Below are 53,862 nucleotides of genomic sequence, written 5' to 3' on the forward strand. Positions count from 1 at the left end.
ATACTAAAGCGGAAAGCGCCGTGAAGGCACGACAGGCGTTGGAGGACTTACCACAAAGGCGTTCTTTGCCTTTTTGGAAAGTCTGAAACGACCCGAGAGCCTGGCGCTTGTAGCTAGATGATACTAAAGCGGAAAGCGCCGTGAAGGCACGACAGGCGTTAGTAGTGTTCTGAAAGACATATTAAAAAGACTTAATGAGGTGGTGCGGAAAATGATTCAACTAACAAACGTTCATAAAAAATACCAATTGAACCGTTCAGAAATTGTCGCGGTAGATGATGTGACAGTAGCCATCGAAGAAGGAGAAATTTTCGGCGTCATCGGGTACAGTGGAGCAGGAAAAAGTACATTAATTCGACTATTGAACGGTCTTGAAACACCGACGTCCGGCAGTATTCTGATTCACGGACAAGAAATGACGACATTACAAGGTGCTGGCCTGCGCAATGCGCGTCAAAAAATCAGCATGATCTTCCAGCACTTTAACTTACTATGGTCTAGAACGGTAGAAGAAAATATCATGTTTCCTCTAGAAATTGCTGGCGTGAAGAAATCGGCACGTAAGCAAAAAGTGAAGGAATTGATCGATCTCGTTGGATTGACAGGTCGTGAACAGGCATATCCATCGCAGTTATCAGGTGGTCAGAAGCAACGTGTCGGCATTGCGCGAGCGCTTGCAAATGATCCTGAAGTCTTACTTTGTGATGAAGCAACGTCCGCACTCGATCCTGAGACGACGAATGCGATTCTTGATTTATTGACGGACATTAATGAACGTCTTGGACTAACGATTGTGTTAATTACGCATGAAATGCATGTCATCCGCAAGATCTGTCATCGCGTGGCGGTCATGGAAGCGGGGAAAGTCGTGGAAATCGGCAATGTACTGGATGTCTTCCAATCTCCACAAGCGGAAATTACCAAGCGCTTCATTTCACAGGTGACCGATACCGGTGATACGGACGCAGCGATGGCGCATTTACAGCAAGAGTCCCCTGATGGCAAGTTGATCAAGTTAGCTTTCATTGGTGAACGTACAGAGCAGCCAGTACTTGCGGAGTTGATCCGCAAATTCCCAATCGACGTCAACATCGTGCAAGGAAATATTTCAACGACACGTGACGGCGCATACGGCACACTCGTCTTGCAACTAGTAGGAGACGCGGCGATTATAGAGGAAGCCATTGCTTTCTTGGATGCCAATGAAGTGAAGACGGAGGTGCTGATCCATGATTGAGCAATGGTTCCCGAACGTGAATTGGGATAAAATGTGGGAAGCAACCGGTGAGACACTTTATATGTCTGCCTACTCCACGTTCTTTACATTTGTCTTCGGTATCGCACTTGGTTTGTTGTTGTTTTTAACAAGTCCTGGTCAGTTATGGTCAAATAAAATAACCCATGTCTTTACAGGCGCATTCGTGAATATATTCCGATCGATTCCGTTTATCATTTTGATTATTTTATTGATTCCTCTTACGAAATTATTATTCGATAGTATGCGTGGACCGAATGCCGCCTTGCCCGCATTGATTATCGGTGCCGCTCCGTTTTATGGCCGTATGGTATTGATTGCATTGCAGGAAATCGATAAAGGGGTTATCGAAGCAGCGCGCTCAATGGGGGCTAAGACGTCGACGATCATTTTCAAAGTATTGTTACCTGAATCCATGCCGGCATTAGTCTCGGGAATTACCGTAACCTCGATTGCACTTGTCGGATATACGGCAATGGCAGGAGTGATCGGTGCAGGTGGTCTAGGTACACTCGCGTATTTGGAAGGGTTCCAGCGCAGCCGTGAAGATGTAACTATAATGGCAACGATTTTGGTATTGATTATCGTGTTTATCATTCAATTTATCGGTGATTTCATCGCAAAACGTTTGGACAAGCGATAATAGGATTTTCAGGGAGACCTGTTAACCATAGAAATATTCCATAATGGAGAGGGAGAAATGTGGATATGAAGAAGTTTTTATTCAGTCTATTCGCAGCCGTACTAGTGCTTGCATTGGCAGCTTGCGGAACGAAAGACGAAGGTAGTAAAGATAATGCAGCATCAGATGGAGCAGAAAAAGGCGAGAAAACGTCATTGGTAGTCGGCGCATCTAACACACCACACGCTGTAATTTTGGAAGAAGCTAAGCCATTATTAGCTGAAAAAGGCTATGATTTAACAATTGAAAGTTACACAGATTATGTACTGCCAAACAAAGATTTGGACGAAGGCACACTGGATGCGAACTATTTCCAACACATTCCTTATCTAGAGAGCCAAATTGCCGATTTCGGTTATGATTTCGTCAATGCAGGCGCAATCCACATCGAGCCAATCGGTGTGTATTCTAAGAAATATGACTCATTGGAAGAACTTCCAGACGGAGCGACGATCTTAATCAGTAACTCTGTTGCAGATCACGGTCGAGTACTTGCTATGCTTGAAGAAAAAGGTTTGATCAAGCTAGCGGATGACGTGGAAAAAGTGAAAGCCGAAGTAGGCGATATCGTAGAAAATCCAAAGAACTTGAAGTTTGATGCGAACTACGAAGCAGCGCTAATGCCTCAGTTGTATAATAACGATGAAGGCGACGCATTATTAATCAACTCCAACTTCGCAATCGATGCAGGTTTGAATCCAATGGAAGATTCGATCGCATTGGAAGATAAAGAGTCTCCATATGTTAACGTAATTGCTGTAAAGAGCGGTAATGAAGACAGTGATGCAATCAAAGCATTAGTAGAAGTATTGACTTCAGAGCAAATTCAAGATTTCATTTTGAAAGAATGGTCTGGATCCGTTGTTCCCGTGAAATAAAATAATGCCCGCCGGTAGCTATCGCAGCTACCGGTTTTTTATTTGTATATATGTTGGGAGATTTGCTCTATGGGGTGGTGTATCCGCTCAATCCCGCGCGTGACTCGCTCAATGTGTGTGGTTATCCGCTCTATCTAACGTGTGACCCGCTCAATGAGTGTGGTTATCCGCTCAATCCCGCGCGTGACCCGCTCAATGAGTTGGTTTATCCGCTCTATGGAGCGCGTGGCCCGCTCAATGTGTGGGTTTATCCGCTCTATGGGGCGCGTGGCCCGCTCAATGTGTGGGGTTATACGCTCTATCAAGCGCGTAACCCGCTCAATCCCACACAAGCCCCGCTCAACAAGTAGTAACATCCCCCACTACCGCAGACCATCCAACTTCCAAACAACTCCACTAGATCCACTTCCTCACAACCCACAAGAAAAACATCAAATAAATTCAAACAAAATCTTCTTTATTCTATCGACTTGTGATAAAGTTGATTTTGTTTGAGTAATACATATGTGTATTTGAGGAGGACGTATTGTGAAGTTTAAATTAGGGCTCATTTGGCGAATTCTAATCGCCATTGGGCTGGCGATCGGACTTGGTTTAGTATTGCCGATGATCCATGAAGGATTTGCGCATTGGTTCGTTCGCTTAGCAGCTACATTTAATATGTTATTCGGTGGATTCTTGAACTTTATCGTTCCACTGATTATCATTGCGTTTATCGCACCAAGTATTGCAAAGCTTGGAGCAGGTTCCGGGAAATTGCTAGGAATGTCTGCTGCATTTGCGTATGGATCTACGGTGATCGCGGGATTGCTTGCGTATTTCGCAGCAACGAATATTTTGCCGAACTTCATTCAACCCACGACGAAGACGGACATTGCAGAAGGCGCGCGTGAAGCTGGAGTAGCGTTCTTCGAAATGGAAATGGATCCAATGATGGGGATCATGACCGCTTTGCTATTGGCATTTGTGCTTGGCATTGGAATGGCAGCGATTAAAGGGAAGACGATGATGTCGTTCTTCGATGAATTTAATTTAATTATCAACAAAGTCATTTCTGTCGTCATTATTCCATTACTACCTTTCCATATTTTCGGGATTTTCCTGAATATGACGTATACAGGTGAAGTAGCGAATGTGCTTTCAGTCTTTGTATTTGTTTTCATCATGATCATTCTTCTTCATTTGATCATGTTAACATTCCAGTACACAGTGGCGGGTACATTGAACAAACGGAATCCGTTCGTGTTGATGAAAACGATGCTACCTGCGTATTTGACGGCTATCGGAACACAATCTTCTGCTGCAACGATTCCGGTTACGTTGCGTCAAGCGAAAAAGACGGGTGCTTCAGAACGTGTAACGGATTTCGCGGTACCATTGTTCGCAACGATCCATTTATCGGGTAGTACGATTACGATTGTTTCCTGTTCTATCGGGGTTATGCTGATGAACGGGTTTGATGTAAGTTTTGGTTCGTATTTGCAATTCATCTTTATGCTAGGTGTTACGATGATTGCCGCTCCTGGTGTGCCGGGTGGCGCAGTTGTCGCGGCTACTGGGCTACTCACGACTATGCTTGGATTCAGTGACAGCATGGTAGCCTTAATGATTGCACTGTATTTAGCGCAAGATAGTTTCGGAACAGCAACAAACGTTACAGGTGACGGGGCGCTTGCGATGATCGTCGACCGTTTCACTAAAAAAGTATAGAATAGTAGAAAAGTCGGTTACTTGACCGGCTTTTTTGCTGTCTACTTCTTATGTACTAAGATCTGATTGATTCTCATTCACTAGTTGTCAAATGAAAAATAAATATCGTGAAAAATATACTCATCCGCGTGGTTGCAATGAAATTAGTCAATATGTGTAATGATTCTTAAAGATTTGCAACCCACTCGAATATGGGTTAAGATTAGAATGATACTAAATAGAGAATGGATAATAACCATTCAACGCGATTATACTGGAGGTATTGGAATGGCAATTTTGGAAATTAAAGATCTTCATGTCCGAATTGAGGACAAAGAAATCTTAAAAGGTGTTACCTTAACAATAAATACAAATGAGATCCATGCAATCATGGGGCCAAATGGTACGGGGAAATCTACGCTTGCATCAGCAATCATGGGTCACCCGAAATATGAAGTTACATCCGGATCAGTTACTCTTGATGGAGAAGACGTATTGGCGATGGAAGTAGATGAGCGTGCGAGAGCCGGTCTATTCCTAGCTATGCAATATCCAAGTGAAATCACTGGCGTAACAAACGCAGATTTCCTCCGTTCTGGAGTGAACGCACGTCGTGAAGAAGGCGATGAGATTTCTTTGATGAAATTTATTCGTGAAATGGATAGCAAGATGGAAGTTCTTGAAATGGATGAAGATATGGCAACTCGTTATTTAAACGAAGGTTTCTCAGGTGGAGAGAAAAAGCGTAATGAAATTCTCCAACTTATGATGTTGAAACCGAAGTTTGCAGTACTTGACGAAATTGACTCAGGTCTGGATATCGACGCATTGAAAATTGTTTCTAACGGAATCAACCAAATGCGCGGCGAAGGTTTTGGTTGCTTGATCATCACTCACTACCAACGTTTGTTAGACTATATCACGCCGGATAAAGTGCATATCATCATGCAAGGTAGAATCGTGAAAACGGGTGGTTCTGAATTAGCTAAGAAACTTGAAGTTGAAGGTTATGACTGGATCAAAGATGAACTAGGTATCGAAGACGAAACTGTTGGACAAGAAGCATAAGAAAGGGGACGACTCAAAATGACGGTTGAAACAACATTGGCATTGACCGAACAAGACGTCCGCTCTTATTCCGCAAAAGTGGAGGAAGCTGCTTGGATGGCAGATTTTCGTTCGAACGCTCTAGCAAAAGCTGAAGTGCTCGAAATGCCAAGACCAGATAAAACTAAAATTACAAAATGGAATTTCACAGAATTCCCTTCACATACAGTTGAGAGCTCGATTTTCGCAGGATTGGAAGAATTGCCAACTGAAGCGAAAGCATTAATCGATGACGAACAACAACAAAATATTTACGTGCAGCACAATAATACACCTGCATACCTTTCATTGTCTGAAGATTTGAAGTCACAAGGTGTTATTTTGACGGATATCTTTACAGCATCACGCGAACACAGTGAGTTGTTACAGAAATACTTGATGACTGACGGTGTGAAAGTGGATGAGCATAAGTTAACAGCTCTTCACGCAGCATTGATCAACGGTGGAGTATTCGTCTACGTACCTAAAAACGTAGTAATCGAAGATCCATTACAAGTCCTTTTCATTCACGATAATGAAGAAGCATCACTGTTCAACCACGTAGTAATCGTGGCAGAAGAAAACAGTCAAGTAACATACGTAGAAAGCTATCTTTCTACTATGGAGCATGCAGCAACACAAGCAAACATCGTAGCTGAAGTATTTGCTATGGCCAATGCGAAAATTGTCTACGGATCAGTCGACGTATTAGCGGAAGGTATGACAACTTATGTCAACCGTCGCGGTGTTACTGGACCTCACGCACGTATTGAGTGGGCGCTTGGATTAATGAACGACAGCAATACGATTTCTGAAAACATCACGCATTTAGTCGGTGACGGCTCATCTAGTGATATGAAATCCGTTGTGGTTGGACGCGGTAGCCAGAAACAAAACTTCACATCTGAAATCGTCCACTGGGGACTTGATACAGATGGTTTCATCTTGAAGCACGGTGTTATGAAAGAAAACTCATCTGCTATCTTTAACGGAATCGGCCGAATCGCAAAAGGGGCAACTCGTTCCAACGCGGTACAAGAGTCCCGTATTCTCATGTTAGGTGAAAGAGGACGTGGAGACGCGAACCCGATTTTGCTCATTGATGAAAATGATGTAACGGCAGGTCACGCCGCTTCAGTAGGACGTGTGGACCCACTACAAATGTTCTATCTAATGAGCCGTGGTATTACACAAGAAGAAGCAGAACGCCTCATCATTCATGGTTTCTTAGCTCCAGTTGTTAGCAAATTGCCAATCGCAGGAGTTAGAAAACAATTGACGGAGGTTATTGAAAGGAAAGTGCGCTAATGCTCAGCAAAGACATCCGCAATCATTTCCCTATATTAGACCAAGAAGTCAATGGACATCCACTTGTCTACTTGGATAGCGCTGCGACTTCACAAAAGCCTGTGCAAGTAATCGAGGCACTAGATCGCTATTATCGCTTTGATAATTCCAATGTTCACCGTGGGGTGCATACACTTGGAAATCGTGCGACAGATGGGTATGAAGGTGCTCGTGAGAAAGTCCGTAAATTCATTAATGCTAAATCCACGCAAGAAGTCATCTTCATGCGCGGTACAACAACAGCTATTAACACGGTTGCGCAAAGTTATGGCCGTGCCAATGTCTCGGAAGGTGACGAAATCGTCATTACACATATGGAGCACCACTCCAATATCATTCCGTGGCAGCAGCTCGCTAAAGAAACTGGCGCAGTGTTAAAATATATTGATTTAGAAGAAGACGGTACGTTATCACTTGATAAAGTACGGGAAACGATTACCGATAAAACGAAAATTGTTTCTATCATGTATGTTTCCAACGTTCTCGGCACGATGAATCCAATCGAAGAAATCACAAAAATTGCCCATCAACACGGTGCAGTGATGTGTGTGGACGCTGCACAAGCAGCTCCACATTTAAAAATAGATGTACAGAATCTAGATTGCGACTTCCTTGCATTTTCCGGACACAAAATGTGTGGACCTACCGGTATCGGTGTCCTCTACGGTAAAAAGGATTTACTCAATAATATGGAACCTATTGAATTCGGCGGCGAAATGATTGATTTTGTCGGGCTATACGAATCCACATGGAAAGAATTGCCTTGGAAATTCGAAGGTGGTACACCTATTATTGCAGGAGCTATTGGACTCGGTGCAGCCATCGACTTCTTGGAAGAAATCGGTTTGGACGCAATCGAACAGCATGAACACGAACTAGCTGGTTATGCTATGGATAAAATGTCTGAAATCGACGGCTTGACCATTTATGGACCAAGAGATCCCGATCAACGTGCAGGATTGGTCACATTCAACTTAGATGATGTCCATCCTCATGATGTTGCAACTGTACTCGATATGAATGGTATAGCTGTTCGTGCCGGTCATCACTGTGCACAACCATTGATGAAATGGTTAGAAGTTTCTTCAACAGCGCGTGCCAGCTTCTATCTTTACAACACCACTGATGACGTAGATCGCCTCGTGGAAGGACTTCGCACAACAAAGGAGTATTTTAACGATGTCTACTAATAAACTAGATCAACTTTATCGATCTGTAATCATGGAGCATTATAAACACCCGAAAAACAAAGGCGTTTTGGAGAATGGTAATGTCACGATTGACATGAATAATCCGACTTGCGGTGACGTCATTCGTTTAACGATGAACGTAGAAGATGACATCGTCAAAGACGTCAAGTTTGAAGGGGAAGGATGTTCCATTTCCATGGCATCCGCTTCTATGATGACACAGATGATCAAAGGTAAAACAACTGAAGAAGCAGTTAAGTTAGCACATACTTTTTCAGACATGATGTTAGGCAAAGAGTTGGACGAGTCGATTGACCTCGACGACCTAGAAGCATTATCGGGTGTCGCGCAATTCCCTGCCCGCATTAAATGTGCAACATTGAGCTGGAAGGCGATGGAAAAGGGAGTCTCTGGCGAGTCGCAATGACCTTGGCCATAGTACGAGCAATTATGGAACGGAGGAATAATAATGGCAAAACAAATGCCGGAAATCGGCGATTACAAATACGGTTTCCATGACAAAGACGTTTCTGTGTTCCGTTCAGAGCGTGGATTAACGCGTGAGATAGTGGAAGAAATTTCTTCAATGAAGGAAGAACCACAATGGATGTTGGATTACCGTTTGAAATCTCTTGAGATTTTCTATAGTAAGCCAATGCCACAATGGGGCGGAGACTTGAATTCATTGAAGTTTGATGAAATCACGTACTACGTAAAACCATCTGAAGGTGCAGAAACTTCTTGGGATGAAGTACCTGAAGAGATCAAGCGTACGTTTGATAAACTAGGTATTCCTGAAGCGGAACAAAAATACTTGGCAGGTGTATCTGCACAGTATGAATCTGAAGTGGTTTACCACAATATGAAAGAAGAACTAACTGATCTAGGAATTGTCTTTAAAGACACGGATTCTGCACTTCGTGAAAACGAAGAGTTGTTCAAACAATATTGGGGTACGGTAATACCGAACTCAGACAATAAATTCTCAGCGTTAAACTCTGCTGTATGGTCTGGTGGATCATTTATCTATGTACCACCTGGCGTAAAAGTAGAAACACCGCTACAAGCCTATTTCCGTATTAACTCGGAAAACATGGGACAGTTCGAGCGTACGATGATCATCGTAGACGAAGGCGCAAGCGTTCACTACGTAGAAGGGTGTACAGCACCTGTTTACACAACTAACTCACTACACAGTGCGGTTGTTGAAATCATCATCAAAAAAGATGCATATTGCCGTTACACAACGATCCAAAACTGGGCGAACAACGTCTACAACTTGGTAACGAAGCGTGCAGTATGTGAAGCGAATGCGACAATGGAATGGATTGATGGCAACATTGGTTCTAAATTGACGATGAAATACCCAGCAGTCATCCTAAAAGGTGAAGGCTCACGTGGTATGACGTTATCGATCGCATTAGCAGGTAAAGGACAGCACCAAGATGCCGGCGCGAAAATGATGCACTTGGCACCTAATACGTCTTCTACTATTGTTTCAAAATCCATCTCTCAACACGGCGGAAAAGTAACGTATCGCGGAATTGTCCACTTCGGACGTAATGCGGACGGAGCTCGCGCCAACATTGAGTGTGATACGTTGATCATGGATAAACTATCTACTTCAGATACAATTCCATACAATGAAATCTTGAATAACAATATTTCATTGGAACACGAAGCAAAAGTATCGAAAGTTTCTGAAGAGCAGCTCTTCTATTTGATGAGCCGCGGTATTCCTGAATTGGAAGCAACAGAAATGATCGTTATGGGCTTCATCGAGCCATTCACAAAAGAGCTACCGATGGAATATGCGGTAGAGATGAACCGTCTGATCAAGTTCGAAATGGAAGGTAGTATTGGGTAAGGGTTGTTAACTCAACGTTTATGCGATATTCCTAACAGTTGAATAAAGCAACGTGCCGATTTCATGCCGATTCAATTCGGTTGGTCGGCACGTTTTTTTGTATTTATCTCACTTTTTCTCAACAACAGCAATCGTACATCTCGAAACACTAATTAATTTACCTGCCTCATCCGTGATTTGGATATCCCAAACCATTGATGTGCGTCCTTTATGGAATGGAACGGCAGTAGCGGTGACGATGCCATCTTTTTTACCTCGTATGTGATTCGCATTGATTTCCAGGCCGACTGGATAATGCGTTTCGGGATTTACGTTTAAAGCAGCTGCAATGCTAGCCGCAGTTTCTGCGAGAGCTACTGAAGCACCTCCATGCAGCAATCCCATAGGCTGAATGGTTTTCGGACCAACCGGCATTTCACAGACGACTTTGTCAGGATCAAGTTCTTTAAAAGTAATTCCCAATGCGCCAATCAATGTTTGTTCTAAATCCATACTATCCAATAAATTAAGTTCTTTCATCATTTTCCCTGCCTCCATTTCAATGATATACTTCTACTACATGTATATACATGTAGTAGAAGCATACTACTAAGAGTCAAGAGAAATCCAACTTTTAAAAGTATACACATACATATATACTAGAATAAATTATCAAGACGGCTGAAACATTGCGATCTTCATTGTAAGGAAAGAGGTGGACATCATGACAAAAGACTTGGATCAAGAGCAAGCAAATTATATTATTGACGTGTGTGCTAGTGCAAATCTTCGAACGGTATCTGGTTCACTAACGCAACTGTACAATCATTTATTGAAACCTACTGGATTGAAAATCACTCAATATTATATGCTCGGCAATATTTATACATCGCCAGATATTTCGATTAGTAAATTAGGCGAGATTATGTTGTTGGATCAAACGACTGTTACGCGTAACTTGAACATATTACATGATTCCGGCTTTGTGCAGATCAAGAGAGCGAAACAGGACTCGCGAACTAAAGTGGTCACGATAACAGGATTAGGCTACGGGAAGTTAAATGAGGCTACTCCTATCTGGACACAAGTGCAGGAACAAATTGAAGGCGCTATCGGCAAATCAGAGTATATGGACTTACTGAAGAAGTTGGAGTCACTACAGAAAGTGATTGATGAATTTAAAAGTTGAACCACATAAAAATGAATCTTCATTCATAAATTGATTGACAACTCAAAAAAATCAAGTAAAATACATGTATATACATGTATCAAAGAATGAAGATTTTTGAAGAGTAGCAGTGTACGTTCTTTACAGAAATACACTGAACACATTTTGAAAGCGCTTACGATAAAAGGAGAGTGTTACTGATGAATTTAGTAGAATTGAAAAAGAGTATGAGTCTTCCGGTGATCGCATCCCCGATGTTCATTATTAGTAATCCTAAGACGGTGATTGAGCAGTGTAAAGCAGGAGTAATCGGTTCTATGCCTTCTCTAAACGCAAGACCGGTTGCCCAATTCGAAGAGTGGTTGATCGAGATCACAGAAGAATTAGCTGACTACAACGCAAAAAATCCTACTAAACCAGCTGCGCCATTTGCGATCAACCAAATCGTTCACCGGTCTAATGAAAGATTGCAGGAAGATATGGAACTATGTGTGAAGTATAAAGTTCCCATCATTATTACATCTCTAGGTGCAAGAGAAGACGTCTACGAGGCAGCCCATAGTTATGGCGGAATTGTATTGCATGACGTGATCAATAATATGTTCGCAAAGAAAGCAATTGAAAAAGGTGCAGATGGTTTAATTGCAGTCGCTGCAGGAGCGGGAGGGCACGCGGGTCCTAAAAGTCCGTTCGCACTCGTTCAAGAAATCCGTGAATGGTTCGATGGGCCACTGGCACTTGGCGGTTCTATAGCGACTGGCGGAAGCGTATTGGCAGCCGAAGCTATGGGGGCAGACTTTGCATACATCGGGTCGCCATTCATCGCTACTGAAGAAGCGAGAGCAGTTGAAGAATATAAACAGGCAATCGTAGACGCAACTTCGGATGATATTGTGTACAGTAATTATTTCACTGGAATACACGGAAATTATTTAGCTACGTCCATTCGTGCTTCGGGCTTAGATCCAGATAACTTACCGGAAAGTGATCCTAGTAAAATGAATTTTGGCGGAGATGCAGGCCAAAAAGCTTGGAAAGATATTTGGGGCTGTGGTCAAGGAATCGGTATAATCGATAAAGTACAACCGACAAAAGATTATGTTGCACAATTAGCCAAAGAGTATAGTGAAGCAAAGGATAAGTTGGTAGGCGATAGAGTGAATACAGCGAGCAGATAAGAATATTGCGTAAAATTAAAACGTCCATAGAATCATGAAAAAACAAGTATGGTTTAATTCAGACATGCTTGTTTTTTCTATTGATATGTAGTGTTAGTGAATAGATTTAGTTTGCATTCGGTTAAAGAAGTAAGTAGCCTGCTCTTCTTTAAAGACAAACACCTTCGCGTCTAAGAATCAATTGATTGATTTTATACCTGGCGGGGTATATACTAAATGTATTAACGAATGGAAAGGAGTTTTTCATATGTCTGAAAAAGCAACTGTATATGTATCCTCTACTTGTCCTTATTGTACGTTGATGACAAATTATCTTGATGAAATCCATGTGCCTTATGAGACGATCAATGTCTCTACACATCCTGCAGTGGGAGAACGTCTCGTGGAATTAACAGGACAGATGGGCGTTCCGCAAACTCAGTTGAATGGAAAGTGGATTATCGGCTTTGATCCAGCAAGTATTCACGCTGCACTAGATGCATGAATAAATTCCAGCAGATTTTATTCAACCGAAGCTGTACAATCCAATCAACAGAAGAAATGGAAAAGAAATTATTTCCGCGCTTTTGTATCGGCAACATAGCGTTTGCGGTGATGGGTGTAATTCTCGTCATCATAGAATGGACTCATTAAAAGGAGGTACGCATTATGGGATGGATCGTCATAGCACTCATCGTCGGCTTAATAGTTTGGCGAATGAAGCCTGCAAAAGGTGTGCATTCAATCACGACTGAACAATTAAAAGCTAGAATAAAAGAACAGAACGTCCAGTTTATCGATGTGCGTTCACCGGCTGAATATAAAGGACGCCATATAAAGGAATTTAAGAATATCCCATTGAATGTGCTTTCGAATAAATTGGGAACGCTGAAGAAAGATCAAGAAGTTATTGTCATCTGTCAAAGTGGCATGCGTAGTTCGAATGCAGCAGGCCAACTGAAAAAAGCAGGATTCTTGAATGTAACGAATGTACGTGGTGGAATGAATGCGTGGCAAGGGTAAATAGTAAAGAGGCGTCTCGAGGATTCTATCTCGAGGCGCTTTTTACTTGGAAATACAATTGATCGGAACCTAGGAAATATAGAGAATAGTAAAATCAAGTCAAGAAGTACGGTTTTTCTAAAAATACATAAGATATGATACACTAAGCTAAAGATAATAAGAGGAGGTCTTTCCATGATACATGTTGGTCTGACAGGGTGGGGAGACCATCCGAGCCTATATAATGAAAATACAGTCGCAAATAAAAAACTACTAGACTATAGTAAACACTTTCCAATCGTCGAACTAGATTCGACGTTTTATGCTATACAATCAAAGAAAGTTATGGATAAATGGACAGAGGAAACGCCTGCTAATTTCCAATTCATCGTGAAGGCGTATCAGGGCATCACAGGTCATCAGCGTGGAAAGTTACCCTATGATTCTGAAGAAGAAATGTTCTCGCTGTTTAAACTGTCGATGACATCGTTTGTTGAAGCGGGGAAGCTAGCGATGGTACTGGTACAGTTTCCGCCTTGGTTTGATTGCAAGAAGGAAAACGTTGATCGCATTCGCTATGTGCATGAACAATTACAGCCGTTACCGATTGCTGTGGAGTTTCGCAATCAAACGTGGTATTCTCCAGCTTATCGAGAAAAAACACTCGACTTTCTAAAAGACTTGCACATCATCCACGTCGTTTGTGATGAGCCACAAGTAGGGGACGGCAGTGTGCCTCTAGTCCCCGTTTCGACTGATCCGAAAGTGCTGTTACGTCTCCACGGGCGCAATGATAAAGGATGGGTCAATACAATGGGAGATAGTAAGGCATGGCGTAAAGTTCGCTATCTTTATGATTATAATGAAAAAGAGTTAGAGAGTATGAGTGAAATCGTTAAACATCTTGAGAAACAGACAGAAGAAGTATTTGTCATCTTTAATAATAACTCCGGCCAGCATGCCGCGAAAAACGCCAAACAATTTGCAGGATTACTCAACATAGAATATGGTCAGCCTCTCACCAAGCAAATGGATTTGTTTGAGGAGGATCACTAATGGAGTTTGTTGTACTTGCTTTCATTGGTTTAGCATCGGGGATTATCGGTTCGATTGCTGGCCTGGGTGGCGGAACAATTTTGGTTCCTGTCACATTATTTGTCGGATTAAATTTAGGAATGATACCTGATATTACACCACAAAGTGTAGTGGGCTTGTCGGTCATCATGATGATTGCGAACGGACTTGGATCGACACTGTCCTATATGAAAGTAAAGACAATTGATTATCGTAGTGCCATTTTATTTTTCGCTGCGAGTATACCTGGGATCGTACTCGGTGCGCTAGTCAATAAAAGCGTAAGTTTGTCTTCATTTAATTTATATTTTGGTATATTGCTCATTGTTTTATCTACACTGTTATTAACGAGGAAATATTTGAAACCGATTAGATGGTTTGTGGACAACGGAAAAAAGATCAAATTTACTGATCCCCAAGGTAAAACGCATATCTATGGATACCCAATTTGGTTTGCTATCCTATTGGCGTTGTTCATTGGATTTACATCGGGGTTATTCGGAATTGGTGGCGGTACGATGATCGTGCCGGCAATGATTTTACTCTTCTTGTTCCCGCCACATGTGGCTGTCGCGACATCCATGCTGATGGTATTTTTATCAGCAATCGTCAATTCGATTTCGCATATTTCACTCGGTCATGTGCCGTGGCTCTATACGATTCCTGTTGTGCCGGGAGCCTATTTCGGTGGAATGCTCGGAGCCTATTTAAATAGCAAAATGAAATCAGAGACATTAGTTTTAGTCATACGCATCATTTTACTCGTCTTTGGACTACATTCCATTTATGAGGGGATTTGGGGTTGACACATATGAAGGAAACAGTAGCGACGATTCATATTTATCATACGAATGACATCCATAGTCATTTCGAAAATTGGCCGCAAATTCATCACTTTCTTAAAAAGCGGAAGCAACTAGCGGAAGCCAATGGGGAGTCTTATTTTCTATTTGATATTGGAGACCATATTGATCGGTCACATCCGTTTACCGAAGGAACAGAAGGTAAAGGAAATATCGAATTATTAAACGACGCAGGATATGACGCAGTAACGATTGGCAATAATGAAGGAATCACCATGTCTAAGGAAGCGCTGAATAGATTATATGAAGACGCGCACTTTGATGTAATGCTCTGCAACTTGACTGAACTGGATGGTAAGCTGCCGTACTGGGCGAAAACGTCCAAGGTATATGAGACTACAGAAGGTGTGCGCGTCGGTGTCATAGGTGCCACGGCGCCATACTACGCGTTTTATGAACAACTTGGCTGGAGCGTAGGCGAACCGCACACGGCGTTGCAGGAAATGGCACGCAACTTGCGTCCGCAATGCGATGTCATCGTTTGTCTTTCGCATTTAGGCATCAATGAAGACCGTCTTTTGGCTGCGCAATGTCCGGAAATCGATGTGATTTTAGGTGCACACACGCATCATTTATTACAACATGGTGAATGGATCGATGACACATTACTTGCGGCAGCAGAAAAGTTTGGTCATTATGTCGGTCATGTTCAAGTCGATATAGACCGTATGACAGGTCAAGTCGTTCATATGAAAGCAGAGGTTTTTCCAACACAGATGATGGAAATGTCAGAAGCGGATATTGAACAAGTGAATAGCTTATTTGCTAAAGGAGAAGAGGCTCTAGAAGCTCCAGTATTTTATAATCCTGCACCATTATCACAGCGCTTAACAGGAGATAGTCCATTATCGTCGCTGTTTGGTCGCGCATTACTTACGTATCTCGATGCCGACTGTGCACTATTCAATGCAGGGATTTTCCTTGGTAGTTTAGGTAAAGGGTGGGTGACGAAAGGGGATTTGCATTCTTTATTGCCACACCCTATCAATCCTTGCCTTATCCATCTGGATGGTGCTGATTTGTTGACGATCTACGAGGAGTCACTTGATCCAAAGTGGACAGAACTTCCGATAAGAGGTTTAGGATTTCGTGGTACGCTGATGGGTAGCATGATACATGAACATTTATACCGCAACATGGACGGAAAATTATTTGCAGGCAATCGTTTGGTGGAGCCTGGTGAAATGTATACGTTGGCCACACTTGATATGTTCACGTTCGGCTTTTTCTATCCGTTATTAAAGGAAGCGAAAAAAGAATATATCATGCCAGAAATGATTCGCGATATTCTCGGTTGGTATGGAAGAAAATATTTCAATGAGCGCTAGTTATGTCCGCCTCTTATTTCGCATAATGTGAAGTAGGAGGCGTTTTCATGCGGTTTTATACGAATCAGAAACGACCAAAGAAATTTAATTATGGCAAAACTATACTGCGCTTTGTCATCCCGACAATTTTGGTGGGAGTGGCGATATTTTTCTATACGGTCAATAAACAGTTAACGCCAATCTATACACAATATGCCGAAGTGCAAACGCAGAAAATAGCTAGTCACGTTATCAGTCAAGCTATTAAAAATCGGTCCACGAGTGTCTACGATGTTAATGAAATTATCGAAAATATTCCCGATAATACGACAGATACGGTGACGACTAAATTTAACGCAGAAATCATCAGCCAAGTCATGTCAGAAATTCATCAACTCGTAGAAGATCATCTAGAGCGTGCTGAAGGCGGAGATTTGGATATGTTACCGCCACTCGGAGATCTCGAGTATAATCCAGATCGCATGCAAAAAGAACAAGGTATCGTGTTCTTCGTTCCACTTGGGCAAGCGACGAATATACCGCTAATCGGTAACTTGGGACCGAAAATCCCTATACGTTTTCATGTCGTGGGTGATGTACATGCGAACGTTGAAACAAATATACGGGAATTCGGCATTAACAATGCGTATGTAGAAGTGAATCTGATGTTGCAAGTGAATGTACAGATCATAGTTCCGCTAGCGACAAGTAAGAGTGTCGTAGAACAGGAAATTCCTATCGCAATGGGATTAATTAGAGGGAAAGTACCTCAAATCTATTCGAAAGGAGAGCAAACGCCAGCACAAATCGAAGTCCCACTTGAGAAGACGGAGTAAATGGGTGTTGTGAACAATGTCGATTATTGCTACACTAAGAATAGAAGAATATCGAGACTTACGTAGAGGCTGCATAGTTTATGAGTACCTGGCGAGAGAGTGACATCTATGACCGCGAGCGAAAGGAGGCAATGCCGAAGTTTGAGAAGAGTCAACTTCTCAAGTTGGGGTCATTTCGAAGAGGAATGACACTGTCATACAGCGATAAATGTATGGAGAGCTACAGTTGCCAATTGTACTGCGATTTATTTAATACTTTGCTTTGACCAATTGACTGGCCGACTCCTACACGTATGCTACTGCCTGTGGGGTTGGCTTTTTTATCGGGAAATTTTGGAATTACAAGATAGTATCTGCTTTCCACTCTTCGAAAGATCTTCTGCATTTCGATATCATCTAGCAACTAGAAAGAGGAGGAATTACAATGATCGGAACATGGGTCTCTATTTTGCCTCCTATTATCGCCATCGTGATGGTGTTAGTGACAAGGAGAGTATTATTATCATTAGGAGCGGGAATTGTTACAGCGGCTTTACTGTTAGCGAACTTTGCTCCATTTGAGACACTGAAAGGTATATGGAAGGCCATGACAGTTTCATTTTGGGATGGCGGGCTTAATACATACAATATATTTATTATGCTATTTCTATTATTACTAGGTGTCATTACGGCATTCGTCAGTCTATCTGGAGGAAGCGCTGCATTTGCGCGCTGGGCAGTTACTCGTATCCGTACAAAACGTGGAGCCAAGCTGTTGACGATGGGGCTTGGGATTGCAATTTTTGTGGATGACTATTTCAATGCTTTGGCAGTTGGACAAATTGCGAGACCAATTACAGATCAGCACAAAATCTCTCGTGCGAAATTGGCCTATTTCATCGACTCTACGTCGGCACCCATCTGTGTCGTGTCGCCCATCTCAAGCTGGGGCGCATTCTTAATTGGACAACTTGCGCTTATTTTAGGTACAACGGCAGCGGTGAGCTATTCACCATTAACTGCATTCGTTTTGATGGCGCCGATGAACTTCTATGTCATTGCGACATTGTCCATGGTCTTCTTCTTTGCTTGGACGAATAATGACTTCTTTGAGATGAAGAAGCATGAAGATCGCGCCATGAACAAAGGTGAACTATATGACCCAAGTAAAGAAATACCAGGTCAGTTGAAAGAAGAATTCCCTGAGCATACGCATGGAAAAGTTCGTGATTTGGTTGCGCCGATCTTGACGTTAATTGCGGTGACACTCGGCATGATGATTTTCACGGGCTATAAAGAAGCAGGCGTTTTCGATATTTGGGCAATATTTGAAAATACTGATGTACCGTTCTCTCTAGTAATTGGTGGTGTTACAGCTACTTTGCTAGCTATGTTGTTATATATTCTACAAATGAAAAAGAACGAAACTGCAAGTGTATCATGGATGGGCCGTGCATTGATTAGCGGAGTGAGAGCGATGATGCCTGCTATTCTTATTTTGATTTTCGCTTGGGGATTGACTGAACTAATCGCTTCCCTCGATACAGGTCTATTCCTTTCTACGATGGTAGAGCGTATGAATATTCCTGTCACTTTCCTTCCGGTATTGATCTTCGTATTAGCAGGATTAATGGCGTTCTCGACAGGCACTTCATGGGGTTCTTTCGGTATTTTGATGCCAATTGCGGGTACGATCATGGTCAATGCAGCACCTGAACTATTATTACCGGCATTGGCGGCAGTACTTGCAGGCGCGGTATTTGGTGATCACTGTTCACCGATTTCTGATACGACTATACTTTCTTCTACTGGAGCGGGTTGTAACCATATGGATCACGTATCCACACAGTTACCTTATGCGCTTGTCGCAGCTGGTGTAGCTGCAATTGGGTACATCGTTCTCGGAGTGACTGGTTCTGTCTGGATCGGTTTAGTAGCTGTTATTATTACTCTGATAGTTTTATTTACGTATTTGAGCACTAAAGGTAAGAAACGTTCAGAACAAATAGCATAGTTTCCCTTTTAGACTAAGAGTGATAATTACTTCATTCTTAGTCTAAATTTGTTTTGACATCTCTAATTGGGCTGTTTATACTAAATATACAGAACTAAAGTTGTCAGAATAAATTGAATGGTGAAAGTTTTGTAAAATAACAAAAGAGAGGTGAAGTTGTATGGAGAATCGTTCACAGTGGGGAACGAGAGCTGGCTTTATATTGGCTGCAGTGGGGTCGGCTGTAGGACTCGGAAACATTTGGCGCTTTCCTTATGTCGCCTATGAAAATGGCGGCGGCGCATTTTTTATCCCGTACTTATTTGCACTTTTAACAGCAGGTATTCCGATTCTGATCATGGAATTCACGATTGGTCATAAATACCGTGGATCAGCCCCACTATCATTCTTCCGTTTGAATGGTAAAAAAGCTGAGTTTCTAGGTTGGTGGGGGATTTTTGTATCCTTCGTTATTTCTACCTATTATGCCGTAATCATTGCATGGGCCATGAAATATACCGTCTACTCATTTAGTTTATCGTGGGGAAAAGACCCGGAAGGATTCTTCTTTGGAGACGTTCTGAGCTTAGCCGATAACCCTGGGGAAGTTGGAGGACTCGTTGGAGGCGTAGTACTACCATTGCTCCTTGTCTGGGTGATTTGTTACATCATCTTAATTGGCGGAGTCAAGAAAGGGATTGAGTTGGCGAATCGGATATTTATTCCTGTTCTTTTCCTACTCTTCTTATTTGTCGTCATCCGTGCCATCACACTTGATGGAGCCATGATTGGACTGGATGCGTTCTTTAAACCAGACGTCGATAAATTACTGAACCCCCGTGTATGGGTTGCAGCATATGGACATATCTTCTTTAGTTTATCGATCGCATTTGCAATTATGATCACGTATTCTAGTTATTTACCGAAGAAATCGGATATTACAAATAACGCCTTTATTACAGGTTTTGCCAACTCTTCTGTCGAGTTATTGGCAGGTATCGGAGTGTTTGCCGTACTAGGATTCATGGCAACAAATCAAGGAGTAGATGTAGCAGACGTTGCTACTGCAGGTGTAGGGCTTGCATTCGTCGTGTTCCCTGAAATTATTAATCAAATGCCAGGATTAAATGGCCTGTTCGGTGCATTCTTCTTCCTGTCACTGACACTTGCTGGTATCACATCACTCATCTCGATTTGTGAAACGTACATTGCAGGTATGTCAGATAAATTCAATATTTCAAGACGTCGCTCGGTGACGATCGGTATTGGACTGTCAGCAGTCATCTCCATGCTGTATGCAACGAACGGGGGGTTATACTTCCTAGACGTGGCAGATTACTTCATCAACCAATTTGGTATCGCAGTCATCGGTTTAGTGGAAGTTATCTTACTAGCTTGGGTGTTCAGAAAACTCGGACTGTTCGAACAGCATGCGAATGCAGTATCAGATATTCGTCTCGGCTGGTGGTGGAAAGTATCGTTATCATTCATCACACCGTTAGTATTGGGTACGATGTTATTCTTCCTGATTAAAGACAATATTGCAGAAAACTATGAAGGGTATCCTACATCGTTCTTATGGACGATTGGCTGGCCGGTAGCAATTGGCGCATTCGTGATGTCGATCGTTTTCACCTCATTAAAATGGAAAGACAACACAAGAATCGTATCAGATTATGAAGAAGATAAAGGGGGGCTATAAATGGATACAGGAATGAGCGGCTCTGCAATTCTCATGATGCTACTCGGTGTGACCATCATCTGGGGCGGTCTATTTATTAGCATCTTTTACGCTACGATCCTCAGTAAGTTTCGAAAGAAATTCAAAATCGAATAGTAAACGATGGACACTTGTAACCGGACATTTGGTTGCAAGTGTTTTTTTTGTTGTGAGTTGGCATGAGCTCCTTTCAGTTGTTTCACCAGTGGGGCTGTTCTAGCAGAATTCGTCTTTATAGTGCATATCAAATGCTGTCTATAATTGAAGGTTATCTGAATTTATGTTACATTGACATGAGTAGAATCTATCAACAGAATGGAGTCGGTAGCGTTGTCATGCAAACCTGAAACAGGAAGAAAATCTGAGCATGTTAGAAAGCCGGATTGGCTGAAAATTAAGCTAAACACCAATGAGAACTATACAGGTTTAAAGAAATTAATGCGCGAAAAAAACTTGAATACCGTATGTGAAGAAGCACGTTGTCCGAACATTCACGAGTGTTGGGGAGAGCGACGTACAGCTACTTTTATGATCTTAGGGGCTGTGTGTACACGGGCATGTCGTTTCTGTGCAGTTAAAACAGGTTTACCTAACGAACTTGACACCGCTGAACCGGAACGCGTAGCAGAATCAGTTGAATTGATGAATTTGAAACATGCCGTTGTCACAGCTGTAGCACGTGACGACTTGAAGGATGGAGGATCTGCGATTTTCGCGGAAACCATTCGTGCGATTCGCAGGAAAAATCCATTTACTTCTATTGAAGTACTGCCATCGGATATGGGTGGAGATATAGAAAACTTGCAACGTCTGATGGATGCAAAACCAGATATCCTCAATCATAATATCGAAACCGTACGCCGGTTAACTCCGAGAATTCGTGCGCGTGCAACATATGATCGTTCACTGGAATTACTTCAACGTGCAAAAAACATGTATCCTGAGATCCCGACGAAATCTTCCTTAATGGTAGGACTCGGAGAGACAGTGGAAGAAATTATTGAGACAATGGATGACCTTCGTGCACACAACGTAGATATCATGACAATTGGTCAATACTTGCAACCAACAAAAAAACACGCTAAAGTGGTAAAATATTATTCGCCTGATGAGTTTGGTGAATTGCGTAAAATCGCAATGTCTAAAGGGTTCTCTCATTGTGAGGCGGGGCCGCTTGTGCGTTCAAGTTACCACGCAGACGAGCAAGTTAATGCTTCGGCTAAAGAAAAACAGCGCCAAGGTGACGAACTGCTGAAACTTGAAGGACAAGCGAGCAGTTAAATGGAAGTGAAGCAGAGAATGGTTATTTTAGAGAATATGCAGTATGAAATTGCAGAAGAGTTTCGCGATGGGTTTAATGAAGAAGCCTTGAACGAACGCTTTAGCGAAGTACTGCTAAAGTATGACTTTATTTTGGGTGACTGGGGATATGGACAATTACGATTAAAAGGCTTTTTCGAGGACCGTAATTCCAAATCCACGTATGAAACGAAAATCAGCACTGTTCAAGATTATATTTATGAATACTGTAATTTCGGTTGTGCTTATTTTATTCTGAAAAAGATTGGGAAAGTAAAAGCAGAACAAACAGAAGTGGAAGCTGTAGCCGAAGCAGCACCTGAAACAGCATCTACTCCAAAAATAGAACAATAAAAATGAAAGCTTCGGGCAAATTTGCTCGGAGCTTTCATTCGTTTTACAATAAATATGGTAAGATAGAAGTATGAAGTATATGAGGAGGAAGAACATTATGTATTTTGTAGATCAAAATCAAATCAATAAAACGTTAGTGTATATGGAGCAGTTAATCGATATTTTTGAAAAGGAAACGAACTGGCTTCAAAGCGATATAAATAAGTTGGCTTTAGAACGAATTGCACATGGCTTGATTGAAGGAATCATTGACGTAGGAAATTCTATGATCGACGGATTCATCATGCGTGATCCTGGAAGTTACGACGATATTATCGATATTCTTGAAGATGAAAAAGTGATAAAATCTGAACAAGCTATTCCATTAAAAGCCTTTATTTCATTACGTCCAATGATTGTCCGCCAATTCGTGGAAGTCGATGCAGATAAAGTAGTCCTATCCATTCGAGAAACGCTTAATGAACTACAACAATTCCCAGGACAAGTTCGAGACTACTTAACGAATGAATTAGGTCCAGTTTCGGCGTTTCTTCCAACAGAATGATGGGCCAATATAACGCGTATTGCTTCGATTTGGATGGCACGATGTATCGCGGTAGTGAACCGATCCAAGAAGCTGTAGATTACGTTGCAGCATGCCAAGCTGAAGGTAAGGGGACGTATTTCATTACGAATAACGCTGCCTTGACACGCACTGCGCAACAGAAGAAACTAGCTGGTTTTGGAGTGAAAACAGAAACGGATTTCATCATAAATTCAGCTACCACACTGGCTCGTTATTGCAAACTGCATTATGATGGCGCCCACGTCATGATGATTGGTGAAGAAGGATTGCGTGAAGCGTTGGAACTTGAACATATCACAATCACTACGACGAATCCTGATGTGGTGTTAATGGGACTCGATCGTCAGATTACATACGATAAACTTGCGGATGCTTGTCTGGCGATACGTAACGGTGCCCATTTCTTAGGTACCAATCAAGATATCAAATTCCCTACCGAAAAAGGACTAGTACCAGCTAACGGTTCTTTTCTAAAGTTGATGGAAGCGGCGACTGATACGAAGCCGCTTATCGTAGGAAAACCAGAGCCGCATATGCTGGAGTTCATCCGACAGCAAGGTGGGTACGAGAAAGAAGAAATGCTTCTGATCGGCGATAATTATGATACGGACATTATGGCGGGTATTCGCTATGGTATAGATACGGCGTATGTCGCAACCGGAGTCACACCTATGGAAGAAGTGCAAAAGAAGGCACAACAACCTACTTATTTGCTGCATTCACTTGCAGATTGGCTGAAGTAATAAGAAGCGATCTAAGGAGCCGTACCGCTACGGCTTCTTGTGATGGCTTTTTTGTTGTAAATGTTCAATCTGAAACGCCAAAAAAGATGCCTTAAAAGCGCAGTAGCTTCCAAGACATCCTGTTGACTTTATTTTTATTAAAAAAGTGGATTCTCTTCAATAAACTGATAAATTTGCTTCGTCAGTTCATCCGCAGTATCCGCTTCGACAAGTTCACCATTAACAATCGCGTACAACGTATCACTACACTTCGTACAATAGCTCAAACAGCCGTATTCCAGTACGTCGATGTTTGGATCGCGCTCCAACGTTTCAAATACGGGGTAGGCACCATTTGCCAAATTACTCATACAAAACTCCACGATGGGATTCATCTTTCTCACCTCGCCTACTAGAAATGGTACTCTTTTTTCTCAAAAGCGTCAATGAACATGACATATTGTGAAAGTTATCACAAACTGCTATAATAACAAATAGAGATGCACGAGAAAATAGACATAGAAGGAGAACGTTATGAGAAAATTACTTTTACTAGGTGCCGGCTATGGTAATATGAGAATTTTATTGCGTTTGTTAAATAAAGAATTACCAAGCGATATTGAAATTACACTTGTCGATAGAACGTTATTTCATAGTTTGAAAACAGAATTTTATGCATTGGCAGCAGGAACCGTTTCTGACTCCGAAGTCCGCGTCGCCATTCCTATTCATGATCAATTGAAAGTAGTAGAAGGCGAGATTCAAGAAATTAAGCTCGAAGAAAAACAAGTGTTGTTGGCAAACGGACAAGCACTTGCATACGACGAATTAGTTATCGGACTAGGTAGTGAAGATAACTACCACAACGTGCCTGGGGCAGCTGAACATACGCTAAGTATCCAAACGATTGGGAAATCCCGTCGGACGTATCAAACGTTACTCGGATTAGGCGATGGCGCAACCGTAGGAATCGTGGGTGCGGGACTTAGCGGTATTGAATTAGCGAGTGAGTTACGTGAGAGTCGTCCCGATTTGAAAATTAAATTATTCGATCGTAGCCCGCGTATTTTGCGTGACTTCCCTGAACGATTGAGTAACTTTGTAAAAGGTTGGTTTGATGAGAACGAAGTAGAAGTCGTTGCGAATTCCAACATTACTAAAGTAGGCGAACATATTCTGTATAACCATGAAGATACAATTGATGTAGATGCAGTAGTTTGGACAGCTGGCATTAAGCCAGGCAAGGTCGTGGATGATTTAGTCATTCAGAAAGACCGTTCAGGCCGTATCGTACTCAATCAATATCACCAAGTTCCAAGTTACCGAAACGTTTATGTTGTCGGAGATATTGCCGCGCTCACACACGCACCAAGCGCTCAGTTGGCAGAAGTACAAGGAGAGCAAATCGTTCAAGTTTTACGCTCTACTTGGAAAGGTGAACCGTTGATGCCTGAAATGCCAGAGCTGAAACTAAAAGGCTTTATGGGTTCATTAGGAAAGAAGCAAGGATTTGCGTACTTAGCAGATCGTACCGTAACAGGAAGAATTGCACGTTTAATGAAATCTGGCTTGCTATGGATGTACAAATGGCACAACGGGTAACTCAACTATTTGCAAGTCACTTCCATGAAGTGGCTTTTTCTTTAGCCCTGATAGTGCATTTCATTAATTGGATACAAAAAAGAAGCGGTCAGTTCAATGTAGAACGACCACTTCAATGAATGTATTGTTCTCAATTAATACATCCAATTATCATTTTCTCTATTTATTGTGCTTGATAACCATGTGCTTCTAATGCGTTAAAAACGGGCTTCAGTTGAATATGACCTTCTCCAATCATTTCGTTATTAATCAGTACGAGTGGATAAAAATACTCGTCTTCACGAATTTTCTCGACAATTTCACGCTGCCTGGATTCTGCTAAATCTTGGTCGATATCAATATACGTAATAGTAAACGGTTGTTCAGGGTACTTTCTTGATATCGCTGCTTGAAGCCATTCATACGTATCTTTAGAAGATGGTGCATTTACACAGCTGGCACAGACGATTTCTGCACCATATACTTCGATTGTTACTGGGGATTGTGACATATTACTCAAACCTCCGATTCATTATTGGATTTTTTCTGCTTGGCAGTTTATAATAAGTATAAGGAAAGGAGAGTGTGATTACAATGACAACAGATATTAAATTATATGAGCCGGTAAAAGAAGTGCTAGATAAATTGCGCCCATTCCTCTTGCGAGACGGAGGGGACTGCGAACTAGTGGATATCGATGAAGGTATAGTGAAGCTTCGCCTTTTAGGAGCATGCGGAACTTGCCCTAGTTCGACAATTACATTAAAAGCGGGTATTGAACGTGCATTACTTGAAGAAGTACCAGGCGTAGTAGAAGTGGAACAGGTTTTTTAATTTCATTAAATAAAAAAGCCGTGCAATGAAGTATGACCTTCTTTGCACGGTTTTACTTATTCAGCTCGTTTTATGTGCGGGTTCTTCATCACGGATTTCTTGCCATCGATCTTTTGCCATTTGGATTATTGTAGGTTCGGTCGATTTTTTTTGCGTTTCAATTACACGTGAGAAGTTTCGTATGGCTTCTTCACGATCATGGATGCGCCAAGATAATTCTGCAATTATATATTGCACACGAGTTTCAGACATTTGTGTTCCCATATAATCACCTTCAGAAAATGCTTTTATGTATAGGTCACGTGATATTTCCAGATAACGCATTTCTTTCTGACGGTTTTCATCATTACGATAAATCCAGGCTATACGCAACATCATTCCTGCCATCGTTAAATGCTTTTCTTTTTTAAAGTGGGCATTTAAATACGCTAATTTATAGGCTTCAATCGCTTGCCCTTTCGTCCGTTCGCCACCAAATGAGCGACTATGCCATTTGGCTGTTATATTTTTGGTGATTATTTCTTTTGTGCCGGGCGCAAAGTACGGAACGAAATCATCAGTAAATGCAAAACCGCAAGTCGGACAAACGGCAACATTATAAAAAATAGGATTAACTTCCTTGTTCATATAAATAGGTCTAAAATCGCTATCATGATCAACTACTCTTACTTGGCGAGAACGAATTTTAGTAGTAGGGAAATGCTCTTTACACAGTAAGCACTGCATCTTCTTCTCATAAAATGGGCTAATTTCCACTAGTATCATTCCTTTCTTTCCTAAGTCTTATTATACATTAAAATAGACCTAGTAGGGGGACTATTTGTTTGCATTGTGATGAAAAAGATTGATATGATAAAAAGAAAACGTGGAAAGTGAGTGGTATGAATGACGAATACAGTAGAGATTACAGAAGCAGCAGCATTTCACGTGAAGAAAATGATGACTCATAATGAAGAAGAAGGATCGTTCTTGCGCGTTTCCGTTAATGGCGGAGGTTGTAGCGGGTTAACATATGGTCTTGGTTTTGCCCAAGAGAAAGAAGACGATGACCTTTCTTATACAGCGCATGGCATCCCTGTAGTGATTAAAGAAGAGGATGCAGCTATTCTTGTAGGTACAAAAGTGGATTATAAAGAATCATTAATGGGTGGCGGCTTTACCATCGATAATCCGAATGCCATTGCAAATTGTGGTTGCGGTACTTCATTTAGAACAGCTAAAAAAGCTGGCACACCGGCAGATTGCGAATAAATTAAAACATATCAGTCGAGCAGGATTTGATGGAATTATAAAAATGATATACTACTAGTCTAAATTGATTATTTGCACAATAATAATTCTGTTGAAATACATGCTCAAAAGGTCTACTATAAGTAATGAAAGTAAGATTCTATATTATCAAACTAAATGCCGACACTGCAAAACCAATTAAGATTGATTTTACACGTACTCGGCGTTTAAGAAACTAAAAGGTGGTTCGATTTACGTGAAAAGACCAACAATCTTAGTATTGGGTGCAGGTTATGGCGGTTTAATGACTGTTGTGAATTTACAAAAGTCATTAGGTACAGATGAAGCAGATATCGTTCTGATCAACAAAAATGACTATCACTATGAATCTACATGGTTGCATGAAGCGGCAGCTGGAACATTATCTCCAGAACAAGTTCGCTATGATATTTCAAGCGTAATCAATAGCAATAAAGTAAAGTTCATCGAAGCAGAAGTTACTGGCATCGATGTGGCGACGAAAAACGTAAAGACGAACCTCGGTTCTCACACATATGACTACTTAGTAATCGGCCTTGGTTTCGAAGGCGAAACTTTCGGAATTCCAGGTTTGGACAAGTATGCACTGTCTATTGCCAATGTCAATGCAGCTCGTCATATTCGTGATCATATGGAATATCAATTCGCTACATGGTCTACTGAAGAAGTAAAAGATGATAGCCGTTTGACTATTATCGTAGGTGGAGCTGGTTTCACAGGAATTGAGTATCTTGGTGAACTAGGAAACCGTGTACCTGAATTATGTGAAGAATATGATGTGCCAGCCAAAAAGGTGCGCATTCTCTGTGTAGAAGCTGCGCCAATGGTATTGCCTGGTTTCGATCCGGAACTTGTGGAATACGCAGTGCGTCAATTAGGCGCAAAAGGTGTAGAATTCTCTATCGGTACACCGGTTGTAGAAGCAACTCCTGAAGGCGTGAAGATTAAAAAAGGCGAAGATGAGTTTGAATTCATCAAAGCGGGTACAGTCGTATGGGCTGCCGGTGTTCGTGGTAACCATTTGATCGAAGAATCGGGTATAGAAAACATGCGTGCTCGCGTGAAAGTTGAAAAAGATATGCGTGCGCCAGGATTCGACGATGTATTTGTAGTAGGTGACTGTGCATTGATGATCAACGAAGCGATTAATCGTCCGTATCCACCAACTGCACAAATCGCTATGCAACAAGGCGAAATTATTGCTAACAATATCATCGCATTGATGAAAGGAAACCCAACTAAAGAATTCGTACCGGATTTAAAAGGTAGCGTGTGTTCTCTAGGTGATTCTGATGCGATTGGTGTAGTATTCGATAAAAAAGTGACGGGTACGAAAGCGTCATTCATGAAGAAAATGATCGATAATCGTGCGTTATTCATGATCGGCGGTCTAGGATTAACGATTAAAAAAGGTAAATTCAACGTTCTCAAATGAATATCGAAAAGCACTCGCATCTGCGAGTGCTTTTTGTATGCATTAAAATAGACAACAAGTCAACCGTGAAAGCAGTCGAAGTAGAGAAAAACATCTGTCAAATTTTAATAATTCATGACATCTGAAAAGAACGTTCTGTGTACACTGTCTCATTCTGTTGAAAGCCATCGCTTCATCCTGTAAAATGTTGAAGTGATGAACTGGAGGTTAGCAAGCATGCAAACTATATCCATAGCACAAGTGATGCTATCGATCTTGATATTTATTGTGATGTTTTTCGGTATCGGTTTTTTATTAAATATGCTGTTACGTATGACGTGGCTTATGGCTATCATTTATCCGATTATCGTGATTTTTATTATTGATGATGTATCGATGTATGAATACATTACGAAGCCTGGTTTTGCTTTTAGTGAGCTAGGGGCGAATATTATGTCGCTGCATGCCGTAGATATCGTGATTTTGGCGAGCGGTATGGTCGGTGCGATTATCGCAGGTTTCGTGATGAAGGTTTTACGCAAAATGGGTTATCAGATGTTCTAATGCTTTTGCTAGGTGTGGACATGAAAAAACGGAGCTGGACAGGAAGTCGTGAATTACGACATCTTGTGACAGTTCCGTTTTTTACGTTGCTTTAGAGATAAAAAGAGTAGAGAAGAAGGGCGCCTTTGATCGACGCTCCAGGCGGATGCTTTCACTTACGATCAACTCGTATATGTTTCTAAATAGAGTGACGTATAAAATACTTCCAACTATAAAACATGAGTCGTCCGCAAGCCCCGTAATGGCTGCGACGTTACAAGATAACGGTATACGTAATGATCGAGATGAGGATACCTGTTAGCGCTCCAAAGAATACTTCGTTTGGTTTGTGACCGAGTAAAGTTTTGAGTTCTTGAATTTTGGCGTCATTGTCTTTCTTCGGCCAGTCTTTCAAGTCACTGACGAATATTTGGAAGTCGGAGCGCATTTGGTTGATGATGACGGCTTGTTGTCCGGCTTGGTAGCGGATGCCGGTTGCGTCGAACATAACAATGACCGCGAATATAGCGGATATGGCGAATAGTGGTGAATCTAGGCCCGCTTCGAATGCGATGGCAGTTGTGAGTGCGGTGACTGCTGCTGAGTGAGAACTCGGCATGCCGCCTGTGGAAGTCATGAGTCCGAAATCGAGTTTACGTGTTAATAAAAAATGAATAGGAATTTTTACAAATTGGGCAAAAAAGATGGCGAATAGCGCTGCGAGGAGCGGTATATTTTCAAAAATAGCCAAGTGGTTCCACTCCTTTACTGTCGGTAGTTTAGCAATTAGTATAACATAATTTGGATCTACTCGTTGTATCCAACCAACAATACTTGCCGTTGCTAGTGCTAATCAGACTAGTTTATACTAGTATGGGGAAAGCGTAAAGAAAAGGGGAGGAACCACACATGATAAACGTAGAAACAGCATCCGCAATCGATCAGACGGAAGTAGAAGTACTTATTATAGGCATACCAGATCATCCAGAGAACGTAGAAGGCTTCGATTTGTTCGTTGAATCTTTCCATCCTCTTTTGCCGGATTGGATTAAATCACAGGACGTTCAACAGAAGTTTAAGACGATTACCAAAATGCCTGCACTATCCAAGCAACGTTACGACCGCGTGTACTTTGTCGGCATCGGCAATCAGAAGCGACTGACAGAACAGCCTCTGCGTGAATTATTCGCTGAGGTAGGTAAACAACTAAACCAAGACCGTGTGCGCACTGTAGGCGTCTGGACAGCACCGTTCTGCAATGAAGAGATAAATAGTGAGGACGTAGCTTTCCTAGCCTCTGAGGGTATCGGAATGGGCTCATACACATACGAGGGATTCAAGACGTCATCCAATGAAGTAGATATCCCCCTAACTACGGTTACATTTATTACGACGGAAGATGAAGAGCGTGTTACTGCTGCAGGAGAAGTGGGCATGATCTCCGCACATGCGGTGAACGAAGCTAGGACGCTAGTCAATGTACCACCCAATTTGTTGACACCAACTAAGATGGCGGAATACGCACAAGAATTAGCGGAAAGCTATGACTTGGAAATAGATATACTGGGTAAAGCCGAAATGGAAGAGCTTGGCATGGGAGCGATTCTTGCGGTCAATCAAGGTTCAGTAGAAGAACCGAAACTCATTGTTCTCAAGTATCAAGCGACGGAACAGTGGGAAGATGTCGTGGGTTTAGTCGGTAAAGGTATCACGTATGACACGGGTGGCTATTCATTGAAGCCTAAAGACGGCATGGTTGGCATGAAAGGTGATATGGGTGGCGCAGCGGCTGTACTCGGCGCTATGGCGATCATTGGGGAATCACGACCGAAGAAAAATGTGATGGCGGTCATTGCTTCTTCAGATAACATGATTTCAGGTGAAGCGTTCAAGCCGGATGATGTCATCACATCATTAAGCGGTAAGACAATTGAAGTGTTGAATACAGATGCGGAAGGCCGTTTAGTGCTGGCTGATGCAGTGACCTATGCGAAGCAAGCGGGCGCTGAGTATTTGATTGATGTAGCCACACTAACGGGCGGTGTTATTGTAGCACTCGGTAATGATAAAACGGGCACATTGACCAACGATGACGCATTCTATAAAAAATTTCAAGAGGCGGCGGATGAAACAGGGGAATTCATTTGGCAACTGCCATTGACTGAAAGTGATCGTAAGCGGATTCGCAAAAGTGATGTCGCCGATGTAAATAACTCACCAGGACGAGATGGCCATATGATCTTTGGAGGCGGCTTTGTCGGAGAATTTGTTGGAGATACACCATGGATTCATTTAGACATTGCAGGTACGTCTGACGCGGCCAGTCCACATGCGCTCGGTCCGAAAGGTGCGACGGGCGTTATGGTTCGTACATTAGCGACCTTTGTGGAGCGCTTGGCTGCTGAAACAGAACAACAAGAATAATTTGGTATAGGCGCTTTCCTCACTCCTTCTTCCCGGTTGGTCATAGGATAGAGGGAAAGGGGGAGCTTGGATGACAAGACATAATTATAGAGGTGGATACGGTGGCGGTCGTGGTCATCATGGTGGCGGCTATGGCGGCGGATTTGGTGGTTTCGGCGGATTCGGGGGTCCTTTCCTAGGTGGTTTAGTTGGCGGATTTTTAGGTAATGCTATTTCCCCGGGCTATGGTTACGGTGGAGGATATTATCCACCTTACTACAACAGCTATCCATACTATCCGCAACCGTATTACCCTTATTATCCATACTATTAAAAAAACACACCGAGATGACTATTTGTCATCCGGTGTGTTTTTATTTGATTCTTTGCGATGTTCTATTACAGCTTCTTTTAGATCATCACCAATTGTCAATTTGGTAGGTTCTACACCCGACATATAAGCAGCACGTGTCATTAAGTGACCACCAATTGGAGAAGTGATGAATAAGAAGGCGATACCGAGCAGTAGCTGAATACTAAAGTGGCCTTCATTCCACCAAAAGTGGAGGAAAACTCCGAGCAATAAACTCATGACCCCAAGTGTAGCACTCTTTGAAGCAGCATGTGCGCGTGTATAGACATCCGGAAGCCGTAAGATTCCAATGACTGTGACGATCGTAAAAACAATCCCCGCTGTGACGAGTAACACAATAATAATATCAGCGATCAGATCCACGTTCGATAATCTCTCCTCTCTCAATGAATTTTGAGAAGGACACTGTGCCGATAAACGACATAATGGCGATCAATAGAATGGCATCGATGAAGAATGGTGTGTCGAACAAGATGGAAAACAGTGCAATCGCCGATATGAGCATGACACCGATCGCATCGAGAGCGACTAAACGATCCGGCACGGAAGGACCTTTCCATACACGATATAATAATCCGAGCATAGACAGGATGACTAGCACGAGACAGACAGAATAAAATATAATCATCCTCGGCTCACCTCCATAATGGCTTTCTCGAATGTGTTTTTAATAGAATCGATTGCTTCATCCACATCGTCTACATCAATCGCATGGATATACAACGTACGCTGATCATCTGAAACATGAACGACGACCGTACCAGGTGTCAACGTAATTAAACTAGATAACAACGTAATTTCCCAATCTTTTTCAAGTTCTGTTGGCATAGCGAAGAACATCGGTCGCATAGTCGATAAATCCGGCTTGATCACTAGTAACAACACGGAAATATTCGACATGATCAGTTCTTTTAGGAAAATCGCTGTCAGTTTTAGTGCGGACCAGATTCGCCAAATGTACAAGCGTCCACTGAAATAACGGCGTGTCATGATGATCATCAACAGCCCAATAAGATATCCGATGATGAACGTAGAAGGTGTCAATGAACTTGACATGAACATCCAAACGACTGCAATGAAGAAATTTAATAGTATCTGAAAAGCCATTGACCTCTACTCCTTTAACACCGCATTTATATAGATGGATGGATCTGTTAAGACATCAGCAGCATCCGTCATATATGGCATAAGCCACTCCGCACCCACACCGTACGCTACCGTAATGAGTACCAACATAATAGCCGGGAACATCATATGCCGATACGTACGTTGATCGCGAACAGGCAGTTCGTTCTTTTGAGTACCCCAAAATGCATAAATGAAAATCCGAATGACAGACAGTAGTACCACTAGGCTAGAGGCCAAAATAATGATACTACCGATTACATGATCCGCTTCAAACGCACCTTTTGTGATGAGTACTTTCCCGATAAATCCACTCAACGGAGGGATACCAGCCAGACCGAACGCAGCGATTAAATACGTCCAACCAAGCGTTCCATGCGTTTTAATTAAACCACCCATTTCCCGCAAGTTTGAAGTGCCGGTTACGTAAATGATGATACCGATCAAGACAAACAGTGCACCTTTGATCAACATATCATGAATCAAATAGTAAACTGCACCTTCAAGTCCAGACGTGTTCATTTGAGCTACACCGAACAAGATGACACCTACTGCAATGATGATATTGTAAATGATAATTTGTTTTAAATCGAAATACGCAAGAGCGCCGATACAACCTGCAATGATAGTTAGTATAGATAGAACCATCAGAAACTGATGCGTGAATCCAATGTCATGCACGAAAAACAACGTATAGGTACGCGTAATTGCATAGACACCTACTTTAGTCAATAAGGCACCGAATAATGCGAGGACTGGTATCGGTGGTGCAGCGTACGAATTGGGTAACCAGAAATACAAGGGAAAGATTGCCCCTTTAATTCCGAAGACGATCAAAAACAAAATCGCGATGACAGAAATAATTCCTGGTTGATTGATCTCGGCGATCTTCACCGAAATATCCGCCATATTCAATGTGCCGATGATAGAGTACAAATACGCTACCGCAATGACAAAGATGGCAGATGAAATGACGTTCACCAATATGTATTTGATAGATTCACGAAGCTGCCGTTTCTCGCCGCCAAGCACAATGAGCAAATACGACGCGATCAGTAGCACTTCGAAAAATACGAACATATTGAAAATATCGCCTGTTGTAAAGGCACCATTGATTCCTGTAATCATGAACAGAATCGCAGGATAGTAGAAAAATCGTTCTCTTTCTACACCAATGGATGAAAAGCTATAGATGACGACAAAAAATGTGATGATAATCGTCGTCGTGACGAGCATGGCGGAGAACATGTCCGACACCATCGTAATCCCGAATGGTGCAGGCCAGCTTCCGAGTGTCACGGTTTGGATTCCTTCTGTCTTCACTGTCGCGATAAGCCAAAAAGAAGCAACTAGACTGAGAGCCAATCCGATCAGTGTCAAAACTCTCTGGACGACCACCTGCTCTTTGAAAAACAATAAGATCATCGCGAAAAAGAAAGGAATAATGATCGGAAATAAAAGAAGATTAATCATGTTCATCATTCCCTCTCAATTCATTCATATTATCTGTTTGGTGTACAGCATACATCCGATATGCCATGACAAGCATGACCGCCGTCACACCAAAACTGATGACGATCGCAGTTAAGATTAATGCTTGAGGCAGGGGATCTGCAAAGTCCGTCACACCATCGATTAGAACAGGAGGCGCTGAGCCACCAAGTCCACCCATCGTAAGAATGAGTAAGTGCGCTCCGTGACTGAGCAAACCAGTGCCTAAAATTACTTTCAGTAAACTCCTCGATAAAATTAAATAGACGGCTGCCGTAAATAATATACCGATGAGAATCGCAAGAATGAACTCCATCAGTCATCGCCTCCAATCGATTGAATAATCGTGATGGCGGAACCGACGACCACTAAGTAAACGCCACTATCGAACAACATCGCTGTGTGAAGGGACGTGTGACCAAACAGTGGTAAGTCAAAGTCACTGAATGCATGCGTGAAGAATGGCACATTAAAGAAAATCGAGCCCGCTGCTGTACCTAATGCAAGCAATAATCCAATCGCAGTCATTACTGTAAAGTTAAACGGTAGAATCTGTTGAATCGTCCGTAAATCGAAAGCCAATAACAACAGTACAATCGCTCCTGTCGTCAACAAGCCACCGACGAATCCTCCCCCTGGTGCATAGTGACCCGCGAAAAAGATGTGTATGGAGAACAAGAAGATGATGAAAAACACTACTTTAGCTGTGGTTTGTAAAATAACATCATTTGTTTTCATCAGTCGGCTCCTTTCTCGATACACGCAAACGAATCATACCAAGTACCGCGATCCCTGCAATAGCGAGTACTGCGATCTCAAATAATGTATCAAATCCACGGTAATCTACAAGAATGACGTTGACGATATTTCCGCCAGCTGCTTCTGTCTTGACCGTATCTTTATAGTATTGAGAAATCGAAGGGATCATTTTTTGTGAGTGGCTGGATAGGGCAACCAACGTCACCATCACACCAACACTCAATGAAACAATCAAATTGACCATTTTATTGCGTTTCGTTTCCCCATGCGTACTAAGTGCGGGCAAATGCTTGAATGCCAGTAAGAACAACGCAACGGATACGGTCTCGATGACAAGTTGTGTCAGTGCTAAATCTGGCGCTTTAAAGATGACGAAGAATAACGCGACGGAATACCCGACGCCGCCGAGCGCGATGATCGCAGCAAGACGTGACTTCGCAAATACAACAAATCCGACAGATAAAATCAACACGATGGCATTCAGTGATCCGTATAATGTGATTGCTGCAAAACTGTTCATATCTAGAACGAATGCGTCCTTAAGGAACAAAATCGCGATGATTGTAACAGACATAAAGGCAAACATATACAATAAGTATGTCCGGATCTTGCCTGTCATATAAAGACGAGAAACCCGATTCAATCCTTTTTCACTTCCGCGCATAATCGCATCATAACCTTGATTCAGCGATAACTTATCAGGCTGGATACGATAAAGCGGTTGCCATTTCGGAATGGTTAGATAGAGTAACGTACCGAATACCACTACACCGATAGTCAGCCATAAGCCGGCAGCTCCAAAACCATGCCATGCTTTGACATGAATATCGATAGCGGACGGATTGGCGTACAATGTCGGTTGAATCGCCATGACAGCCGGTTTAATAATCCACTTTCCGATGACATTCGGAATGAAGAACACCAGAATAACAATGGATGCCAAAATGATAGGCGAAATTAACATACCGATCGGTGCTTCATGCGGTTGTTTCGGCAATTGGTCAAACTTCTTCTGTCCAATAAATGTTTTCAAAACAAAATACATACTGTACGTAAACGTAAATACACTAGCAATCCAAGCGATGATTGGGAACATAATCCCCCATGTATCGAAGTTGAATAACTCAAAGTGTCGAAGCGCTACCATAGATTCCAAGAACATTTCTTTACTTAAGAATCCACTGAATGGAGGCAAACCGGCCATAGATAATGAACCGATCGCTGCCACGGTAAAGCTGATCGGCATCACGCTCATTAATCCGCCAAGCTTACGAATATCCCTGGTACCGGTTTCATGATCAATAATCCCGGCGATCATGAAGAGCCCACCTTTAAATGCCGCGTGGTTAATCAAGTGGAAGATGGCCGCATACGTCGCGAAGCTAAACATGGCTGCGGTCGCATGATACGAAATGGCACCTGCTCCAAGTAAAGACATGATTAAACCAAGTTGACTGACTGTTGAAAATGCTAAAATCGCTTTCAAATCCGTTTGCTTTACTGCGAAGAATGAACCCCAGAACAGCGTCAGCAATCCGATTCCTGTAACGAGCCAAATCCAAGTGGACGCCGAGCCGAAAATCGGTGTAAATCGTGCGACCAAATAAATACCCGCCTTCACCATTGTGGCAGAGTGTAAATACGCACTAACTGGTGTGGGCGCTTCCATTGCATCCGGTAACCAGATATAGAATGGAAATTGTGCCGACTTCGTAAAAGCACCAAGCAAAAGTAAAACTAATGCCAGAGTAAAGTACGGTTGACTCACTAGGTCAGGAGCTTGGGCAATTAATTCCCGTACAGAGAACGTTTCCCCCATGATGCTGAGTAAAATGAATGCCCCGAGCATCATTAGCCCACCAAACACCGTAATCATCATCGATTTCAATGCGCCAAATCGTGACTTGTCCTTCGTATACCAGAAGCCAATCAATAAGAAGGACGAAATGGACGTTAACTCCCAGAACAAATAGAGTGTCATCGTGTTGTCAGATTGCACAACTCCGAGCATAGCGGTCATGAAAATCAGTAAGTAGACATAAAAACTACCAAGATCTTCTTTCTCCCTATCCATGTAAAACACAGAGTACAATACAACTAACGAGCCGATTCCGGTGATCAATAGCGTGAATAATAAACTAAGACCATCTATGTATGAAGTAAACGCAATTCCAAGTGAAGGAATCCATTTCAATTCAGAAATAGCATGACCACCATCCATAACTAACGGCAAAAAACTAGCGTAATAGCCAAATAACACAAGAGGTACTACTAACACAAACCAACCCGTATGTATTCCTTTAATTTTCTTATAAATAAAAGGAACAAGTACCGCGAAGATTACAGGTAAAAAAATCAATAACACGAATTCCAAAAGAATCCTCCTTCCAACCATGTTCTTCACCTATTCAAATTCCCGAGGCATAAGCGTGGGCGTATTTGTTAGTATAGCGTAAAACATTTCAAATTGCATAGACGACAGTTGACCAATTATTGCTTTATTCGACTTCCTTCTTATATTATTAGAAGGGGAAAAAATATTTTTTGGGGGTATTATGAAAAATCCATATTTGTTCAGCTATTTACCATTTGTCTCCATCTTACTATTCAGTTTGACCTTTGGTGTCTATAGTGTAGGAGAGACGCTGATCCTCTTTAAGGAAATCGGTCTCTATCAAGGCATGAGGGAGTTCTTATCAGACCTTCAATTACGCATTTTTTTACTGACCATGTATGCATTAGTATTCTTTATGTTATTTGCAGCTTTAAAACTGATTGCGGTCACCATTCATGAAACGGCCTTATTATTTTTCCTGAAAGAAGAAGCGGATGCCTCGTATAGCGCTTCGAAATCAGGTGTCATCATTTATTTTATCGGCGCACTTGCATCGGTAATAGGTATTCAATCATGGAAGATGCTAGCATTGATCTTCTTTATCACTACTTTTGTCTACTTTATTTACGTAGTCTACAAATTAAGTCCATTTATGCCATTGACGCACACAGTCGGTTTGATATTCTTTCAAATTATCATCTGGAGTGTCTTAGTGGCGGGACTGGTGTACATCATTTTCCGTCTTTACAATGGGCTGCTCGCTAGCATTCCGTTAGCCAATCCAGTGAAATAAATTGAAAAGCCTTGCGGATCCGACCTAACGGATCGTGCAAGGCTTTTATGGTCGCATCGTCGAGGAAAATGCACGCAGATGAATTTTTTGATCACGCAGACGTGGGATGGGGGTTGGTCTGTCGTAACCGATCCAGACAGCCGACGTATAGTGGTCATTCATGCCGATTGTCCACAAGTCTTTAAACGAATCAGTTGTCCCTGTTTTCGCTCCAGTATAGCTCGTTGTATAAGCAATACCTTTGCCTGTCCCGTTCACGACAACTTCTTTCATCAAGGAGCGGATGCTATTGACTGTGGAAGGGGACCAAACCGCTTTTGACGTATCTTTCCATTTATATAATACCTCGCCTTTATGATCCTTTACTGAGCGAATCGCATGAGGAGTCAAATATGTCCCATCGATAAAGCTCGTAGTCGCACCGGCAAGCTCTAATGGCGTGACGCCGTTGGAGAATCCGCCAAGTGCTGCAGGATAGGAACGGTCAGCTGCAACGATGTGCTGAAAATGAAAAGGCGCTATATGCGAGAAAGCCTCGTCTATTCCAACTCGTTGCAATAATCGTACAGCCGTCGAGTTATAACTATTCCGGAAGGCTTCTCGTACTGTAGTCGTGCCAAACTGATAGTGGCCGAAGTTTTTCGGACAATAACCACCAATACAAATATCACTACTGTTGACAGGCGTATCCGCGTGATACGGTCCACTTTCGAAAAATGGTGCATAGACAAGCAATGGTTTGATTACTGACCCTGGTTGCCGAACGGCTTGATAAGCTCGGTTGAAATCTGTTTTTTTATAGCCTGAACCTGCATACAGACTGATAATCTCACGCATCTCATTGTCGATAACAGCAGCTCCAGCCTGCACACCGTTCGTTCCAATAAGTGCATTCAATCGATTTTCATCATGCTGTTGCTTATTTTGATCAAGTGCAGTATCAATTGTCACGCCTTTGCCGATTACTTCTCGCGTCCGTCGATTGATTTCATTTTGCCAGCGTTGACGTTCTTCTGGTGTTTTGGCTTTACTCAATGACACATCGAGTCCTTCCGTCTGCGCTATGAGCTCTTTCAACTCTTCTAATACATATGAACTGTACATGGGGTAACGCTGTTCTTTTTTCTTAACGTTTAATTGAATGGGCATTTTACTATACTCTTCAAATTGCTCTTGCGAAATCACTTGCTGATTGAGCATAACTTGAAGAAGTCGTATTTGACGTTCTTTCGTTTGATCAAAATGCTTGAGTGGGTTATAAAGCGACGGATTATTTGGAATAGCAGCCAAAAATGCGATTTCCGCTTCATGTAATTTTTCAAGTGGACGGCTGAAGTAGTAGCTTGCCGCGCCACCAATTCCGTACACTTGATTGCCGAAATACATTTCATTCAAATACATTTCTAGGATTTCATCTTTTGTCGATTGTTTCTCCAACTCTGCTGCAAAGAAGAGCTCTTTAAACTTTCGTTCATACGTTTTCTCTGTCGATAAATAGCGCATTCGCACGACTTGCTGTGTAATGGTCGAAGCGCCTTGCTGTTTTTCGTCTGCCGCTGCATTGATCGTGAAAGCTCGAATAATCGCGGCGATATCATAGCCGCGATGCTCATAAAACGTCCGGTCTTCACTTTTCAAAAACAACTGTCGCGTGAAAAACGTTATATCTTGCAAATGGATCGGCTGCCGCCATTCAATATATTCTTCCGCAAATAGTGTACCGTTCCGGTCTTTCATTTGAATAGGGGACACCATGGCAGGCACATCCAACTGCACTGCGTCACGAATGGAGGCGTGCAATGCTTCCGTCTGCACGGTTTCTGCGTAGATTTGATTTTGGATAAATAACAATAGCGGTACGCAAGCAAGCGTAATCACTAATCCAACCGTTTGTTTCAACTGACTAGCCTCCTGTACATTCTTATAGCTATAGAAAAATATAACATAACATGGCAACTGCCGCCTGAATCAATAGGGAATAAAAAAGCCACACAACCGATAGACGGTTGTGTGGCTAAATTCACGTGTGTTCATTCGCTTCATCTTGCCGGTCTTCTAGGAAATGTTCGAAATCTTGTGTAGGCCGTCGTACCGCCATGGATAGGAACAGATAACCGACAATGAATAAGATACCCGTCACGATGAATACTGCAGGAATCCCAATATATCCACTGACAATTCCGCCAAACATCGGTCCGATAATATTACCGAGGAAACGGAAGCTGGTGTTATACCCCATGACTTCACCTTGAACTTCCAGTGGAGCCTCACGACGAACAAGCGCTGTCGTAAGAGGAATCATACCGCCTGTTGAGATACCAAATAAGAACCGCAACAATACAAGTTGCCAAAGTGACGTAACGAACGCCTGCGGGATAATGAAGATGAATGACATGATGAGCAGAATCCCAAGAACTTTTTCATAGCCGATATCGTCGCCTACCTTCCCCCAATACCTAGCGAATAGTAAATTACCCAAGCCTGTTGCACTGAACGTCAACCCTGCTAGGAACGCTACATTGGATGCGGCATGAGTCAAATCCGCTACATAAAGTGATAGCAACGGCTGAATACTAAAATTCCCGACTTGAATCAGCGTTGTAACGACCATCACGTTGAACATCAAACGGTGTTTGAACAATCCACCCAAAATGACTGTCCGCGAATACTTCACTACTTTCCGCACTTTAACACGCGCTTCCTCTTTGATTCCAAATAGCACAAGCAACGTCGCCATGACAACGGAAACGGACGTAATGATGAAAGCATACTCAAAACCGAACGTATCGGACATTAGACCGCCGAGAACGGGGCCAAATAACATTCCCGCAACACCGCCCATTTGCAACGTCCCAAGCATCTTGCCAGCTTCCTCGCGAGGTGTTTGAGAAGAAATGAAAGCTAATGAAGTCGGTAAGAAACCGGTAACCAACCCCATCAGTAGTCTCAAGACAAAAAAGGTTTCTACGGAATTGACAAAGCCCATTAAAAAGACCGAAATCGTAATCCCGAAACCATTAATGAGCAAGATGGGCTTAAAGCCGAAACGATCTGCAAAACGTCCCCAAATAGGTGACATGATCAGCGCGGTAATAAACGTAGCACCAAAAATCAATCCTGCCCACTTCTGGACATACGCGTCAGAATAATCTCCAAACGTTTCAATGTATAACGACAGGAACGGCATAATCATCGTCATCGTCCCTGCTACAAGAAAGTTCGTGACCCAGATGATAATGAAATTTTTCTTATGTCGACTCAACGTTGAACCGCCTTCCTCCTGTAAAGCTTCGATGGTATTAAGTATAAAACAATTCGGTAGCCGAAGAAAATATAGTGCTTACATCAAAAGTGAGAGCGAATGGGGAATACTGATCTTGTTATGGGATGTATATTGGCTGTTTGGATTCATGAGAAGTAGTAAAGCGGAGTGCTATGAGCGGTTATAGCTTGTCATAGAGCGATGTGATGTAAAGTATGAGCGGTAACGGACCGATATAGAGCGGTTGGAGGTGGCCATAGAGCGGTTACACATGAACTATGAGCAGTACTACAAAATAATGAGCGAACTCGCATTTCCCTAGGAGTCATCAAGGTTGTCCACTTTTAATATTGTGCTTTCTCTTAGCAAAATAAACTTTGTCAACTAACTGTCACAGTTACAATTATCGAATTTTCCCACCATATATGATAGACTGATTTCATGTAGAAAATACGCATCAAAATGAACGAGCACGCAAATTTGAGGAGGAATATCATGTATCCACAATTATCGACTGAAGTAGCAGAAAACGAAGCACTAGTAACGATGAACACCACAATGGGGTCAATCAAAATAAAGCTTTTTAAAGAGCAAGTTCCAAAAACAGTTGAAAACTTCTTGACGCACGCAGAAAATGGCTACTATGACGGTATTATTTTCCACCGCGTTATTCCTGAGTTCATGATCCAAGGTGGAGATCCAACTGGAACAGGAATGGGCGGAGAGAGTATCTACGGCAACACATTCCAAGATGAGTTTACGATGGATCTATTCAACTTACGTGGCGCACTATCGATGGCGAATGCTGGACCAAACACTAACGGTAGCCAGTTCTTCATCGTACAAGCATCATCACTAGCAGGCGCTTCAGCATCACAATTGAAAAAGGGCGGATGGCCTGAAGAAATTGCAGATGCATATGAAGAAAACGGTGGAACGCCACACTTAGATCAAAAGCACACTGTATTTGGTCAAGTGTTAGAAGGAATGGACGTTGTCGACAAAATTGCCAATGCTAAAGCTAACCGCGATAATAAGCCAAAAGAAGAAATTAAAATTGAATCAATCGAAATTATCCAAAAGTAAGCAGATTTGATTCGTAGGGGGAAACTCGCATGGACTTCGTTCTATTAATGCCGTTTCTTTATTTTCCTGAAGATAAATCAGAATACATCCCGGCAGCGATTTCTTTCGTCATCTTCATGACGCTAATGCTGTTCGTATTTCGTTGGGTTATTAAGAAATCCAAACGGCAGGAAGAAGAAACGAGAGAGCTGGAACAACGTATTTTAAAAGAACGACAACAACTTAAAAATCAAGAACATCCCATCGATTGATCGGGATGTTCTTTTTACATCACGATACCTCGTAAACTGCCAAAATATCTCTAACTGTTTTCTTACTAGCTGTTGTGCTATCATTAAAAGAAAATACAAATCAGGTGACGAATCATGCAAACCATTGAAATGAATAAAAAAGCAGTCTCACTTCTTAAACAATGGGATCCATTCCAAGAAGGGGAATATGCATATAATGTGGAAATCACTGAAATAGTGAAGGAACTTCATTGTGTAGATCATCCAGCAGACTTGGCTAAGTATATTCGTGATGTCTATGAGCACACCCATGAAATTTGGATACCTTTAGAGAATTGTATGGACATATCCTATAAATTGATTGCTGTTAAATATGAAGCCAAATCAATCGTTCAATATTAACTACTCGACGCCATCTTTTCGGATGGCTCTTTTTTGTTCAAAACTTTGAAATATGGTATACTATGAAACGGCCTTAGTGGCAGACTAGATACTATTTTAGATTGGGAGCTGTTTTGCATGTCTCACAAATTTGCAGTAGGAGATGAGCTGACCGGAAAAGTTACCGGAATACAGCCGTACGGTGCGTTTGTGGCGCTGGATGCTTCAACGCAAGGTTTAGTGCACATCTCTGAAATCACGTACGGATTCGTCAAAGATATTAACGAGTTTTTGGAAGTTGGGCAAGAAGTTCACGTCAAAGTATTGGATGTGGATGAAGGAGCTAGTAAAATTAGTTTGTCGATCCGTGCATTACAGGAGCCACCAAGTTCTTACCTGAATCACTCCCGTTCTCGTCAATCATTACAAGAACGCGTAGATCAGCAAGACGCGGATGGCTTTAATTCACTGAAAGATAAACTACAGGGCTGGATTGAACAATCCGGACGTTAATAAAAGGACTGACGTAGAAGTACATACAACTTCTACGTCAGTCCTTTTTGTTTTTGAAATCTTGACTACTTCTCTATTCCTTCAGCTTCCTCAAACGATACTGCAAGTTTTGTCTGCTCATACCGAGTGAGCTGGCGGTTTTTGTAATATTATGATCATGTAGCTCCATTGCTTTTTGAAGATAATACTTCTCGGCTTCTCGTAAATACTGATCAAAAGGTAGTAGTTTCGAACCGCTCTGCACGATAAAATCTCTTGGTTGTGAAGCGTCATTTGCTATAGACTCCACCTTCATCTTAAATTGCAGAGGCAACATATCGAAAATCAGCGTATTTTCTGTTGTGCGCATGGATGAAACTTCGTCGAGAAGTAGCTCGAGCTCTCGCAAATTCCCTGGCCAGCCGTATACAACAAGTGATTCCTTCACTTTGTCATCAATCTTCGTCAAACCTGTTCCTAGCGACTCTATTCTACTCTTTAAATACGATTCAGCGAAAGGGATAATATCTTCCGGTCGCTTCCGAAGAGGCGGAATCCTAATAGCGAAAGACGCGAAGAAGTAATAAAGCTCTTTTAGCAATGTGCCCGATGCGATCAGCTCAACTGGATCGTCTCCAATACTTGCAATGAATTGATGTCTGGATGTTTTCTGCAAGACATATAGCAATGCTTGTTGTAAAGAGATCGATAAACTATCGATACGTTCGCAAAATAACGTCATAGGCGGTTGCTGTTGCAGTGTTTCTTCGAGTTGTTGGATGATGTCAGTATCAGCATGTAAACAATGAAAAGTGTGGAAAACCCGCTTATTTCCCACAGACCCGTAGTGAATAGCTTCGGCGAGATAGTCCTTCCCCACACCTGTTTCTCCGATCAATAATACTGGCAAGCCAGCCGCTGCTGCTTTTTCAGCGGTGGAAATGACCGATTTCATAACGGATGAATGGGCAGTAATTTGATTAAATGTAATTGGTCCGCGATTTTTACGTAAAGGTTGTAAAACGAATTTTTCCAATGCCGTAATATCTTGAGCGAACTCAATCGCACCGATTAAGTCTTGTTGTTCATAAATAGGGTACGTGTCATTCATTGTCGTGATTTCTACTTTATTCGCATTCCAGTATCTCTGCTTAACGCGTAATTGAGGTTCTCCACTTTGCAATACTTTCAATAACGTACTCTCATTTTTCTCAAAGTTAAAAAGCTCCAAAATAGAATGGTCTTTTATGTCTTCGAGATTTAATCCTTCGATATCCTTCATTTTGCGATTATAGATAATAGTCCTTCCTGTATGATCTACAGCATGTATCCCGATATTTGCATGATCCACTGCAAACTGATTGCATATATTCAATAAATTTTCGTATATGTTCATGTGAAACACCTTCCTAACATAAGTACATATCGTATTTTAGTTGCTAAGTTAGTAGAATTTAAAAATAATTACAACAAAACACTTGCAATATGCAATGTTTTCTTGCATCATTATAAATGTAAACGCTATCAAACGCAAATAAATTTTGCGTTCTACTTATAAAGGAGGATTTGATTCCAAATGATTCCATACAAACACGAACCATTCACAGATTTTACAGTGGAAGAAAACCGCAAAGCGTATGAAGAAGGATTAAAACTCGTAGAAAGTTATCTAGGACAAGATTATCCGCTAATTATCGGCGGTGAACGCATAATGACAGATAAGAAGTTAGCATCCACTAACCCTTCTGATAAAAAAGAGGTCATCGGTAATGTCTCTCAAGCTAGTCGCGATTTAGCAGAGCAAGCGATGAATACCGCGAAAGAAGCTTTCGAAACGTGGAGAAAAGTCAAGCCTGAATTTCGTGCTGACGTATTATTCAAGGCAGCTGCCATCGTCAGACGTCGCAAGTTTGAGTTTTCTGCACTGCTTACAAAAGAAGCAGGGAAGCCTTGGAATGAAGCGGATGCAGATGTCGCTGAAGGTATCGACTTTATGGAATATTACGCTCGACAGATGCTTACTTTAAAAGATGGTATGCATGTGGAGAGCAGACCAGGTGAGTATAACCGATTCGATTACGTACCACTTGGTGTAGGAGTAGTCATTTCACCATGGAATTTCGCATTTGCGATCATGGCAGGCACAACAGTAGGTGCACTTGTAACAGGAAACACCGTGCTGTTGAAGCCGGCTTCCACAACAACAGTCGTTGCATATAAGTTTATTGAAGTACTGGAAGAAGCGGGAATGCCAGCTGGTGTTGTCAACTTCATTCCAGGATCAGGTTCTGAGATTGGTGACTACTTGGTCGACCACAAAGACACTCGTTTCGTTTCATTCACAGGTTCACGCGAAGTAGGTACACGAATTTTCGAACGCGCGGCGAAAGTACATGACGGTCAAATTTGGTTGAAACGTGTGATTGCGGAGATGGGTGGTAAAGATACGATTGTTGTCGATAATGAAGCTGATTTGGAACTGGCAGCGCAATCTATCGTTTCTTCATCATTTGGATTCAGTGGCCAAAAGTGTTCTGCATGTTCCCGTGCAATCATTCATGAGGATGTCTACGATGAAGTAGTGAAGCGCGTAGAAGAAATCACGAAGGCGTATAACTGGGGTGATCCAATCGATGGAAACAACACAGCCGGTCCAGTTATTGATCAGGCGGCATTCGATAAAATCATGGAGTATATTGAAATCGGCAAGCAAGAGGGACGTCTCATTGCAGGCGGAACGGGCGACGATTCAAAAGGGTATTTCATAGCACCCACCGTATTTGCTGACGTGGATCCGAATGCGCGTATTTCTCAAGAGGAAATCTTCGGTCCCGTTGTCGCGCTCTCAAAAGCCTCATCATTTACAGAAGCGATTGAATTTGCAAACGATACAGACTACGGCCTAACAGGTGCAGTCATCACGAAAAACCGCCACCATATTGAGCAAGCTCGTGAAGACTTCCACGTAGGAAATCTATATTTCAACAGAGGTTGTACAGGCGCCATTGTTGGATACCAGCCATTTGGTGGGTTCAATATGTCGGGTACTGACTCAAAAGCTGGCGGACCTGATTACTTGCAGTTGCATATGCAAGGGAAAACTACTTCGGAGATGCTGTAAATCGTTGAAGTGAATTTGAAGGGGTGAACCGATATGACGAAAACGACTACTGTTATTGAACAAACAAAAAAGTACGGTGCAAATAACTATAATCCGCTGCCGATTGTAATTTCTGAAGCGGAAGGTGTATGGGTTAAAGATCCTGAAGGGAATAAATATATGGATATGTTGGCTGCCTATTCCGCACTCAACCAAGGACATCGTCATCCGAAAATTATTCAAGCGCTGAAAGACCAAGCAGATCGTGTTACGTTAACTTCACGTGCTTTCCATAATGATCAATTGGGTCCGTGGTATGAAAAGATGGCGGCGCTTTCAGGTAAAAATATGGTATTGCCTATGAACACTGGCGCAGAGGCAGTGGAGACTGCTTTAAAAGCAGCGAGACGCTGGGCGTATGATGTGAAAGGTGTAGCAGGCAACCATGCGGAAATTATTGCGTGTGTAGGGAATTTCCACGGCCGTACACTGGGAGCGGTTTCATTGTCATCCGATCCTGAATATAAAAAAGGATTCGGTCCATTGCTACCGGGTATCAAGTTAGTAGAGTACGGGGATATCGATGCATTGAAAGCGGCTATTACTTCCAATACGGCTGCTTTCTTGATTGAGCCGATCCAAGGAGAAGCGGGAATCATTATTCCACCTGAAGGGTTCATGAAAGAAGCTTCGGATTTATGTAAAAAAGAGAACATCCTCTTTATTGCAGATGAAATCCAAGCTGGACTCTGTCGGACAGGTGAAATGTTTGCTTGTAACTATGATGGTGTCACGCCGGATATGTATATCCTTGGTAAAGCACTTGGCGGGGGCGTGTTCCCGATTTCCTGTGTACTTGCGAATGATGACATCTTAGGTGTATTCAATCCAGGATCTCATGGATCTACATTTGGCGGAAATCCTATGGCTTGTGCAGTATCCTTGGCAGCAATTGAAGTATTGGAAGATGAGGGGCTCGCGAAACAATCCAAAGAACTAGGAAACTATTTCATGGATGAGCTGAAGAAACTCTCTCATCCTGCAATTAAAGAAGTACGTGGACGCGGGTTATTTATTGGAATGGAATTAACGGAACCAGCACGCCCATATTGTGAGGAACTAAAAGAACTCGGTTTATTATGTAAAGAAACACATGATACAGTAATTCGTTTCGCGCCACCATTGATTATTACGAAAGAAGAGTTAGATTGGGCATTGGGAAAAATTCGCACAGTATTTAACAAGTGAGTAATATGCTGCCACTAAAATTCCGTTGCACAAAAAATTCGCAAAAAATTTGGAATCGATGTGTGGATGTTTGACTATGCTCGTGTTATAATGTGTCCGTGAAAGACAATAACAAACAAAGAGGCGAGCCATACAATGACAGAAAACCTGAATCTATTTACGTCTACACAAGTTGTTATAAAAGATGCACTTGAAAAGCTAGGCTATGATGAAGGAATGTATGAACTATTGAAAGAACCACTTCTTATGGTAGAGGTGCGTATACCTATCCGTATGGATGATGGTAAAGTAAAAGTGTTCACTGGGTACCGCGGACAACATAATGATGCCGTTGGACCAACAAAAGGTGGAATTCGTTTCCATCCTAACGTAAGCGCTGATGAAGTGAAGGCGCTTTCTATGTGGATGACGCTGAAAGCGGGAATTGTAGACTTGCCATATGGCGGTGCTAAAGGCGGTATCATATGTGATCCGCGAGAAATGTCGATGGGTGAATTAGAACGTCTGAGTCGTGGCTATGTGCGTGCACTTAGTCAGGTAATGGGACCTGCAAAGGATATTCCTGCTCCGGACGTCTTTACGAATTCACAAATTATGGCATGGATGATGGATGAATATAGTAAAATTGATGAATTTAACTCACCTGGTTTCATTACAGGCAAGCCGGTCGTGCTTGGCGGTTCACATGGCCGCGAGCGCGCAACAGCTGAAGGGGTTACCATCATTATTAATGAAGCGGCAAAACGCCGTAATATTGATATGAAGGGTGCGCGTGTTATCATTCAAGGTTTCGGTAACGCGGGTAGCTTCCTATCTAAGTTTTTACATGATTCAGGCGCGAAAGTAATCGGTATTTCCGATGCGTACGGTGCATTGTATGATCCGGATGGTTTGGATATCGACTATCTACTTGATCGTCGTGACAGCTTTGGAACAGTCACTACACTATTCGACAATACGCTAACAAATGCGGAACTACTCGAAATGGAATGTGATATTTTAGTTCCAGCTGCAATCGAAAATCAAATTACAGAAAAGAATGCTCATAATATTAAAGCGAACATCGTAGTGGAAGCGGCTAACGGTCCAACTACTTCGGAAGCGACTAAAATCCTGACAGATCGCGGTATTCTACTAGTGCCAGACGTATTGGCGAGCGCTGGTGGCGTAACTGTATCGTATTTCGAATGGGTTCAGAATAATATGGGGTATTACTGGTCTGAAGAAGAAGTACGTGAAAAAATGACAGCGAAGATGGTTCAAGCATTTGAAAATGTTTATAACATCGCAACTACACGTAATATCGATATGCGTTTAGCAGCATATATGGTTGGTGCACGTAAAACAGCGGAAGCAAGCCGTTTCCGTGGCTGGGTATAAAAATGGTAAAAGGCATCTCCTCGAGTGTGAGGAGATGCCTTTTATATGTGTTTAATAGGTGATGCAGATTGGATCTCTTCGGTAGATTTCGGTTCCTCTTCTCTGCGCCAATACGTAAAAAGAACTTGTAATGCCATAAGACCGGACAATCCGATGACGATATAAAGAAAGCGTGCTAATGGCTGATAGGCCCCTTCTGTTAGTTGGGCGATGACATCAAAACGAAAAATCCCGACTACGCCCCAGTTTAATGCGCCGATTAACGCAATCGCTAGCGTGACTTTTTGCAATGTCTCCATTTTATCTCCTCCTATGAAAAGTATATCCTGTTTTTAGAACACTATACTTGCATCGTTCATACATCTTTTTCATAATAGGGAATAAGAAGAAGGAGGCGTACGATGTGGATAATTTTATTTTCAATAATCCGACCAAATTATTATTTGGTAAAGATCAACTGAAACATTTACCTGAAGAACTGGAAAGATACGGTGAAAAGGTACTTCTCGTATATGGTGGCGGCAGTATTAAGCGTAATGGCCTGTATGATGAGATCATGACATTATTGAACGACAATGATTTTGAAGTAGTAGATATGCCGGGCGTGGAACCGAATCCTCGACTGTCAACAGCTAAAAGAGGCGCAGAACTGTGTAAAGAACATAATATAGATGTAATTATCGCAGCAGGCGGAGGATCTGTAATTGACTGTACTAAGTTAATTGCTTCTGCAGCAAAATACGATGGTGATCCATGGGACTTCGTAACAGGCAAAGCAACACCTAAAGAAGCACTGCCATTTGGTACAGTGCTGACGCTTACTGCGACTAGTTCAGAAATGAATGCAGGTTCTGTTATTACCAATGAAGACACACAGGAGAAATATGGCTGGGGTGGACCGCTAAGCTATCCAAAGTTCTCTATATTGGATCCTAAATACACATTGTCAGTACCGCTAGATCAAACAGTCAACGGTATTGTCGATACGATGTCCCACATTTTCGAGCAATACTTCCATACTGCAAACAATGCTTCGTTCCAGGATGAAATATGTGAAGCGGCATTGCGTTCCGTTATGAAGACTGGAGAGCAACTCGTGAAAGATCCTGAGAACACAGAGCTTCGCGAATCTATGATGTTTGCGGGTGTTTGGGGATTGAATGGTTTCTTATCGATGGGTACAAAAGGGGACTGGGGTACGCATACTATCGAACACGCCGTATCTGCTGTCTACGATATACCTCACGCCGGTGGTTTAGCGATTTTATTCCCGCACTGGATGAAGCAAACATTCCCGAAAAATCCACAACGCTTTGTACAGCTGGCTGTTAATGTATTCGGAGTAGATTCAGCTGATAAGACGGATGAAGAGATTGCAATGGAAGGAATCGACCGTTTAAGTGCTTATTGGAAGAAGATCGGCGCACCTGTCACGTTAGCAGATTATGATATTGATGACTCTAAATTGGAGTTAATGGCAGAAAAAGCTGCTGTAAATGGACCGGTTGGTAGATTTGCTCAATTATCCAAAGATGAAGTTCACACTTTATTGAAGGCTAGTTTGTAATTTCTGTAGTTATTTGTCAACAAAATAAAGAGACTGAAAGCATAGCCTGATAAGAGTTTGCTTTCAGTTCAAAACGCCAAGTCACGTCGACTTGGCGTTTTATTATGGATAAATAACGAGTTCTACCGATTCTACATAGGAAAGTGTAGTGAGTTCTATATAAAGTGAAGAAGTAGATTTTTTTGGATGTGCCATAAGTTTGAAATGTAATTCGTGATGGTATTGATGTTCAGGTGTCTGAAATTGTCTGATACGCATATGGTCAATTTCCATATGTTCTTCACTCAAGTATCGTACGAGGTCGTCAATTTTAGATTTTTGCGTAATAATGATCGTACAATTTGCTTCTTTAGTACGCAATCGCTTAGGACCAAATCTGCCTAATAATGGTGCTACTAACTCGATAACGATCATTACACTAACTACAGTGAACAATGCTTCGATATAAAAACCTGCACCTACCGCAATACCAATTCCCGCTGCGCCCCAAATCATGGCAGCCGTAGTGAGCCCTGTGATATTATCATTATCCCTACGCAATATAGCCCCAGCACCTAGGAATCCAATACCACTGACAATTTGTGCGGATAGCCGTAAAGGGTCCATTGTGATATTAATATCATTACGAGCGGGGACTAAATAAGCAGCTTCCATTGAGATAATTGTCAACAAACAACTGAAGGTAGCAATGACTGCACTTGTTTTCAGACCAATAGGCTTTTTTTTGATTTCCCGCTCTACACCTATAATAATACTTAGTACTAGGGCAATACTAATTTTAATTAGTGCTTCTCCATTAAATGAATCAGCGAGTAACGTTAACATAAATTATCCCCCTTCACTTACAAAATAGGAAGATTACCTATATACTCTCCTTTATACGGCAATCGACTCGTACATGCCTCTTCTTCTATTGTAATGGGAAGAGAGATAGAAAGAGAAGTGATATTTTGAATAAACCGTCAATTCATCCCTACATACCCATTGCGATTGGTGTCCTTACAGTTGGACTGTCCGCAATCTTTGTAAAACTGGCTACAGCAGATGCAGGAGTCATCGCCTTTTATCGTATGTTTTTTTCAGCTGTTATTATGCTTCCGTTATTTTTACTTTCCTATCGTAGCGAACTTAAGTCATTAACAAAAAGAGATTGGCTGTTTACCGCAAGTTCAGGAATATTTCTGGCAGTTCATTTTATACTGTGGTTCGAATCTTTAAATTACACGTCGGTTGCCAGCTCAACTGTATTAGTCACGTTGCAACCAATTTTTGCTTTAGCGGGTACTGCATTGTTCTTTAAAGAAATCATTACAGGGAAAATGCTGACTGCTGTTCTCATTGCATTAACAGGAAGCTTCATTATTAGTTGGGGAGATTTTCAAGTGAGTGGGGCAGCGTTATTTGGGGATTTACTTGCATTACTCGCTTGTGCATTTGTCACAGCGTATTTATTAATCGGTCAGAGCGTGCGTAAAAGAATATCGCTCGTTACGTACACCTTTCTTGTTTACTCTGTAAGTTCGATTGCACTGTTTTTCTATGTACTTATCATGCAAGAGCCTTTCTTCGGGTACCCCACTGCAGATTGGGGATGGTTTTTAGCTCTAGCAATCTTACCAAATCTGTTGGGACACACGTTATTTAACTGGGCGATCAAATGGGTGAGTACAAATGTAGTATCAATCGCCACTCTATTTGAACCAGTACTGGCTTCAATCGCCGCATACTTTGTATTACATGAAAAAATAACTACTCTTCAATTAGGAGGCGCAATCGTTGTCCTGACAGGGGTTTTGCTGTTTGTTGTTGATGTAAAAGCAATAAATAAAAAACTTTTTACAAAAAACACTTGATTTCTCTATACGATCTATTGTATATTAGTTCTTGTCGCTTCGGACGTAATCGAAAACAACATAAAAAACTTTTTAAAAAAAGTTGTTGACTTCGACAAATACCGAGTGTAAGATAGAGAAGTCGCTTTTATACGACTAACAAACACGAACCTTGAAAACTGAACAGCAAAACGTTAACGAAATACAGTTTGTGCATCTAACGATGACATAAACAAAATGAGTATCTTAATTGATGCCAGCAAATGAAACTCGAGCTAATCGATTTTTCATCTACTGGGTGTCGAGTTGTAGTGAAGTGCTAGGAAGTGATCGAGTGAAGAAGGGAGCGTAC

The 53,862-nt window shown here is 42.0% G+C and carries 58 protein-coding genes and 1 riboswitch; of the genes, 41 read left to right on the forward strand and 17 right to left on the reverse strand.

The features are described 5' to 3' along the window. Positions 1-211 precede the first annotated feature (211 nt). The 9 genes from CSV73_RS13890 (at position 212) to sufB (ending at position 9,994) form a co-directional block, all read left to right on the forward strand. Entirely contained in the window at positions 212-1,237 is a 1,026-nt protein-coding gene (locus CSV73_RS13890) for a methionine ABC transporter ATP-binding protein (RefSeq protein WP_085131464.1), read from the forward strand. Beyond that, complete coding sequence (locus CSV73_RS13895; protein WP_085131463.1) at positions 1,230-1,898, forward strand: methionine ABC transporter permease; 669 nt, start codon at positions 1,230-1,232, stop codon at positions 1,896-1,898. The genes CSV73_RS13890 and CSV73_RS13895 overlap by 8 nt, the downstream gene beginning before the upstream one ends. Positions 1,899-1,963: 65 nt before the next feature. After that, complete coding sequence (locus CSV73_RS13900; protein WP_099627902.1) at positions 1,964-2,815, forward strand: MetQ/NlpA family ABC transporter substrate-binding protein; 852 nt, start codon at positions 1,964-1,966, stop codon at positions 2,813-2,815. A gap of 528 nt (positions 2,816-3,343) precedes the next feature. Beyond that, entirely contained in the window at positions 3,344-4,525 is a 1,182-nt protein-coding gene (locus CSV73_RS13905; protein WP_099627880.1) for a dicarboxylate/amino acid:cation symporter, read from the forward strand. Positions 4,526-4,792: 267 nt separating this feature from the next. Next, complete coding sequence (sufC, locus tag CSV73_RS13910) at positions 4,793-5,572, forward strand: Fe-S cluster assembly ATPase SufC (protein ID WP_085131460.1); 780 nt, start codon at positions 4,793-4,795, stop codon at positions 5,570-5,572. A gap of 18 nt (positions 5,573-5,590) precedes the next feature. Next, on the forward strand, positions 5,591-6,898 hold the full coding sequence (gene sufD / locus CSV73_RS13915) for a Fe-S cluster assembly protein SufD (RefSeq protein ID WP_085131459.1): 1,308 nt from the start codon (positions 5,591-5,593) through the stop codon (positions 6,896-6,898). Beyond that, positions 6,898-8,127 carry a cysteine desulfurase gene (locus tag CSV73_RS13920; RefSeq protein WP_099627881.1) on the forward strand — a complete coding sequence of 410 codons (1,230 nt, stop codon included), beginning with the start codon at positions 6,898-6,900 and terminating at the stop codon, positions 8,125-8,127. Before sufD ends, CSV73_RS13920 begins: the two co-directional genes overlap by 1 nt. Beyond that, entirely contained in the window at positions 8,117-8,554 is a 438-nt protein-coding gene (sufU, locus tag CSV73_RS13925; RefSeq protein WP_085131457.1) for a Fe-S cluster assembly sulfur transfer protein SufU, read from the forward strand. Before CSV73_RS13920 ends, sufU begins: the two co-directional genes overlap by 11 nt. Before the next feature lie 42 nt (positions 8,555-8,596). Continuing rightward, positions 8,597-9,994: a Fe-S cluster assembly protein SufB gene (sufB, locus tag CSV73_RS13930; RefSeq protein WP_099627882.1), complete on the forward strand. Its 1,398-nt coding sequence runs from the start codon at positions 8,597-8,599 to the stop codon at positions 9,992-9,994. A 108-nt stretch (positions 9,995-10,102) separates the two neighbouring features. Here sufB and CSV73_RS13935 read toward each other — a convergent pair whose 3' ends face one another. Further along, complete coding sequence (locus CSV73_RS13935) at positions 10,103-10,486, reverse strand: hotdog fold thioesterase (protein WP_085133558.1); 384 nt, start codon at positions 10,484-10,486, stop codon at positions 10,103-10,105. A 211-nt stretch (positions 10,487-10,697) separates the two neighbouring features. Between CSV73_RS13935 and CSV73_RS13940 the strand changes: the two genes are divergently transcribed. The 15 genes from CSV73_RS13940 (at position 10,698) to CSV73_RS14005 (ending at position 24,033) form a co-directional block, all read left to right on the forward strand. Then, the gene (locus tag CSV73_RS13940; RefSeq protein ID WP_099627883.1) at positions 10,698-11,162 is read left to right on the forward strand and encodes a MarR family winged helix-turn-helix transcriptional regulator; all 465 of its coding nucleotides are present in this window, start codon (positions 10,698-10,700) and stop codon (positions 11,160-11,162) included. Positions 11,163-11,341: 179 nt separating this feature from the next. Further along, positions 11,342-12,319 carry an NAD(P)H-dependent flavin oxidoreductase gene (locus tag CSV73_RS13945; protein WP_099627884.1) on the forward strand — a complete coding sequence of 326 codons (978 nt, stop codon included), beginning with the start codon at positions 11,342-11,344 and terminating at the stop codon, positions 12,317-12,319. 247 nt (positions 12,320-12,566) lie between these two features. Continuing rightward, positions 12,567-12,803: a glutaredoxin family protein gene (locus CSV73_RS13950; protein ID WP_099627885.1), complete on the forward strand. Its 237-nt coding sequence runs from the start codon at positions 12,567-12,569 to the stop codon at positions 12,801-12,803. Positions 12,804-12,967: 164 nt separating this feature from the next. Further along, positions 12,968-13,321 (forward strand): rhodanese-like domain-containing protein, encoded by a 354-nt coding sequence (locus CSV73_RS13955; RefSeq protein ID WP_199093131.1) that lies wholly within the window; start codon positions 12,968-12,970, stop codon positions 13,319-13,321. Positions 13,322-13,495: 174 nt separating this feature from the next. Beyond that, on the forward strand, positions 13,496-14,356 hold the full coding sequence (locus tag CSV73_RS13960; protein ID WP_099627887.1) for a DUF72 domain-containing protein: 861 nt from the start codon (positions 13,496-13,498) through the stop codon (positions 14,354-14,356). Beyond that, complete coding sequence (locus tag CSV73_RS13965; RefSeq protein WP_099627888.1) at positions 14,356-15,180, forward strand: sulfite exporter TauE/SafE family protein; 825 nt, start codon at positions 14,356-14,358, stop codon at positions 15,178-15,180. Before CSV73_RS13960 ends, CSV73_RS13965 begins: the two co-directional genes overlap by 1 nt. Positions 15,181-15,185: 5 nt before the next feature. Continuing rightward, the gene (locus CSV73_RS13970) at positions 15,186-16,565 is read left to right on the forward strand and encodes a bifunctional metallophosphatase/5'-nucleotidase (protein WP_233202905.1); all 1,380 of its coding nucleotides are present in this window, start codon (positions 15,186-15,188) and stop codon (positions 16,563-16,565) included. A 47-nt stretch (positions 16,566-16,612) separates the two neighbouring features. Next, entirely contained in the window at positions 16,613-17,380 is a 768-nt protein-coding gene (gene yunB, locus CSV73_RS13975; protein ID WP_085131448.1) for a sporulation protein YunB, read from the forward strand. Between the two features lie 55 nt (positions 17,381-17,435). Next, a riboswitch (Lysine riboswitch) is annotated at positions 17,436-17,611 on the forward strand. Between the two features lie 193 nt (positions 17,612-17,804). Further along, positions 17,805-19,373, forward strand: a complete 1,569-nt coding sequence (locus CSV73_RS13980) for a Na+/H+ antiporter NhaC family protein (protein ID WP_085131447.1) — start codon at positions 17,805-17,807, stop codon at positions 19,371-19,373. 160 nt (positions 19,374-19,533) lie between these two features. Beyond that, positions 19,534-21,054 carry a sodium-dependent transporter gene (locus tag CSV73_RS13985; RefSeq protein WP_085131446.1) on the forward strand — a complete coding sequence of 507 codons (1,521 nt, stop codon included), beginning with the start codon at positions 19,534-19,536 and terminating at the stop codon, positions 21,052-21,054. Next, entirely contained in the window at positions 21,055-21,189 is a 135-nt protein-coding gene (locus tag CSV73_RS16375; protein ID WP_232319208.1) for a methionine/alanine import family NSS transporter small subunit, read from the forward strand. A 198-nt stretch (positions 21,190-21,387) separates the two neighbouring features. Continuing rightward, positions 21,388-22,353 (forward strand): lipoyl synthase, encoded by a 966-nt coding sequence (lipA, locus tag CSV73_RS13990; RefSeq protein ID WP_099627890.1) that lies wholly within the window; start codon positions 21,388-21,390, stop codon positions 22,351-22,353. A gap of 18 nt (positions 22,354-22,371) precedes the next feature. Continuing rightward, positions 22,372-22,725 carry a YutD family protein gene (locus CSV73_RS13995; protein WP_085133557.1) on the forward strand — a complete coding sequence of 118 codons (354 nt, stop codon included), beginning with the start codon at positions 22,372-22,374 and terminating at the stop codon, positions 22,723-22,725. 97 nt (positions 22,726-22,822) lie between these two features. Then, a complete protein-coding gene (locus CSV73_RS14000; protein WP_085131444.1) occupies positions 22,823-23,269 on the forward strand; it encodes a DUF86 domain-containing protein in 447 nt (148 codons plus the stop codon). Next, positions 23,269-24,033 (forward strand): TIGR01457 family HAD-type hydrolase, encoded by a 765-nt coding sequence (locus CSV73_RS14005; RefSeq protein WP_255407859.1) that lies wholly within the window; start codon positions 23,269-23,271, stop codon positions 24,031-24,033. Before CSV73_RS14000 ends, CSV73_RS14005 begins: the two co-directional genes overlap by 1 nt. Before the next feature lie 137 nt (positions 24,034-24,170). On the opposite strand, the gene CSV73_RS14010 is transcribed toward CSV73_RS14005, so the two are convergent. Next, entirely contained in the window at positions 24,171-24,407 is a 237-nt protein-coding gene (locus CSV73_RS14010) for a YuzB family protein (RefSeq protein WP_085131442.1), read from the reverse strand. Between the two features lie 139 nt (positions 24,408-24,546). Between CSV73_RS14010 and CSV73_RS14015 the strand changes: the two genes are divergently transcribed. Then, entirely contained in the window at positions 24,547-25,614 is a 1,068-nt protein-coding gene (locus CSV73_RS14015; RefSeq protein WP_085131441.1) for an NAD(P)/FAD-dependent oxidoreductase, read from the forward strand. A gap of 163 nt (positions 25,615-25,777) precedes the next feature. Here the strand turns inward: CSV73_RS14015 and CSV73_RS14020 are convergent, their stop codons facing one another. Beyond that, positions 25,778-26,104 carry a YuzD family protein gene (locus tag CSV73_RS14020; protein WP_085131440.1) on the reverse strand — a complete coding sequence of 109 codons (327 nt, stop codon included), beginning with the start codon at positions 26,102-26,104 and terminating at the stop codon, positions 25,778-25,780. 83 nt (positions 26,105-26,187) lie between these two features. On the opposite strand from CSV73_RS14020, the gene CSV73_RS14025 reads away from it, so the two are divergent. Next, the gene (locus CSV73_RS14025; protein ID WP_085131439.1) at positions 26,188-26,427 is read left to right on the forward strand and encodes a NifU family protein; all 240 of its coding nucleotides are present in this window, start codon (positions 26,188-26,190) and stop codon (positions 26,425-26,427) included. A gap of 60 nt (positions 26,428-26,487) precedes the next feature. On the opposite strand, the gene CSV73_RS14030 is transcribed toward CSV73_RS14025, so the two are convergent. Beyond that, a complete protein-coding gene (locus CSV73_RS14030; RefSeq protein ID WP_199093135.1) occupies positions 26,488-27,192 on the reverse strand; it encodes a DUF2225 domain-containing protein in 705 nt (234 codons plus the stop codon). A gap of 120 nt (positions 27,193-27,312) precedes the next feature. On the opposite strand from CSV73_RS14030, the gene CSV73_RS14035 reads away from it, so the two are divergent. From CSV73_RS14035 to CSV73_RS14045, 3 genes are all read left to right on the forward strand, one after another. Next, positions 27,313-27,678, forward strand: coding sequence for a HesB/IscA family protein (locus CSV73_RS14035; protein ID WP_085131438.1), 366 nt, complete (start codon positions 27,313-27,315; stop codon positions 27,676-27,678). A gap of 235 nt (positions 27,679-27,913) precedes the next feature. Continuing rightward, the gene (locus CSV73_RS14040) at positions 27,914-29,131 is read left to right on the forward strand and encodes an NAD(P)/FAD-dependent oxidoreductase (RefSeq protein WP_085131437.1); all 1,218 of its coding nucleotides are present in this window, start codon (positions 27,914-27,916) and stop codon (positions 29,129-29,131) included. A 216-nt stretch (positions 29,132-29,347) separates the two neighbouring features. Beyond that, positions 29,348-29,674 (forward strand): YuiB family protein, encoded by a 327-nt coding sequence (locus CSV73_RS14045; RefSeq protein ID WP_085131436.1) that lies wholly within the window; start codon positions 29,348-29,350, stop codon positions 29,672-29,674. A 253-nt stretch (positions 29,675-29,927) separates the two neighbouring features. Here the strand turns inward: CSV73_RS14045 and CSV73_RS14050 are convergent, their stop codons facing one another. After that, positions 29,928-30,404: a divergent PAP2 family protein gene (locus CSV73_RS14050; RefSeq protein WP_085131435.1), complete on the reverse strand. Its 477-nt coding sequence runs from the start codon at positions 30,402-30,404 to the stop codon at positions 29,928-29,930. 158 nt (positions 30,405-30,562) lie between these two features. On the opposite strand from CSV73_RS14050, the gene CSV73_RS14055 reads away from it, so the two are divergent. Both CSV73_RS14055 and CSV73_RS14060 read left to right on the forward strand, forming a co-directional pair. Beyond that, positions 30,563-32,077: a leucyl aminopeptidase gene (locus CSV73_RS14055; RefSeq protein ID WP_099627892.1), complete on the forward strand. Its 1,515-nt coding sequence runs from the start codon at positions 30,563-30,565 to the stop codon at positions 32,075-32,077. A gap of 70 nt (positions 32,078-32,147) precedes the next feature. Continuing rightward, positions 32,148-32,390 (forward strand): hypothetical protein, encoded by a 243-nt coding sequence (locus tag CSV73_RS14060; protein WP_085131433.1) that lies wholly within the window; start codon positions 32,148-32,150, stop codon positions 32,388-32,390. Between the two features lie 18 nt (positions 32,391-32,408). On the opposite strand, the gene mnhG is transcribed toward CSV73_RS14060, so the two are convergent. The 7 genes from mnhG to CSV73_RS14095 are packed head-to-tail and all read right to left on the reverse strand — an operon-like array spanning position 32,409 to position 38,178. Beyond that, positions 32,409-32,792 (reverse strand): monovalent cation/H(+) antiporter subunit G, encoded by a 384-nt coding sequence (gene mnhG / locus CSV73_RS14065; RefSeq protein ID WP_085131432.1) that lies wholly within the window; start codon positions 32,790-32,792, stop codon positions 32,409-32,411. Then, entirely contained in the window at positions 32,776-33,057 is a 282-nt protein-coding gene (locus CSV73_RS14070) for a Na(+)/H(+) antiporter subunit F1 (RefSeq protein ID WP_085131431.1), read from the reverse strand. Before CSV73_RS14070 ends, mnhG begins: the two co-directional genes overlap by 17 nt. Further along, positions 33,054-33,536 (reverse strand): Na+/H+ antiporter subunit E, encoded by a 483-nt coding sequence (locus CSV73_RS14075; protein WP_085131430.1) that lies wholly within the window; start codon positions 33,534-33,536, stop codon positions 33,054-33,056. The genes CSV73_RS14070 and CSV73_RS14075 overlap by 4 nt, the downstream gene beginning before the upstream one ends. 6 nt (positions 33,537-33,542) lie before the next feature. Continuing rightward, positions 33,543-35,027, reverse strand: a complete 1,485-nt coding sequence (locus CSV73_RS14080; protein ID WP_099627904.1) for a Na+/H+ antiporter subunit D — start codon at positions 35,025-35,027, stop codon at positions 33,543-33,545. Beyond that, entirely contained in the window at positions 35,020-35,361 is a 342-nt protein-coding gene (locus tag CSV73_RS14085; RefSeq protein WP_085131429.1) for a Na(+)/H(+) antiporter subunit C, read from the reverse strand. The genes CSV73_RS14080 and CSV73_RS14085 overlap by 8 nt, the downstream gene beginning before the upstream one ends. Next, complete coding sequence (locus CSV73_RS14090) at positions 35,361-35,783, reverse strand: Na(+)/H(+) antiporter subunit B (RefSeq protein WP_085131428.1); 423 nt, start codon at positions 35,781-35,783, stop codon at positions 35,361-35,363. Before CSV73_RS14090 ends, CSV73_RS14085 begins: the two co-directional genes overlap by 1 nt. Next, entirely contained in the window at positions 35,770-38,178 is a 2,409-nt protein-coding gene (locus tag CSV73_RS14095) for a Na+/H+ antiporter subunit A (RefSeq protein ID WP_099627893.1), read from the reverse strand. Before CSV73_RS14095 ends, CSV73_RS14090 begins: the two co-directional genes overlap by 14 nt. Positions 38,179-38,359: 181 nt before the next feature. On the opposite strand from CSV73_RS14095, the gene CSV73_RS14100 reads away from it, so the two are divergent. Beyond that, on the forward strand, positions 38,360-38,932 hold the full coding sequence (locus tag CSV73_RS14100) for a DUF5366 family protein (RefSeq protein WP_085131426.1): 573 nt from the start codon (positions 38,360-38,362) through the stop codon (positions 38,930-38,932). Positions 38,933-38,977: 45 nt separating this feature from the next. Here the strand turns inward: CSV73_RS14100 and CSV73_RS14105 are convergent, their stop codons facing one another. Next, on the reverse strand, positions 38,978-40,831 hold the full coding sequence (locus CSV73_RS14105; RefSeq protein WP_099627894.1) for a transglycosylase domain-containing protein: 1,854 nt from the start codon (positions 40,829-40,831) through the stop codon (positions 38,978-38,980). 121 nt (positions 40,832-40,952) lie between these two features. Continuing rightward, positions 40,953-42,194, reverse strand: a complete 1,242-nt coding sequence (locus CSV73_RS14110) for an MFS transporter (RefSeq protein ID WP_099627895.1) — start codon at positions 42,192-42,194, stop codon at positions 40,953-40,955. Positions 42,195-42,689: 495 nt separating this feature from the next. Between CSV73_RS14110 and CSV73_RS14115 the strand changes: the two genes are divergently transcribed. From CSV73_RS14115 to yugI, 4 genes are all read left to right on the forward strand, one after another. Further along, positions 42,690-43,280, forward strand: a complete 591-nt coding sequence (locus tag CSV73_RS14115; RefSeq protein WP_099627896.1) for a peptidylprolyl isomerase — start codon at positions 42,690-42,692, stop codon at positions 43,278-43,280. A 29-nt stretch (positions 43,281-43,309) separates the two neighbouring features. Then, positions 43,310-43,531, forward strand: a complete 222-nt coding sequence (locus CSV73_RS14120) for a hypothetical protein (protein WP_085131423.1) — start codon at positions 43,310-43,312, stop codon at positions 43,529-43,531. Between the two features lie 114 nt (positions 43,532-43,645). Beyond that, positions 43,646-43,912 carry a DUF1871 family protein gene (locus CSV73_RS14125; protein WP_085131422.1) on the forward strand — a complete coding sequence of 89 codons (267 nt, stop codon included), beginning with the start codon at positions 43,646-43,648 and terminating at the stop codon, positions 43,910-43,912. A 117-nt stretch (positions 43,913-44,029) separates the two neighbouring features. After that, positions 44,030-44,404, forward strand: a complete 375-nt coding sequence (gene yugI, locus CSV73_RS14130) for a S1 domain-containing post-transcriptional regulator GSP13 (RefSeq protein ID WP_085131421.1) — start codon at positions 44,030-44,032, stop codon at positions 44,402-44,404. Between the two features lie 73 nt (positions 44,405-44,477). Here the strand turns inward: yugI and CSV73_RS14135 are convergent, their stop codons facing one another. Continuing rightward, positions 44,478-45,779, reverse strand: a complete 1,302-nt coding sequence (locus tag CSV73_RS14135) for a sigma 54-interacting transcriptional regulator (protein ID WP_099627897.1) — start codon at positions 45,777-45,779, stop codon at positions 44,478-44,480. 180 nt (positions 45,780-45,959) lie between these two features. Here CSV73_RS14135 and pruA point away from each other — a divergent pair, with 180 nt between their 5' ends. The 3 genes from pruA (at position 45,960) to CSV73_RS14150 (ending at position 50,111) form a co-directional block, all read left to right on the forward strand. Beyond that, entirely contained in the window at positions 45,960-47,504 is a 1,545-nt protein-coding gene (gene pruA / locus CSV73_RS14140) for an L-glutamate gamma-semialdehyde dehydrogenase (RefSeq protein ID WP_099627898.1), read from the forward strand. Between the two features lie 33 nt (positions 47,505-47,537). Further along, on the forward strand, positions 47,538-48,731 hold the full coding sequence (locus tag CSV73_RS14145; protein WP_099627899.1) for an ornithine--oxo-acid transaminase: 1,194 nt from the start codon (positions 47,538-47,540) through the stop codon (positions 48,729-48,731). Between the two features lie 135 nt (positions 48,732-48,866). Then, positions 48,867-50,111 carry a Glu/Leu/Phe/Val family dehydrogenase gene (locus CSV73_RS14150; protein WP_099627900.1) on the forward strand — a complete coding sequence of 415 codons (1,245 nt, stop codon included), beginning with the start codon at positions 48,867-48,869 and terminating at the stop codon, positions 50,109-50,111. Positions 50,112-50,152: 41 nt separating this feature from the next. Here the strand turns inward: CSV73_RS14150 and CSV73_RS14155 are convergent, their stop codons facing one another. Then, the gene (locus CSV73_RS14155; protein WP_085131416.1) at positions 50,153-50,410 is read right to left on the reverse strand and encodes a DUF378 domain-containing protein; all 258 of its coding nucleotides are present in this window, start codon (positions 50,408-50,410) and stop codon (positions 50,153-50,155) included. 104 nt (positions 50,411-50,514) lie between these two features. Here CSV73_RS14155 and CSV73_RS14160 point away from each other — a divergent pair, with 104 nt between their 5' ends. After that, the gene (locus tag CSV73_RS14160; protein WP_099627901.1) at positions 50,515-51,678 is read left to right on the forward strand and encodes an iron-containing alcohol dehydrogenase; all 1,164 of its coding nucleotides are present in this window, start codon (positions 50,515-50,517) and stop codon (positions 51,676-51,678) included. A 102-nt stretch (positions 51,679-51,780) separates the two neighbouring features. On the opposite strand, the gene CSV73_RS14165 is transcribed toward CSV73_RS14160, so the two are convergent. Next, positions 51,781-52,503 carry an MgtC/SapB family protein gene (locus CSV73_RS14165; protein WP_085131414.1) on the reverse strand — a complete coding sequence of 241 codons (723 nt, stop codon included), beginning with the start codon at positions 52,501-52,503 and terminating at the stop codon, positions 51,781-51,783. 125 nt (positions 52,504-52,628) lie between these two features. Between CSV73_RS14165 and CSV73_RS14170 the strand changes: the two genes are divergently transcribed. Next, entirely contained in the window at positions 52,629-53,531 is a 903-nt protein-coding gene (locus CSV73_RS14170) for a DMT family transporter (protein WP_085131413.1), read from the forward strand. Positions 53,532-53,862 lie beyond the last annotated feature (331 nt).

Source organism: Sporosarcina sp. P1 (assembly GCF_002743155.1).
Lineage (GTDB): Bacteria > Bacillota > Bacilli > Bacillales_A > Planococcaceae > Sporosarcina > Sporosarcina ureae_B.

What these genes read in the sequence shown, in the direction of transcription:
- CSV73_RS14085 (WP_085131429.1), bottom strand. Translation starts at nt 35,361, where the DNA reads ATGGAGTTCATTCTTGCGATTCTCATCGGTATATTATTTACGGCAGCC.
- CSV73_RS13955 (WP_199093131.1), top strand. Translation starts at nt 12,968, where the DNA reads ATGGGATGGATCGTCATAGCACTCATCGTCGGCTTAATAGTTTGGCGA.
- CSV73_RS14080 (WP_099627904.1), bottom strand. Translation starts at nt 35,027, where the DNA reads ATGATTAATCTTCTTTTATTTCCGATCATTATTCCTTTCTTTTTCGCG.
- CSV73_RS14075 (WP_085131430.1), bottom strand. Translation starts at nt 33,536, where the DNA reads ATGGCTTTTCAGATACTATTAAATTTCTTCATTGCAGTCGTTTGGATG.
- CSV73_RS13995 (WP_085133557.1), top strand. Translation starts at nt 22,372, where the DNA reads ATGGTTATTTTAGAGAATATGCAGTATGAAATTGCAGAAGAGTTTCGC.
- CSV73_RS13945 (WP_099627884.1), top strand. Translation starts at nt 11,342, where the DNA reads ATGAATTTAGTAGAATTGAAAAAGAGTATGAGTCTTCCGGTGATCGCA.
- sufD (WP_085131459.1), top strand. Translation starts at nt 5,591, where the DNA reads ATGACGGTTGAAACAACATTGGCATTGACCGAACAAGACGTCCGCTCT.
- CSV73_RS14020 (WP_085131440.1), bottom strand. Translation starts at nt 26,104, where the DNA reads ATGTCACAATCCCCAGTAACAATCGAAGTATATGGTGCAGAAATCGTC.
- CSV73_RS14150 (WP_099627900.1), top strand. Translation starts at nt 48,867, where the DNA reads ATGACAGAAAACCTGAATCTATTTACGTCTACACAAGTTGTTATAAAA.
- CSV73_RS13980 (WP_085131447.1), top strand. Translation starts at nt 17,805, where the DNA reads ATGATCGGAACATGGGTCTCTATTTTGCCTCCTATTATCGCCATCGTG.
- CSV73_RS14145 (WP_099627899.1), top strand. Translation starts at nt 47,538, where the DNA reads ATGACGAAAACGACTACTGTTATTGAACAAACAAAAAAGTACGGTGCA.
- CSV73_RS16375 (WP_232319208.1), top strand. Translation starts at nt 21,055, where the DNA reads ATGGATACAGGAATGAGCGGCTCTGCAATTCTCATGATGCTACTCGGT.
- sufB (WP_099627882.1), top strand. Translation starts at nt 8,597, where the DNA reads ATGGCAAAACAAATGCCGGAAATCGGCGATTACAAATACGGTTTCCAT.
- CSV73_RS13960 (WP_099627887.1), top strand. Translation starts at nt 13,496, where the DNA reads ATGATACATGTTGGTCTGACAGGGTGGGGAGACCATCCGAGCCTATAT.
- CSV73_RS14015 (WP_085131441.1), top strand. Translation starts at nt 24,547, where the DNA reads ATGAGAAAATTACTTTTACTAGGTGCCGGCTATGGTAATATGAGAATT.
- CSV73_RS13950 (WP_099627885.1), top strand. Translation starts at nt 12,567, where the DNA reads ATGTCTGAAAAAGCAACTGTATATGTATCCTCTACTTGTCCTTATTGT.
- CSV73_RS14115 (WP_099627896.1), top strand. Translation starts at nt 42,690, where the DNA reads ATGTATCCACAATTATCGACTGAAGTAGCAGAAAACGAAGCACTAGTA.
- CSV73_RS14055 (WP_099627892.1), top strand. Translation starts at nt 30,563, where the DNA reads ATGATAAACGTAGAAACAGCATCCGCAATCGATCAGACGGAAGTAGAA.
- lipA (WP_099627890.1), top strand. Translation starts at nt 21,388, where the DNA reads ATGGAGTCGGTAGCGTTGTCATGCAAACCTGAAACAGGAAGAAAATCT.
- CSV73_RS13940 (WP_099627883.1), top strand. Translation starts at nt 10,698, where the DNA reads ATGACAAAAGACTTGGATCAAGAGCAAGCAAATTATATTATTGACGTG.
- CSV73_RS14135 (WP_099627897.1), bottom strand. Translation starts at nt 45,779, where the DNA reads ATGAACATATACGAAAATTTATTGAATATATGCAATCAGTTTGCAGTG.
- CSV73_RS13970 (WP_233202905.1), top strand. Translation starts at nt 15,186, where the DNA reads ATGAAGGAAACAGTAGCGACGATTCATATTTATCATACGAATGACATC.
- CSV73_RS14060 (WP_085131433.1), top strand. Translation starts at nt 32,148, where the DNA reads ATGACAAGACATAATTATAGAGGTGGATACGGTGGCGGTCGTGGTCAT.
- CSV73_RS14155 (WP_085131416.1), bottom strand. Translation starts at nt 50,410, where the DNA reads ATGGAGACATTGCAAAAAGTCACGCTAGCGATTGCGTTAATCGGCGCA.
- CSV73_RS14070 (WP_085131431.1), bottom strand. Translation starts at nt 33,057, where the DNA reads ATGATTATATTTTATTCTGTCTGTCTCGTGCTAGTCATCCTGTCTATG.
- CSV73_RS13965 (WP_099627888.1), top strand. Translation starts at nt 14,356, where the DNA reads ATGGAGTTTGTTGTACTTGCTTTCATTGGTTTAGCATCGGGGATTATC.
- CSV73_RS14100 (WP_085131426.1), top strand. Translation starts at nt 38,360, where the DNA reads ATGAAAAATCCATATTTGTTCAGCTATTTACCATTTGTCTCCATCTTA.
- CSV73_RS14035 (WP_085131438.1), top strand. Translation starts at nt 27,313, where the DNA reads ATGACGAATACAGTAGAGATTACAGAAGCAGCAGCATTTCACGTGAAG.
- CSV73_RS13890 (WP_085131464.1), top strand. Translation starts at nt 212, where the DNA reads ATGATTCAACTAACAAACGTTCATAAAAAATACCAATTGAACCGTTCA.
- CSV73_RS14165 (WP_085131414.1), bottom strand. Translation starts at nt 52,503, where the DNA reads ATGTTAACGTTACTCGCTGATTCATTTAATGGAGAAGCACTAATTAAA.
- pruA (WP_099627898.1), top strand. Translation starts at nt 45,960, where the DNA reads ATGATTCCATACAAACACGAACCATTCACAGATTTTACAGTGGAAGAA.
- CSV73_RS13985 (WP_085131446.1), top strand. Translation starts at nt 19,534, where the DNA reads ATGGAGAATCGTTCACAGTGGGGAACGAGAGCTGGCTTTATATTGGCT.
- CSV73_RS14090 (WP_085131428.1), bottom strand. Translation starts at nt 35,783, where the DNA reads ATGAAAACAAATGATGTTATTTTACAAACCACAGCTAAAGTAGTGTTT.
- yunB (WP_085131448.1), top strand. Translation starts at nt 16,613, where the DNA reads ATGCGGTTTTATACGAATCAGAAACGACCAAAGAAATTTAATTATGGC.
- CSV73_RS13900 (WP_099627902.1), top strand. Translation starts at nt 1,964, where the DNA reads ATGAAGAAGTTTTTATTCAGTCTATTCGCAGCCGTACTAGTGCTTGCA.
- CSV73_RS14125 (WP_085131422.1), top strand. Translation starts at nt 43,646, where the DNA reads ATGCAAACCATTGAAATGAATAAAAAAGCAGTCTCACTTCTTAAACAA.
- CSV73_RS14120 (WP_085131423.1), top strand. Translation starts at nt 43,310, where the DNA reads ATGGACTTCGTTCTATTAATGCCGTTTCTTTATTTTCCTGAAGATAAA.
- CSV73_RS14030 (WP_199093135.1), bottom strand. Translation starts at nt 27,192, where the DNA reads ATGATACTAGTGGAAATTAGCCCATTTTATGAGAAGAAGATGCAGTGC.
- sufU (WP_085131457.1), top strand. Translation starts at nt 8,117, where the DNA reads ATGTCTACTAATAAACTAGATCAACTTTATCGATCTGTAATCATGGAG.
- yugI (WP_085131421.1), top strand. Translation starts at nt 44,030, where the DNA reads ATGTCTCACAAATTTGCAGTAGGAGATGAGCTGACCGGAAAAGTTACC.
- CSV73_RS14025 (WP_085131439.1), top strand. Translation starts at nt 26,188, where the DNA reads ATGACAACAGATATTAAATTATATGAGCCGGTAAAAGAAGTGCTAGAT.
- sufC (WP_085131460.1), top strand. Translation starts at nt 4,793, where the DNA reads ATGGCAATTTTGGAAATTAAAGATCTTCATGTCCGAATTGAGGACAAA.
- CSV73_RS13920 (WP_099627881.1), top strand. Translation starts at nt 6,898, where the DNA reads ATGCTCAGCAAAGACATCCGCAATCATTTCCCTATATTAGACCAAGAA.
- CSV73_RS13935 (WP_085133558.1), bottom strand. Translation starts at nt 10,486, where the DNA reads ATGGATTTAGAACAAACATTGATTGGCGCATTGGGAATTACTTTTAAA.
- CSV73_RS14010 (WP_085131442.1), bottom strand. Translation starts at nt 24,407, where the DNA reads ATGAATCCCATCGTGGAGTTTTGTATGAGTAATTTGGCAAATGGTGCC.
- CSV73_RS14000 (WP_085131444.1), top strand. Translation starts at nt 22,823, where the DNA reads ATGTATTTTGTAGATCAAAATCAAATCAATAAAACGTTAGTGTATATG.
- CSV73_RS14045 (WP_085131436.1), top strand. Translation starts at nt 29,348, where the DNA reads ATGCAAACTATATCCATAGCACAAGTGATGCTATCGATCTTGATATTT.
- CSV73_RS14005 (WP_255407859.1), top strand. Translation starts at nt 23,269, where the DNA reads ATGGGCCAATATAACGCGTATTGCTTCGATTTGGATGGCACGATGTAT.
- CSV73_RS13895 (WP_085131463.1), top strand. Translation starts at nt 1,230, where the DNA reads ATGATTGAGCAATGGTTCCCGAACGTGAATTGGGATAAAATGTGGGAA.